Genomic DNA, 57158 nt, shown 5'->3' with positions numbered 1-57158 from the left:
ATGGGTATTCCAAATGTAGGGAAGTCTCTTTTTCTGAACCTTCTTGTAGGGCGCAAACGCGCACAAGTCGGAGGGATCCCAGGTGTCACCCGTGGAGTATCTTGGTATAAAGGACAGGATATATTAGCAGTAGATTCTCCTGGTATCCTTGATCCTCGTTCCCATGTGGAGATACATCGCAGGTTAGCGTGGTTAGGGAGTAGCCGTCCCGATGTAATAGGAGGCTGTGATGCTATAGCTGTTTCTCTTCTTTCGTTTTTGAGGGAACGAGGTCTATGGCGCCTTATAGAGGACAAGTGGGGAATTCCGGATGAAGGGGAAGATAATCTTATCCTTCTTGAAAAGATAGGGCGGCGTCTTGGTTGTCTTGTAAGTGGAGGTCGAGTGGACTTGGCTCTTGCGGGGCAGCGGTTTATTGACGCCTTTGCCACGGGAAAATTAGGAAGGGTCACTTTAGAGTGGCCAGGGGAGCGATATCCATGGGAGATCGATTAATTGCGGGTGTGGATGAAGCAGGGAGGGGACCTTTGGCAGGGCCAGTAGTTGCCGCGGCTGTTGTTCTGTCTCAATCTCAAAAAATAGCCTTAGAAGCTATAGGTTTGAACGATTCTAAAAAATTAACAGCAAAAAAACGGGAAAAAATTTTTCATGTTATGCTTAATATAGGAGTACTTTGGAAGGCTCAGGCGGCTTCTGCAAAGCGTATTGATACTTTAAATATCTTACAAGCCTCTCTTTGGGCTATGAATCGTGCTGTACGAAAATTGCCCCTAGTTTTTGAAGAGGTTATTGTTGACGGAACTTTTTGTATTCCAGGCCTGGAGACCATTGTTCAAGAAGCTATTCCAAAAGCTGACGCTACTGTTCCTGAGGTGGCAGCTGCTTCTATTGTGGCAAAGGTGCTTAGAGATCGGGCTATGATAGCTCTTGATAAGATATATCCTGCCTATGGTTTTAAAAAACATAAAGGGTATCCTACTTCCGCCCATCGTCTTGTTTTGGCTCAAATAGGACCTTCTCCCATACACCGCCGAAGTTTTACATGGAAGGATCCGTCATAAATGAGTCATATAGAGGGTTTTTCGAGATCACCTGGGGGAAAAAATATCTCTGATGGGCTCAGATATACGGAAAGTGATGCAACACCCCGTCTAACGAAAGCTCTCTCGTTACGATCTATACCAAATGGAACAGTGGTAGAAGGGATGGTTCTTGATGCCCGATCGGGAATCTTTCTTGTCCGGATCGCTGGGCATGAGCTCCAAGCACAGGCAACTATGCCTTTGTTGGTGGGGCAGCGCTTTCGGGCTGTATGGGACGGATCTGGTCAGACCCCATTGCTTCGTCTTTGCGAGCAGGATATGGCTCTTCTTGGGGCTTTGCCGGAATCTCAGCGCTCTTTAGCTACAGCTCTTCTTCTAAGAGGTCTTCCTCTTTCACAGGATGTGGTGACACTTCTCCGCTTTGTATGGGGCCAGATGGGGAGTAAGGAGGCGTATATTGCACCTCTTGTAGAGTTGTGGGCGAGGGGAAGTACCTTGACACCCAAAAATGTTTCTCTTCTGATATGGTATGTAGGGTTGTCGCCAGAGATGTCGAGTCAACTTTGGAAAAATATACGTCGTCGCTTTCGGGAGGAGTTGCAACATGGGAGGAGTCCTTCAGAGGCGTTGAGAAGACTCAGAGATGAAGAAGGAGATATAGGACGTTTTGTGGAGGCACATAGCCTTCTTTCACAACCAGCGAGGCAGGGGATTGATCCTACATTGCTCATGCCTACATGGTGGCCTTTTTCTGATCAGGAAGACGAGCTTCCAGCCCATGTGAGGGTAGAAAAAAAGCAGGGGAAAGACGGGCGATCTTTCTGGCGAGTTGCTTTCGACATGCCAACTCGACGGTTAGGCAGGCTCACAGGAGAAGTTGTTACTGAGGGGAGCCAGTTAGGGGTGTCTATCAGGACGGAAAACTTTTTAACCCTTCGGCTGCTTCAGCGCAAAAAAACAGGCCTTCATGAAAAATTGGAAGAATTAAATCTCCATGTTCAATATATAACTGTATGTGAGGAAGAAAAAGAGAAGGAGAAAGAGCTTCTTCCAAGAAGGCTCGATATAGAGGCATGACGCTACGAAACTCTAAAAAAGAGGCAGCAGCCCTTTCGTATACCCCCCAAGAAGATAAAGCTCCAAAGGTCGTCGCATCAGGCGAAGGCTTTGTAGCGCAAAACATTATAAAGTTAGCTCGAGAGGCTAATGTTCCCATAGTGGAAGACGTTGCTTTAATATCTGCTCTCATGACGTTGGAGTTGGGAGAGGAAATTCCTGTAGAACTTTATGAGGCTGTAGCGCAAGTTCTCGCTTTTCTATATCAACTTGATAAAGGAGACGGATAAACTATGGATCATATAGAACTGGGGAAATGGGGAGAAGATATAGCCTGTTCCTATGTAGAAGATAAAGGATGGCGAATTCTCGACCGAAATGTGACCTTTCCCCGTGGAGAGCTGGACATAGTGGCCATAGATAAAGAAGAACTTGTTGTGGTGGAAGTTCGAACGCGTTCTGTGGGCGTTGTAATGTCACCGGAACAATCTGTAGGTCCTCAAAAAATATGTCGCCTTGTTCGAACAGGGCTTTCTTATGTTCAGGAAGCCCGCTGGAATGGCCCTTGGAGAATTGATATTGTAGGAATTACTGTAAATAATGGGCGGTACTCTTTAAGGCATACAGAGGATATAACGAGCGGGATGGGATATATGTGATTCCCATTTTAGGCGTTACTCTTCGAGGTATACAAGCTCTAAAAGTTGAAGTTGAAGTGGAAGTAACAGGTGGCTTATTTTACATCGCCGTTGTTGGTCTTCCCGACGCTGCTGTTCGAGAGTCTCGTGAAAGGGTTCGAGCAGCTCTCCGTTCTTTAAAAATTCCTATAAGAGGCAGAATAGCAGTAAATTTGGCTCCAGCAGACTGTCCCAAAGAGGGAGCTCTTCTTGACCTTCCTATTGCTCTTGGCATAGCTCGAAGGTTAGGAGTTTTTGTGATGAAAAAACCGGCTCTCTTTATGGGAGAACTTTCTCTTGATGGCCGTTTACGAAAAACTCGAGGGGCTGTTCCTGCTGCCCTTTTAGCGAAACGGCTGGGAATTCCTCTCTTTGTGCCTCAGGAAAATTCTTTTGAAGTTGCATTGGTTCCCGGTATTGAAGCTTATGGTATTACTACGTTACGTCAATTATTACATCACCTTACTGGCCGTAAAAAACTTTCTCCTATTAAAAAAAATCCCTTCCCAGAGGTGCCTGTTACTCCTGATCCCGACCTCTCCGACATAAAAGGCCAGGCTACAGCAAAGCGAGCTTTAGAAATAGCTGCTGCCGGTCATCATAATATACTTTTTGTGGGTTCTCCTGGAAGTGGAAAAACCATGTTAGCAAGAGCTATGCGAGGAATTCTTCCGCCTCTCTCTCATAAAGAACTTCTTGAAACCCTTCAGATACGGAGTACTGCTGGGCTTGATAGCGAAATCACCTCCCAACCTCCTTTTAGAACTGTCCATCCTACAGCCAGCACAGTCTCTGTTTGTGGTGGAGGAGCTTCTCTTCGTCCTGGGGAAGTCAGCTTGGCTCATAGAGGCGTTCTTTTTCTTGATGAATTTACAGAATTTCGCCGGGACATGTTAGAAGCGCTTCGACAGCCGCTAGAGGATGGTGAAATTGTTGTGAGTCGAGCTGTTGGAAGAGCCATTTTCCCCTGCCGAGTTTTGCTTATCGCTGTGTGTAATCCCTGTCGTTGCGGGTGGCATGGCGATCCTGTAGAGAGTTGCATCTGTTCTTCGTATGAGAGGGAAAGGTATAGACGAAAGTTATCTGGTCCTATACTCGATCGTATTGACCTTCATGTGGCTATCCCAAGGCTTTTGCCAAGAGAGCTTGTTTCTTTTCGGGAAAAGCAGGGAGAAACAAGTGCTACCGTTCGTAAACGGGTATGCAAGGCTCGAGAACGGCAATGGCGTCGATGGGGGAACATGGGGTATTTTAATAATGCCGAATTGCCAGAGAGGATTGTACGACGAGGGCTGCGACTAAACTCGGATGTACGACCTTTCCTGTTGAATATGGTTGATCGCTTGCGGTTATCGGGGCGAGGCATTAGCCGAGTCTTAAAGGTTGCCAGGACTATTGCCGACCTTGATGAGTCCTCGTCTGTAAAGGCTCAGCATATAGCAGAAGCCCTCGCTTACAGGAAGGGGAGCATTGCATGTTGACTCCTAGTCAGGAAGCCCTTTTAATCGTCAATGCTTTGGGAGGAGATCGTCGTCTTTGGCATCGACTTGTGTCTACAAAAGAAAACCTTTATGATCTTATTTCGGGAAAACCTTCTTGTAATCAAAAGAAAGCGTTGACAGAAAAAGCTCTAGCACTGTTGTACTCTTGTGTCAGAAAGGGATGGGCACAAAGAGAGGTTGAACGGTGTTGTAGTGAAAACATAAGAATCCTTTTTTGGGGTGAGAAGAATTTTCCTTCACATTTGTTGAATCTTAAAGATACCCCTCTTGTTCTTTATGTACGTGGACATCTAGCTCCTCAAAAAAGAAAAGTTGCTGTTGTTGGAACTCGCAGAAGCTCTTCTTACGGCCAGCATATAGCACAAGCTCTTGGAAAATTGGGGGCACGACAAGGTTGGATTCTTCTGAGTGGAGGGGCTTTGGGTATTGATGGGGCAGCTCACGGTGGCTGTCTTGAAGAAGGAGGTCAGACTATAGCTGTTCTTGCTCATGGTCTCGACCATGTTTATCCTCAGGGACATAAAGAACTTTTTCATCATATCCTTGACGATGGTGCGCTTATAACAGAATATCCTTTAGGGGTCCGTCCCGCCCCGTGGCATTTCCCCAAGCGAAATCGTATTATAGCGGGCCTGGCTGATAAAATTGTTGTTGTTGAGGCTCCTCAGCGGAGTGGTGCAATAATAACAGCTCGACTCGGTTTGGAGATGGGAAAAGAAATATGGGCTGTTCCAGGAAGAATTGATGAAAAAGTTTGTTGGGGGTCTAATAAGCTTATTTACGATGGGGCGTATCCTTTGGTGAGTCTCGAGGATTTTTCTGAAACTTTGGGTTCAGTACAGCTCGATTTCTCATCACCTTTATGTGAGAAGAAGAATGTTTCTTCTTGCAATATGACTGAAAAAGAACAAAAAATTCTTGAATTACTACGATCTAAAGGGGATCGTACGGTTGACAACCTGTCTGCTGAAGGTAAAATGACTGCCGCTGATGTTATCATCAGCATAAGTAATCTATCTGCTATGAATCTTATTTATCAATCTGGTCCAGGCAGATGGCGAGCTAGTTTAAGTTGAGGATCAAAGGAGCGAATAGATTTGACGCGATTGGTACATGACCTCGAGAGAATCTATCTTACGGAAGAAACGTTAAAGTTGGCATACCGTTTTCTTATTACGGAGGAATTCCCTAGAGATATTGTAGAACTTGCTATAGAGGATGCGATTATGGTAGGGCAAGTACAGGGACATCACGTAGATGCCAGATACTTTATGAGTATTATAGAACGAGCTGTAGATTCTGATATTGTGGCTTCGGCCCTCATTTCCTCTTTTTCTAGCGGAACTAAAGGCCACCATTTTATACATTAAAGGAGGATCCCGATGGGTAATAAGGAAACCGGGAAGATTCTTGTTGTAGTAGAGTCCCCTACAAAGGCTAAAACTCTATCAAAAATATTGGGATCAAAGTATACCGTTAAAGCTAGTATTGGACATATTAAAGATCTTCCTAAAAGTAGAATAGCTATTGACATTGAAAATAACTTTGAGCCGGAATACATACTGGTGAAAGGTAAAGCGAAGATAAAGAATGAATTGATCAAGCTGGCGAAAAATAGTCAAAAGATTCTTCTTGCCTCAGACCCTGACCGAGAAGGAGAGGCTATATCGTGGCATTTATGTGATATTTTGGGAATAGACCCCCATACGCCTTGCCGTGTTCGTTTCTACGAGGTTACACCGAAGGCAGTAAAAGAAGCTATTAAGAAACCAGAGACCATCGATTTGAATCGAGTCAACGCTCAGCAGGCGAGACGTGTTCTCGATCGCCTTGTAGGGTATACCCTCAGTCCGTTGCTCTGGAAGAAGGTTCGATATGGCCTCTCTGCAGGGCGGGTACAGTCTGTTGCCCTCGACCTTATTTGTAAAAGAGAGAGGGAAATTCAAAATTTTGTTCCAGCAGAATACTGGAACCTTGATGTCTCTGCTACATCCGAAGACGAAAAACGCTCATATTCCTTAAAAGTTATGAGTTTTGAAGGAAAGTCCTATTGGAAAGAAGGCAAGTCTCTTCTTATCTCTAGTGAAACTGAAGCTTCAAAAATTGCTCAGGATATAGCAAACCTCCCCCTTAAAGTTTCAGAGTATAAAGTGAGGAAGGGAACACGCAAACCATTGCCCCCTTTTAAAACAAGTACTCTCCAGCAAGAGGCGGCACGAAGGCTGGGTTTTTCCCCTCGACGGACTATGAGCATAGCGCAGTCGCTTTTTGAAGGAGTGACTATCCCAGGACGTGGTCCGGTAGGATTGATTACATATATGCGTACTGATAGTTTGCGTTTAGCCCCAGAAGCTATAACTGGGGTAAGGAACTACATAGCGGGACATTTTGAAGAGGCATATCTCCCCAAATCCCCCAACTTTTTTGCTTCAAACGGACGAAGCCAGGATGCTCATGAAGCCATACGCCCTACAGATGTGACTCTTTCTCCAGAAGATCTCAGTACTGTCCTCTCTTCAGAGCAGCACCGTCTTTACTCATTAATTTGGAAACGTTTCGTCGCTTCTCAGATGACTCCTGCTATAGTTGCGAATGCAATCCTTGACGTTGAAGCAGGACCATATGGTCTTAGGCAGACAGGAGAGACCCTTCTTTTTGAAGGTTGGGGCTCTCTTTGGCCATTGGATTTGAAAGGCGGACGGCTAGATCCTGCGCAGGAAGGCGAGGAACTTCTTTTTAAAGAAGTGGTGAAAGAACAAAGGTTTACGAAGCCAGCGGCGCGCTATTCCGATGCTTCTCTCATTAAAACTCTTGAAGAAAAAGGTGTTGGGCGTCCCTCCACGTACGCGAGTATAGTGGAAACATTGTATGATCGTGGATATGTAGAGAAGAATGAAGAGAAACGTCTTGAACCTACGGGATTAGGAATGACAGTGGATGATTTCCTTTTGAAGTATTTCGATTCAGAAAGCAAGTCACCCATAATAGATACGAGCTTTACGGCGCAGATGGAAGCAAACCTTGACCGTATAGAAGAAGCCCAGCTTGAATGGGTGGATGTGGTGCGTTCTTTCTGGGACGGTTTTATCCTAACATTGGAAGAAGCCAAGAAAGCTTCTAATGTAGAGCTCCCAGAGCCTGAACCTATAGGTGAAGATTGTCCGGAATGCGGGAAGCCTTTGGTTAAAAAGCGGGGGCGTTTTGGAGAATTTATTGCTTGTTCAGGCTATCCTGAGTGCCGCTATACTCGACCTATTTTAAAAACCATAGGTGTTCCATGTCCTATTTGTGGAGAGTCAGAACAAGGTGAAGTTGTACGGCGTAGAAGTAAGAAAGGGAAATTTTTCTATGGTTGTTCCAGATACCCTGAGTGTAAGTTTGTTTCATGGAACGAGCCTACCGGGGAAAGATGTCCAGAGTGTGGTACTCCTCTTACACGTAAAAATAAAAGGAGCGTACCTGAGTGTCAAAAGTGCGGATGGAAGAAAGAGAAGGAGAAAAAATAGCAAATGAGACAAGAAAAAGAGATTACTATCATAGGTGGTGGTCTTGCTGGTAGTGAGGCAACGTGGCAACTTGCAAAGCGGGGAGTAGCCGTAACCCTTTTGGAAATGCGTCCTGAAGTGAAAACTCCGGCGCACCAGACAGGACTTATGGGTGAACTGGTATGCAGTAATTCCCTTGGTGCTGATGATTTTTCAAGTGCAGCGGGAATATTAAAAGCAGAATTGAGATGTCTCGACAGCCTTATTATGGAGGCTGCTGATCATTCAGTAGTGCCTGCGGGGAAGGCGTTAGCGGTGGATCGAAAGGAATTTGCTTCGTATATCACTGAAAAAATCTCCTCCCACCCCTTAGTACGTATAGAGCGTAAAGAGGTTATAGCTATTCCCGATGGGATGTCGATTATAGCTACAGGGCCATTAACAAGCCCCACCTTGGCGAGAAAAATACAGCAATTGTCAGGTCAGGAGAACCTCTCTTTTTTCGATGCTGTAGCACCAGTAGTGTTTCACGATTCCATTGATATGGATCGGGCATATCGAGCTGGACGGTATGGGCAAAGGGCGGACTATATTAATTGTCCAATGAATAAAGAGGAATATGTGACCTTTGTAGAAGCTCTTACTACGGCGGAGAGAGCTCCTCGTCACGATTTTGAAAAAGATGTTCATTATTTCGAGGGGTGCTTACCAGTAGAGGTTATAGCCTCCAGAGGAATAGATACTTTGCGTTTTGGTCCTCTCCGTCCAGTAGGGCTGCCAGACCCTTCTTCCGGCTGCGAACCCTATGCAGTAGTCCAACTTCGTCAAGATAATGCTGAAGGTTCCCTCTATAATCTGGTAGGTTTTCAGACAAGCTTAAAATGGGGGGAGCAAGATCGGGTTTTTCGCCTTATACCTGCATTGGAAAGAGCAGAATTTGCTCGTTATGGTGTAATGCATAGAAACATTTATGTTAATGCGCCTAAAGTTCTCGACCGATACCTTCGTTTTCAGAAGCATGAAACACTTTTCCTTGCAGGGCAGATAACAGGAGTGGAAGGATATTTAGAAAGTACAGCCATGGGGCTCGTAGCTGGTTTGAATATGGCTTCTCTTGTAAAAGGAAAAGACCTCCCTTCTTGGCCAGCTGAGACTGGGATAGGGTCTCTCTTGCGCTATCTTCAGGAAACAGATCCTGAAGTTTTTCATCCGATGAATGTCAACCTCGGAATATTCCCCCCCTTAGGAGAAAAGATTCGAAAACGTGCGGAGCGATGCCAAAAAGTAGGGTTACGTTCCATGAAAGCCTTGGATTTTTTCTTAAAATCTCTCCCGCAATAAAGCCTTTTCACCTCTTAAAAAAGAGTCTTATGTTGTATAATGTATATTAATCAATTCTACTTATTTGCGAATCTTTCGTGTCGTTGGATTTTTTATTTTTTTATGTAAGTACATATTGCAAAAATTTAAATTTTTAGTATTTTTATTGTTTAGAAAAGTAGAAAGTGTGCTGAAAAAAATGGTAAAATGTCATCATGGTTGAAAAGTTATCATCTGCGTTGGATTATTATTTGGAACAGATGCGTTTTGCCAAAAGTATGTCCTTGAATACAATAGAGAATTACGCTATTGATCTGAATCAGTTCGCTCATTACCTTTTGGAACAAAACGTAACTTCTGTTCATGATGTGGATGCTCGTTTGATCCGAGAATATTTGCGAATCCTTGCTTCTTTTGGCTATGCTCGTACTTCTGTGGCCAGGAAATTGTCGGCTATAAAAAGCTGGTTTTCTTTTTTGGTGGGGAAAAAAGTTTTAACCCGCGATCTAGCGAAGAATATTAAAGGACCACGACTTCCAGCTAGATTGCCCAGAGCTCTGAGCATCGAACAGGTTGCATCCATGATAGAAGAAGGAACTCAGAAGGGGACAGACCCAATTCGAGATCGTGCTATTTTAGAACTTTTGTATGGTTGTGGCCTTCGGATTGGGGAATTGGCCATTCTTCGTTGGGAGGATACAGACCTTTCGGAACGATGGATTCGGGTACAGGGAAAAGGAAGTAAGGAACGGATGCTCCCTGTAGGGAGACTTGCTGTTCAGGCTCTTTTGGCATGGAGAGATGAATGTGAACAAAAGAGCCCTTTTTTGTTTCCAGGGGAGGAAGAGGGGCATCTTGCTATTCGCACAATTCGAAGAGTTGTTGTTCGAGCGGCTCGGCGGGTAGGCCTTTCTGGAGTAACTCCTCATATGCTTCGCCATAGCTTTGCTACTCATATGTTGGAAGGCGGAGCCTCTATTCGCGTAATGCAGGAACTGTTAGGGCACGAAAGTCTTATAACAACACAACGTTATCTTACTGTAACGGCGGAACATTTAAAAGAAAGTTACTATAAGGCTTTTTCTAGTATAAGAGGAGATGATTGAGCTGTTTAAGGGAACTACTGTTCTGTGCGTTCGTCGAGGGCAGACAGTTGCTATGGCTGGAGATGGTCAGGTTACTCTCGGGGATCAGATCATTAAAGCTGGTGCTCGTAAAGTCCGTCGTCTTTATAAAGGGAAAGTGATTGCTGGTTTCGCTGGGAGTACAGCTGATGCCATGACATTGTTAGAGCGTTTTGAGACCCGTCTCGAAGAAAACAGTGGAGATTTAATGCGGGCAGCTGTCTCTCTTGTAAAGGAGTGGAGACTTGATCGGGCACTAAGAAAGCTCGAAGCGCTCATGCTTGTGGCAGATAAAGAGCATACCCTTCTCCTTTCAGGGGCTGGTGATGTCCTTGAACCAGAACATAATGTGGCTGCTATTGGATCAGGCGCTGGTTTTGCCTTGGCAGCGGCGAGAGCTTTTTTGGAAGCAAGTGATTGGGAGGCCCCAGAAATAGCGAAACGTTCTATTGAGTTGGCTGCAGATATTTGTATTTATACAGATAAAGAAGTAACGGTTGAGGTGATTGGAGAATGATAATAGTACCAAAGGAGGGACACAATCTGACCCCTCGCCTTATAGTGGAATTCCTCGATCGTTATATTGTAGGACAAGATAGGGCTAAGAAAGCAGTGGCAATTGCTCTTCGTAATCGAATTCGACGCCGGAATCTTCCACAAAACTTGGCTAATGAGATTGCTCCTAAAAACATTCTCATGGTAGGGCCCACAGGTGTGGGCAAAACGGAGATCGCCAGAAGACTGGCTGATCTTACGCAAGCTCCTTTTGTGAAAGTTGAAGCTACGAAATTCACAGAAGTAGGCTATGTAGGGCGAGATGTAGAATCTATGATTCGCGATCTCGTAGAAGCTGCTGTTGCCATGGTTAAGAAAAATAAGATAGAAGAAGTTCAAGCTCCGGCAGCGGAGAGGGCCGAGCTGCGTCTTGTAGATGTCCTTATTCCTAAACCGGAACGTCGACCAGGTGTTCCTGACTTTATGAAAATTTTTTCAGGAAAAGCAGAAGAACCGGAGACTGTTTCGGCTTCAGAAGAAGATCAGATTCGGGAATCTACCCGTAATAAAGTTCTTTCTCTACTAAAAGCAGGAAAACTCGATGAGCGAGAGGTTGAGTTGGAAATTACCGAAAATGCAATGGCTGCCGCTATCCCCCTTCTTGGTGGAGCAGGTATGGATTCTATGGGAATGAATATTAGTGAGATGTTAGGAGGGCTCTTGCCCAAGAAGACCAAGAAAAGACGTATGAAAGTAGCAGAGGCCCGTAAAATATTGCAGGCAGAAGAGGCAGAAAAACTCATTGATATGGAAAGTGTTGCTAATATCGCTTTAGAGAAGGCACAAGAAGAAGGCATCGTGTTTATAGATGAACTTGACAAGGTCGTGTCGAAAGGGACATCGAGTGGTCCTGATGTTAGCAGGGAAGGGGTACAGAGAGATCTTCTCCCTGTAGTAGAAGGTTCTTCTGTACAAACAAAGTACGGCATAGTTAAAACCGATCATATTCTTTTTATAGCTGCAGGAGCTTTTTCAAGCGTTAAACCTTCGGATCTTGTCCCAGAGCTTCAAGGGCGTTTCCCCATTCGCGTAGAACTTCAACCTCTGGGTAGAGAGGAATTAGCAAGGATTCTGGTAGAGCCGGAAAATAGTCTCATAAGACAATACCAGGCTTTAATCAGCACTGAGAATGTGGATATACAATTTTCCGACGATGCCATCCAGGAAATTGCCATTATGGCTGAAAGAATGAATTCGGAAATGGAAAATATCGGCGCTCGTCGTCTTCATACCATGATTGAACAGCTTTTGGAGGATATTAGCTTTACGGCACCGGAGCGACAGGGAGAGGCTATTCACATTGACTCTCAATTTGTGCGAGAAAGACTCTCTCCTCTCATGGAAGATACAGACTTGCGGAAATATTTGCTTTAAAAATATCAGGAGGGATTAATAATGGTGAAAGGTGAGAAGAAAATGGTGGATAAAAACTCTATTATAGTCGAAGATCCAGCAATGAAAGATTTGCTTGAAAAGACGAGACAGGTAGGAAGAGCCCTTCAAAGCAGACGGGAAGGGACAAAACCAGATTATAACAAACTGGCAAAGCTTCTTTGCGAATTTTCTACCGCAAATGTCTATATTATTAATAGAGACGGACGAATTTTAGGCCATTCTTGGGTCAGTGAATATCATTCAGAGGCAGTAGCCAATTTCCTTGAGAGAGGATATATGCCTGAGAATTTTGTTGAAAGGATGAACCAGCATCGAGAGTCTATATTGAGCGAGACAGATGGTTATCTTTTTGATGATGAAGTAACAACTGAAGATGCTCCAGAGAAACACACTCTTTATGTTCCTATTTATGGTTCAGCTGAACGTTTGGGAACGTTGTTATTGGTTCGTTTCTTTGAGCCTTTTTACATGAAAGATCTTATTTTGGCAGAGTATCTGGCAACTCTTGTTGGTATTGAAATTCTTCATGACCGTACCAAACTCATTGAAGAGCGAGCACGAGAGCGACTTGTTGTTCAGATGGCCATGCGGGCTCTCTCTTACTCTGAAGTCGAATCGATAAAGCATATTATTGCGGAACTTGGGGCTCATGAGGGAGTTGTAATAGCCAGTAAAGTCGCAGATAGAGTAGGAGTAACCCGAAGTGTTATCGTCAATGCTTTAAGAAAGCTCGAAAGTGCCGGTATTATAGAGAGCCGCAGTTTAGGAATGAAGGGGACGTTTATAAAGATTCTCAGCCCACTTTTCGTAGAGGAGCTGGGAATGTTTTTGCCCCAGGCATAAAGTCTGAGAAAGAAAAGGCCGATATTACTTTCAGGGGGGTGATTAGCTGTGATTGTCGATAAAGCGTGGAAGGTGGCAGAAAAAGACCTCGAAGGTCTAGCTCGACGTTTTCAGGCTGTGGGGAGCAATCTGGCTAACGCCAATACTCCGGGATACGGGCGAAAAGAAATTTCTTTTGAAGATCAGCTAAAAAAAGTTGTTTTTGGTCCGGATACGTTGCTTCTTGAGGTGACACATAATAAACATATTCCGACAGGACCTTTGAATATTAACGCTGTCCAGCCTTTGGATCATCAGATTTATGACGAGAAAGTGCGGCTTGACAGCAATAATGTAGATGTGGAAATAGAGATGGCTAAAATGGCGGAAACCCGCCTTGCTTATCAGGCCATGACAAGGTTGATGGGCAAGAAGAGTTCCATGTATCGTCTTGTTATAGGAGGCCGGTGATGAGAGTATTTCGCACAATTGACATAGCCGGGAGTTCTTTAACTGCCCATAGGTTATGGATGGATGTGATTGCTTCCAATCTGGCAAATGTGAATACGACTCGAACAGAAACAGGTGGTTCTTATGCTCGCAAAACTCCTGTTTTTGCCGAAATTCTGGCAACGGAGGAAAAAAGACAGTGTGGTGGAGGCGTGAGAGTTGTAGATATAGCAGAAGATACGCAACCTCCCCGTCTGGTTTATCAGCCAGACCACCCAGATGCAGATGAGCGGGGGTATGTGGCTTATCCTAATGTAAATGTAGTTCGAGAAATGGCAGATATGATGACAGCCAGCCGATCATACGAGGCGAATTTGGCAGTAGCGGATGGAGTTAAGAATATGTGGAATGGGGCCTTGGATATCCTCCGCGGCTAAGAATTTTAAATTAAACCATAAGGCCTACATGACTTCCTTCTGGGGACACAGCATGTGTCCCCTTTTTTGTCGTTGCGAAGTGAAATGATATGCTAAAATTAAACAGTTGCTTTCATAGGATAATTTATACATTATTTATTAAATCTCGTGAGGAGGGTTTTTATGGATCTTGTTCGGCTTGATCTCAACAAATTCGGCCCTCAAGTTGAAAAGAAAAGCGCTCTGTCTACTGTGGATGGCAACTGCACGCAGCATCCTTCTTTCGAAGATATTCTTACCCAATCTCTCGTAAAGGTTAATGATCTTCAGCAAGATGCAGATGTTATGGTTCAAAAGCTTGCTGTTGGTGATGTAGATGACGTGTCGACGGTGGTTCTTTCCGTTCAAAGAGCAGAGATGGCGTTGCGAATGATTACCGAGGTCCGAAATAAACTTTTGGACGCATACCAGCAGCTCGCCCGCATGCCGGTTTAGTTTCTATTCCTTTATAATATAAGATAATTGAGATGAATGAGCTTATTCAGTTAAAGAATAGATTTCTCACATTTTGGTCCTCGCTTAGACAATGGCAGAAGTGGTCTATCATGGGAGCTGCCGTATTGGTTGTGGCTGCTCTTTTATTGCTGATTCTCTGGGGAGGGCGTCCTGTCTATGAGCCCCTTTTTGCCAATCTCGATGTAAGCGATGAGGCCTCAATTGTGGCCTATCTTAAGGAACAGAAAGTACCCTACCGATTAGATCCTGCGGCGAATGCCATCTTGCTTTCTAAAGATCAAGTTTATGAGGTCCGTTTGGCCCTTGCTCAACAAGGATTGCCCAAGGGAGGCAATGTTGGGCTTGAACTTTTTGATGAAGCTAAGATGGGCATGAATGAATTTCAACAGCGAGTAACGTTCCTCAGGGCTCTTGAAGGGGAGTTGGCCCGAACAATTAGCCAGGTAGAAGCTATAGAATATGCAAAGGTAAATATTGTAATCCCAGAACAACATCTTTTCCTTGAACAGCAGCAACCTTCTACGGCTTCTGTTCTTGTTCGTTTGAAGCCTGGCAGGGAAATTGGGCCGAATCAAGTAAAAGCCATAGTTCATCTTGTATCTCATAGTGTTGAGGGGTTGACTCCAGAGTATGTTACAGTAGTAGATACGAGCGGTAAGGTGCTTTCAGATCTCTTGGATCAGGAGCTTTTTGTTTATACACAGTCGGGAGTTGGGCAAACGGTTTCTTCCGTACAACGAGAGCTCGAGCGTCAACAAGAGAAAGAATTGGAACATAAAGTTCGCCAAATGCTTGAGCGAGTGTATGGGCCGGGCCATGTTGTTGTTCGGGTAAAAGTAGATCTTGACTTTGATAAGAAACAAAGTCGGCAAAAAGATTATGTCCCAGGATCAACGGGAAAAGGCGTTCTTCGTAGCCAGCAGAATATGGAAGAAAGTTTCACTGGTACAGGTTCTCCTGTGGGAGGTGCCCCTGGCACAACCACAAATATACCGGGCTACGCTATCGGAGCTCCTTCTAGTGGTATGAACGAATACAATAAGACAGATGTGGTGAGTAACTATGAGATTTCTACGCGAGAGAGCGAGAAAATAGATACACCGGGGGCTGTCCGGCGATTAACGGCATCTGTTCTTGTAGATGCGGAGCTTGATGAAAATAGGAATGAAGAGCTTCGAAATCTTGTTGCTCCTGCTTTAGGGCTGGATGTAAATCGTGGGGACCAGTTAGTGATACAGGGGATGAAGTTCTCCACTACCTTGGCAGATGCGCTGAAGGAACAAATGCAACAAGAGCGCCGTGCACGTCTCATTATGTTCCTTGTGGGCTTGGCGATTCTATTGCTTGTGTCTGCACTCGGAGCTCTTTGGTGGGTGCGAAGGAGAAAAACTCTTCGTCAACAGAAAGGGATGGGGACAGGTTCTGTAGAGAGTGGGAACGCTATCCCTTCGATTCAGGACCTTCTTGCATCGCCAGAGCTCTTGGAATCACAAGGAGAGCTGGCTGTTCTTGAAGAACAGTTGCGCGCATATGCGAAAAACAAACCTGAAGAGGTCGCGAGCTTGGTTCAAGAGTGGATTTCTGAAGATATGTAGATAGAGGGGTAGGAGGACGCAGTATGGCACGTGTGTCAAGCAGTAAGGATTTTCAGGGAAAAGAGAAGGCAGCGATTCTACTCGTTTCGTTAGGGAATGAGATTGCAGCTGATATCTACAAACATTTTGATGAAGCCACCATGGAAGTCATTACTCTTGAGATAGCAAATCTCGGGAAAGTTACTCCCGAACAGAAGCTAGATGTGCTTAAAGATGCACAGGAAATGTTATTGGCCAGAGAATATATGGCTCGTGGCGGAGTGGAATATGCTAGAGATATTCTAGAACGAGCGTTGGGACCGGAACGAGCACAGAACTTGCTGGCTCGAATTACCGCAAGCCTTCAGGTTCGTCCTTTCGACTTTATGCGCCACACTGATCCTCAACAACTTTTGAGTTTTATACAAGGTGAGCATCCACAAACAATTGCCTTGATTCTGTCGTATCTTGAGCCAGAACAATCGGCACAAGTAATTGGTGGGCTTCCTGCTGTAATGCAGGCAGAAGTAGCTAAACGGATAGCTCGGATGGACAGGATTACTCCTGAAGTTTTACGGGAAGTGGAGCGTGTGCTTGAAAGAAAGTTGAGTACAGTCATGGGGCAAGATTTTACTCTGGCTGGTGGCATCGATGCTATTGTGAATATTATTAATAATGCCGATCGAGGAACAGAAAGAAATATTATGGAGCACTTGGAAGAGAATGATCCAGAGCTCGCAGAAGAAATTAAACGCCGTCTCTTTGTCTTCGAAGATATTCTTAAAATGGACGATCGTTCTTTACAGAGAGTCCTTCGCGAAGTAGAGATGAAGGAACTGGCTCTTGCCCTCAAAGGGGCCACAGAAGATTTGCGGAGCAAATTTTTCAAGAATATGTCGAAACGTGCTGCTGAAATGTTGAAAGAGGACATGGAATTTATGGGGCCTGTACGTGTAAGAGACGTAGAGGAGTCACAGCAAAAAATTGTCAATGTAATTCGTGCGCTGGAAGATGTAGGAGAAATAGTTATCTCTCGCGGCGGAGAGGAAGAGTTGGTTGTCTAAATATATCCGCCATAATATTATTCGAGCGGTTCGAATTTTGCCGGAAGCAGTTCGTATTGGTGTTTCCTCTGAAGAAGCGCAGAAAAAGTCTTTCCCGGAAGATACGAAGAACGAACGTCTTCTTCCTTCCGATGACATAAATAGCCATGCTTTAGAAATAGATAAATTAAAACTTGAAGTTACCAGTCTCCAACAGGAACTAAAAGAAGCTCTTAGTCGAAATCGAGCGCTGGAGGAAGATTTCCTTCAACGCAAACTTGTTTTAGAAGAAGAGCACAAAAAAGTGCTAGTTGCTTTAGAGGAGCAAAAGGAAAAAATTTTTAAACAAGCTCATAAAGAGGGGTTCCAAAAGGGGCAAGAAAAAGGGTATACAGAAGGTCAATCTAAGGCCCAAAAGGAAGTGGAAAAAGAATATTTTCACCGATTTTCCAGACTTGTTGAGTCATTTAATTCAATTCATGAAACTCTCTCTAAAGAGAGGGCTTCTCTTGCCCAATATCATCTTCCTTGCCTTATAAGATTATGGGAAACGACCCTCTCGAGAATGCTTAAGAGAAGTGTTTCTATAGATTCTCAAACGGCAGTTCGCGTATTGGAAGCGATTTTGCATCGGATCAGTGATAAGGAGAAAGTCGTTATATACCTTCACCCCTGCGATCTGGACTTTATAGAGGGTCAGAAAAATGCATATAGTGATCTCTTACGGGGGATTAAAATATTGGAATTTCACGCAGATGACCATGTAGACGCAGGAAGTTGCATAGTTGAAACGAATATGGGTATTTATGATGCCCGCTGGAGAACACAGCTTGAGCAAATTAACGAAGAAATAGATACGTTGCTTATGGAGGAGGGCTCCAGCCTTGACGCCCAACCAGAATAGAGCACATCTTTTAGATGTACTTGAATCTCGCCTCTCAAAAACGCAGCTTATTAAAATTAATGGCCGAGTTGTGCAGGTCGTTGGCCTCGTAGTTGAGTCTCAAGGCCCTGATGTGAGGGTGGGAGATTTATGTCAAATACGATTTCGAGACAGCTTACGTTCACTTAACGCAGAAGTCGTCGGTTTTAGAGAGGATAGAGTTCTTCTTATGCCTTTAGGAAGCCTTAAAGATGTGGGACCAGGTTGTGACGTTGTTTCTAAGGAACGTCCCCTTGGAGTTCATGTTGGCAAGGGGCTTTTAGGAAGAGTGCTCGACGGTCTCGGACAACCTATGGATGATAAAGGGCCTATAGCTGGATCTGACCTGTATCCTCTTTATGCTGAACCCCCTCACCCCCTTCGTAGGCAGATGATCCGAACCCCTATTTCTGTGGGAGTTAAAGCAATAGATGGTCTTACGACCCTTGGAACAGGCCAGCGAATTGGTATTTTTGCAGGGTCCGGAGTAGGGAAAAGCACCCTGCTGGGCATGATGGCCCGCAATACTGAGGCTGATATAAATGTCATTGCCCTCGTAGGGGAGCGGGGCCGTGAAGTTCGAGAATTTATAGACCATGATTTAGGGTCTGATGGTTTGCGTCGTTCTGTTCTTGTTATTGCCACATCGGATCAATCCCCTCTTATTCGCCTGAAGGCGGCTTTGACGGCAACGGCCATTGCGGAGTTTTTTAGGGATCAGGGTAAAAATGTTCTTTTGATGATGGACTCTGTTACTCGTGTGGCGAGAGCTCAACGAGAAGTTGGTTTAGCTATAGGAGAGCCTCCTACTACGCGAGGATATACTCCTTCTGTCTTTGAAACGCTCCCGAGACTTCTTGAACGGGCTGGAGCAGGAGAACGGGGAAGTATCACTGGAATTTATACCGTGCTCGTTGAGGGAGACGATATGAACGAGCCAGTTGCCGATACAGTCCGCGGTATCCTAGACGGACACGTAGTTCTTTCACGGCGGATAGCTTCCAGAAATTTTTATCCTGCCATTGATATTCTCAATAGCGTAAGTCGAGTTATGTCTTCCGTTGTTTCTAGAGAGCATCTCGGTGCCGCAGCCCGTGTTCGAGAAGCCCTGGCTACATATAGTGAAGCTGAAGACCTTATTAATATAGGGGCCTATAAAGATGGATCCAACCCCAAAATAGATTGGTCTTTGAAACATATAGAGTCAATCCACAATTTTTTGCGTCAGAAAACAGATGAACATTTTTCTTTGGACGAAACAACGCAATGGCTTATGTCTCTTGCCCCTCAAGCCGAAAAAGAATAAGGGCGGTTCCATAATTGGAGGAGCGTTAGGGAAGCATGATAAATAAAATTCAGCGTTTCCAAAGGATCCTTACCACAAGAGAAAAAATTCGTGATGAAGAGCGCCTTTTTTTAAGTGAGGCTAGAAATCATGAAGACCGTATCATTCTCTGTGTAAAAGGGCTTCAACAGCAAAGGCAGGAAGCTTTAAGTATTTTTGAAGACCAGGAAGGCCAAGTCTGTGGTACCGCCGTAAGGCTATCGACGTTATAGAAGAAGAAATCCATCAAGCGAATGAGGCCCTTCAAAAAGTAAGGGAAAGTATTTGTCAGTCAGAAGAAAGATTAGTGGAAAAACATAAAGAAGTACGCATTATGGAAAAATATGTAGGGAAGCTTCGATATCAGTATCGAGAATTTTTGTTGTTGGCGGAGCAAGAAGAGCTTGACGATATAGCTTCTGTACGCCATGTGGAAAAGATGGGAGAGTGACACAATGACTGGTAAGATGGGAATGGAAAGAGTTTTTAATCGCATTTCCCAAATACAGGAGCGTTTTTATCCAGTACCTCCCCTTAAAAGAGAGATGGAGAAAAAAGAACAATTCGTCCATGTCCTTCAGGAAGCAGAGAGGGGTCAAGAGCTTTTTGGAAGTACGGCCTTTAAAAAAAGACCTCATGTAGAGGATCCTCAATCTGCGGCGGAAAAGGCTATTCGAAAATATGGAAGAGCTTACAGTGTGAACGAGGACCTTATACGGGCTGTGATAAAGATGGAGTCTGGTGGCAATAAAGATGCTCTTTCTCCTAAAGGAGCGATGGGGCTTATGCAACTTATGCCGGGAACGGCTCAAATGTTAGGAGTATCTGATCCTTTCGACCCAGAAGAAAACATCCGTGGGGGAGTAAAATATCTCGCTTTACTGGCCGATAAATATAATGGGGACGTAGAGAAGGTGCTTGCTGCTTATAATGCAGGTCCGGCAAGAGTCGATTCTTTTGGAGGGATCCCACCTTTTTCGGAAACTCAGCGATATGTTCGAAATGTATTAGCTGAATATAGGAGAAATATGGGGAGCGATTAAAGAATGCCTGAGGAACTCTGGCCTGAAGTAGAACAGGAAGTGGATGAAGAACAGAGCTCATCTCGGCTTGCCTCTTCTCGCAAGAGAGAGGGAAAGGGACGTCGGAGGTGGAGCTTTTTTTTTATTGCTTTTTTTGTGGTCATTGGCATTATTACGGGTCTTTACTTAACAGGAGTTTGGGATCTACGCCCAACGCTGTCTTCCTTTTTATATAAGTTGCCTGTAGTAGGACACCCCTTGGCAGAACGTTTGGGGCTTACATCATCTCTTCCTCTTTCTGCTGATGAAAGAAGACGTATGGAGCTTGAAGAGTGGACAGAGCGTCTCAATGAGCAAGAGGCAGCTATGAATGAAACTCAGGCTCATATCGATATGTTAATGACGGAATTAGTAGAGAAAGAAAAAAAATTGGCTGTGAAAGAGGCTGCTTTTGTCGCTTCGCAAAAACAGGAAATAAAAAAAGAGCCAGAAACTGTAGAAGCATTTCAATCTTTAGTCCAGACCTTTCAGGAGATGTCGCCTCGCAAGGCTGCTTCCATTTTGGAAGAGCTAAAACGAGATTTAGCAGTGGAAATCCTGCTTCATATGCCGGAAGATGGAGTTGCAGCTATCTTGGCACGTATGGACCCTGCACGATCGGCACGATTGACAGAGCAGCTTGCTCTAGAGAAAGACAGGTGAGAAGTGCATGTCCGATAGCCTTTTTCAATTGATCTCTTCGTCTTTTTTTTGTGGGCAGAGTCAGTCAGAAAGTAATGAAACAATGTTTCAAGGAGCAGCTGAATTACAAAATATGGATTTTGCCCTTCTCATGACTCTCTTGACGGGAGAGAACAGAGAGTTGTTAGCAGAAAATGTTTCTCTCGTAGATATTACAGGCACAGACGAAATAAAAGAAGAAGAGAACAAAGAAGAGAACAAAGAAGAGAACAAAGATGAGAAGGAAGATGAGAAGGAAATCAAGGGAGACGTAATGCCAGATTTGTCCCTCTCTCTTCTAGGATGCGCACCTTTGAGGACTTCAAGCGCGATGATTTCATCTTCATCTAAAGCTGAAAGCGAACAAGATGGGGTGTTAGAGTTGAAGTCGGAACTGCGATCAGGATGGAAGTCTGAAGAAAAAGTTGATTCTCTTCGTTTAGACAAAGAAACAGAGGGAACAGAGGATGCTCCATCATTATTGGTTCCAGAAGAAAAAGGGAACGACGACACAGAAGAGAATATTTCAAATTCACCGTTTCCCTCAAAAAAGAAAGAATTTGAGAAGCTTTTAGGTTTATCTCCACGTAAAGTTTCTCTTATAAAAAACGGTATGGATTCTGCTACTGCAGTTGTGGAAAGGGTTGCGATTACCTCAGACAAGCCTGTGGTGAACGGACAAAATATATCTAAAGAAGAGGCTCTCTATTTGAGCGATAAAAAAATAAAACAAGCGGGAGATTCCTCCTTATTGGAGAAAAGTTCGGGACAAGCACAAGGGGAATCAGCTTTTCGTATACAGATGCCTGTTTATGAGGGGAGTGCCTCTTCTACGCTCTTCTCTCGCAAAGAGGCGATGATGCCTTTTGAAATTTTAGAAAAAGAACCTTCTGTCTCTCGTCATAAAGTGCAGGAGGAGGGAGTCCTTTTGGCAGGAACTGTATCTACCAAACAGCCAGAATTCTCTGCGGCACAAGTAGCTCTTCAGAGAGGTGTCTATCTTGGAGGGGACCCGTCAGAATGTTTTCAGACAGGCTTGTCTCATGTTTTACGGTTTCTTCATACGCGAGGAGAAACGAGAGCTACTGTTGTTATAGATCCTCCAGCTTTAGGGCGGGTTGATGTAGAACTTGTGTCCACACAGCGAGGGCTGGAAGCACTGTTTCGCGTTGGAAACGAGCAGCTTAGACAGACAGTTCAAGAGCAATTGCCTATTTTAAAATCTTCCTTCCAACAACAAGGATTGATTTTAGCTGATTGTTCTGTAGATGTAAGGGATGAAAGAGGTTCGCAGCATCACCCTCAAGAGTCCAAAGGGCGGAAGTTTTCCTTTGGGACACAAGAGGATGATGTAGACGCAGTCTTGGCTTTTAGAATAGACCTGGAACAGGGGTTGCTGTTCTGGATGGCATAAGGAGGGACGGAGTATGTTCGTTCAGGGGACAGAATATACGGTTTATGGAGGCGAAGCCTTTCCTAAGACAACGGGAATTCAAGATACGGACTCTCAAAGTGGTCCTAAAAAGACGAGCCAAAAAACAGATGATGGCCTTGGCAAGGATGCGTTTTTTAAGATTCTTATTGCGCAACTTACCCATCAAGATCCTCTGAATCCTCTTCAAGACAGGGACTTCATAGCTCAAATGGCTCAGTTCACCACAGTGGAGCAGCTGACAAATGTTGCTAAAGTCGTAGAAGAGATGGCTACTGTCAATAAAGGAACAGCAGTTTCCTACATAGGTAGAAACGTCAGTTTCTATGATGAAAATGGCCAACTTCAAGCTGGAAAGGTAGAAGCAGTTCGTTTCGATGAAAAGAAGGGCGTTATGCTTGTGTTGTCGGATCTGTCGGGCATATCGAGCAAGAAAATTGAAATCGGCATGCGGGAAGTTCTTGCTGTTGCGTAAAACAGGGTTTCAGTTTCCTCCTGATCTTTCCGACATTATGTATATGAGATAGAGATAAAAGGCCTCCACGGACGGGCAGGCTCATCTGAAGCAAGGGAATGCGCATTTCTCATTGTTAGGAGGTATACAGAAATGCTAAGATCCCTGATGACGGGAGTAAGTGGAGTTAGAGGACATCAGACTCTGCTTGATGTAGTTGGAAATAATATTGCGAATGTCAACACTGTAGGGTTTAAAAAGTCTACAGTGACTTTTCAAGATCTTCTTTACCAGACATCCAGAGGTGCTTCCTCCCCTCAGGATAATCGTGGTGGAATCAACCCCATGCAGGTGGGACTTGGCGTGAATATTGGAGCTATTGAGACCATACATTCTCAAGGTCAGCTTCAATATACAGGTAATAGAACGGACATGGCCATTCAGGGCGATGGGTATTATGTTATGAGTGATGGGGGGAGAACTCTCTACTCTCGTGCCGGAAACTTTATCCTGGACGCAAATGGCAATATAGTTCAGTCAGGAACTGGGTATATGCTAAAAGGATACACTCTGGAAACAGACCCAAATGATCCGACTCGTTATATAAAGGGGACCCAGCTTGTGGATATGACCATTCCTGTAGGGCAAAAGCTTCCTGCTAAGGCGACAACTCTTTCGGGGTTTCGTTGCAATCTCGATAGCCGGGTAGGTGCCTATCTTCCCATGGGTTTTCTTACAAATGGCGTAAAGGCTACGGGGATTCTCAACGGTGTTGATAGGGCTATTACTTTTGGTTCAGGAACCGACGTGAACTCTTTCCTCACTATAAAGGTGGGAGATCAGACGATCCAAATGAAGCTTAATGGTGTAGATCAAAATACGAAGCGACCTAAATTAACTGATAACACCTTTGCTCTCGACGGGAATACGTATAATGTAACCTTCGATAGCGAATCAGGTGTGTTAAAGATGAAAAATGCTGATGCGGGCAAACCCAATGATGCGTGGGAGTACGAGCTGGGTGCCATGATGGATTATGAAGTCTTCAGCGTCGCGGAAAATGACGGGACAGAGCACCATTATTTAGTGGAGTTTAATGATCTAGGAAGTCGGAGTGGGGATCGTGAGCTTGTTTTATGGGGTGTTGATAATGCCTCGACGATAAGTCGTTTTAGTACAAATGTCACAGCATCTCATGACGGCACCTTTATAGATCCGTCTGGGAAGGGGCTTTCTCTGGGGTCTAATTTCCCTGTAGGGGAACTTTTTGCAGTTCCTTCTTCTAAGGGGCAAGGGTTGGAGATTCGACAAGGAGCGGCTTCAGGGGATGTGCTTACAACTATAAATCAAAGAATTCCTAGCACTCACGTGACAAAACTAGATGTATTTGATAGCTTGGGAAATAGTCATACCCTTGAAGTGAGTTGGGAAAAAATTGACAATAATCAATGGCGTTGGAGAGCGTGGTTACCTACCGAATCTGGTATTACCCTAAAAGATAACACGGGGATTATTTCTTTCGGAAGCGATGGGAAAATAGAAACGGCTTCCGCTACTCCTACTATGTTCTTAGGGTTTGGAGCCCTAGGAGCAGAGGACGCTTCCATAAAGCTTGATTTTAGCGGCCAGTCTTTTGGGAAAGAAGAAATAGAAGGGGTTACTCAGTACGGTTCGGCTTTTACTACAAAAGCTTATTATCGAGACGGCTACGAAATGGGTGTCCTCAACGATTTTGCTGTAGGGAGTGATGGCACTGTCGTAGGGGTTTATAGCAATGGGGAGAGTAGAGCCCTTTATCGTCTCGGTCTTGCTATTTTTGCGAACCCATCTGGCCTTGAAAAAGCAGGAAATACTGCTTTTATTGAGAGTGCTAACTCGGGAATAGCGCAGGTTGTTTCTCCCTTAGAGGGTGGGGCCGGAAAGATTTCTGGTGGATCTCTGGAGATGGGAAACGTGGATCTTTCTGAAGAGTTTGTTCGTCTTATTATTGCTCAGAGAGGGTTTCAGGCGAATGCCCGAGTTGTTACAACCAGCGATCAGGTTTTGGAAGAACTCGTCAATATGAAACGTTAGAGTAAGGGGGGGATTAGATGATAACCCTTACCCGTTTTAATGGAGAGCAATTTGTTCTCAACGGCGATCTGATCGAAACAGTGGAGACCACACCAGATACCGTGATAAAACTGATAAACAATCATCGGTACGTGGTTCGTGAATCTGTAAAGGACGTAGTTGATCTCGTAGTTGCATATCGAAACCGCATTTGGCGACCTTCTTCTTATTCAGAAGGCATAAATGCTCAACAACAGGAGGAGTAAAACTAAAACAGGGTTTTACTTTATTATGGGAGGGATTATTCTGTGGATCTGGCAACAGTGGTAGGGCTTTCCATAGCACTTATATTAGTCGTAGGAGGCATTGTGGTCGGTGGTGACCCAATGGCTTTTCTCGATTTCCCGTCCCTCCTCATCACAGTTGGTGGAACTTTAGGCGTTGTTATCATGTCGAGCCCTATGGATCGTTTTAAAAATATCGGCAAAATATTAGGCCGTGCTTTCTTTTCAAAAAGTCCGGATCTAGTCTCGTTGGTACAAACGATAGTAAGTTTTGCAGAAAAAGCTCGACGTGAAGGCCTTCTGGCACTTGAAAGCGATGCTGCAGAGCTTGATAATGAGTTTTTAAGGAAATCTATTCAGCTTGTTGTGGATGGAACAGATCCAGAACTCGTAAAGGCGATTCTAGATACAGAGATAGGTATTTTGGAAGAACGACATGTGTCTAATAAGAGTATGTTCGATACAATGGCAGAAATGGCCCCGGCCTTCGGAATGTTGGGGACGCTTATCGGGCTTATTGCTATGTTAAAGAACCTGGATGATCCAGATGCTTTGGGGCCGGGCATGGCTGTCGCTCTTATCACTACTTTTTATGGTTCCTTTATCGCCAATATTTTTGCTCTCCCCATCTCCCGAAAGCTTTCAACGCGGTCTTCGGAGGAAGTTATGGCGAGGGAGCTTATGGTAGAAGGTGTTTTGGCGATTCAGGCGGGAGAAAACCCACGGATAGTCGAGGAGAAATTGAAAGTTTTCCTTCCACCACAACAGCGGGAGCGGTTGGAAGAAGAAGAGCGTCAAGCCAAAGAAGGAGTAGCCTAATAATGGCTCGTCGTCGACGACAACATGAAGAGAAAACCGGAAATTGGCTGACGACATATAGCGACATGGTTACGTTGTTATTGACTTTTTTTGTTCTTCTCTTTTCCTTCTCTAATTTGGATGTCGAAAAATTCCAAAAGATGATCATTTCCTTTAAAGGGGCATTAGGTGTTTTGCCCGGGGGAAGATCTTTAGAGGAAGGAGGAGGTGTGTATGGCGGATTTGAGGGACGAGATGCAGGGGAATCAGATAAAAGTACCGTTGATACCCGGGAAATAGCAAAAGGGTTGAGGCTTTTTTTAAAACAGGAAGGGTTGGAACATCAGGCAGTTGTTCGAGTTGACCAGCGTGGAATCACGGTCTCTATTTCTGATCAGCTTCTTTTTGATACAGGCCAAACTGATATGAAACCAGAGGGGAAACGGATCCTTTACAAATTAGCTCAACATCTGAAAAATATAGTTCCGGCTATGTCTATAGAAGGGCACACAGATAGTGTTCCCCTTCGGGGGGGACCTTTGAAAAATAATTGGGGACTAGCAGCGTTACGGGCAGCTACGGTAGCGTCTTATCTTCAGGAAAGCGGAAGTATCGAGCCTCGAAAACTTCAAGCCGTTTCTTATGGTGCTTTCCGTCCGATTGTTCCCAACGATACGCCGGAACATCGGGCCTTGAATAGGCGTGTGGATGTGGTGATTCTTTCCCAGTATCCCAAATGATGTACAATAAACCTCTGGGAGGAAAGACGACATGATGAAAAGATTTCTCGTGTTTATTATGATAGGGGTCATTGCTTTTTGTGTTGGTTTTGGAGGCGGATTATTGGCAAGTCGATTTTTGCTTCGACCTGCTTCTGTAGCTTCTGCTTCTGGGGTCAGCATTGAAGAGCCGGGCCCGGTGTGTAACATAGGAGAGTTTATAACGAACCTTTCCGGTGTGGATGGGGGAGTGGTGAGCTTCACTTTGGCTTTGGAGCTTTCAAGTCCTAAAGCTCTTGAAACTTTGCAGAAAGAGAGCTGGAAGATGCGTATTACTAATGAAGTGCTCCTTGTAGCCAAAGGTAAGACGGCTTCTGAATTACGTAGTGCTGAAGGAGTTCTAGAACTTGCCGAAGAGGTGAAGCAGGGTATTAACGTGATGGTTCCCCCAGTAAAAGGGCAGGTTCCCGTAAAGAGGGTTCTTTTCCAGAGTTTTGTCCTTCAATAGATGATCTTTAAATAACAACTAGAGGAGGTGGTGGAGCTATGTGCCCAGACGTTCTTTCACAAAACGAAATAGACTCTTTGCTAGATGCTCTCTCGAGTGGCAGTTTTGATTTAGATTCTATGAATGCTGATTCTGAAGAGAGAAAAATTAAGGTTTATGATTTCCGAAGACCTGATAAATTCAGCAAAGATCAGCTCCGGGCTATACAGATGATTCATGAATCCTTTGCCAGACAGCTGACCACCACTCTTTCTACCATGGTCCGTTCTATGGTATCTGCGGAGGTTGCTTCTGTAGATCAATTGGCTTACGATGAATTTGTCCGCTCTCTTGTTCAGCCGACAGTTATAGGGATATTGGAGATGTACCCCTTTAGCGGGAATGCTTTGATTGAGATTAATCCTAACTTAGTATTCGCCATTATTGATCGAATGTTAGGTGGTAAGGGCGAATTTTCAGGGAAAGCTCGTGATCTTACAGATATTGAGCGTATGGTTATAGAACGGGTTATTATGAGGATGCTCGAACTTCTCGAAGAAAGCTGGAGTACTGTAGTAGATGTTCGCTTCCGTTTTGAAAACATGGAGAGCAACCCATTTTTTGTCCAAATTTGTCCTGGCACCGATATGGTGTTGTTAGTAATTTTAAAACTGAAAGTGGCAGATGTGGAAGGGATGATCAGTATTTGTATTCCCTATTTCCTTATGGAACCTTTAATGGACAAATTAAGCTCTCAGCAGTGGTTCGCTTCCACTGGGCGGAAGAAAGAAGAAGGGGCGAGAGAGGCTATTGTTCGCCATCTCGGGAATGTTCGAATTCCTGTGGCTGTGGAGTTGGGGCATACGATTCTCAGTGTTGATGATGTTTTACAGCTTCGTACTGGGGATGTAGTAAAACTAGATGAGACGGTAGATGGTGCCGCTGATATTCGTGTAGGCAACATGATAAAGTTTCAGGGACGCCCAGGAAGCCTAGACGACTGTTATGCAGTAGAGGTATTAAACATTCTCTATGACGAAGAGATGATTCCCGATAACGAGGGAGGAGTCAAAGATGATAGATGAGCTGTTGAGTCAGGAAGAAATAAATGCCCTTCTCCAAGGACATACGCTGAAGACTCAAGAAGAAAGTGGCGGAACACTTCCGGATGTATCTCCTGAGCAGTCAAAAGTATTAGACGGCGTAAATGATGTTTTCTCTACGGCTGTTACCAACGTTTTTGGTATGTTGGCAGGGCGAAGTGTAACAGTTCCACAGAAAAAACAAGAGGTTCTTCCCCAGAAGGATTTTGTCCTCAAGCCTGGGGAAGGGGCTTTCTGCTTTCGTGTTACATGCCAAGGCTTGAATGATACCCCCCTAGTAGTGGTACTTGCGGAGCATGGGGCCTTGATTCTGGCAGATCTTATGATGGGTGGCGAAGGCAAAGAATTGCCCAATGACGCCAGCGAGCTTTATCTTAACGCGGCCCAAGAGGGTTTGAGTCAGATGGTAGGGGCTTCTCTTACGAATATGAGTGGTATTTTAGGTGGACGCCGCCTGATGCCGGACAACGCTACGTCGGCTTTGGAAAAAGGGGAATGGTTGCCCTTTTCTGCCTCTGGTCCGGAAGAAAATATTTGGTCAATAGAGTATCCTGTGACGATAGAGGGAGTGGGAGAGTTCCCCTTATGGATTCTTACGCCGTTCAGTGCCGCAAAATATATAGCTGATGAAGCTTTAGCCGTTATGTCGCCTGCCGAATCTCAGCAGGCAAAATCTAATGTAGCTCCGCCAAAGGCTGTACCATCAGGGAAAACAACAATACCTCGCGGAGATGTGCCTGCTCAAGAAAATGCACCTCGATCGCGAGCTGCTTCGCAGGTTTCCCAAGTGGAAGTTCGTCCTGCTGAATTTATGCCCCTTGTTTCAAAGGTGGAAAGTGGACAGGTATCTAGCAATATTGATCTTATTGCAGATATTCCAGTTCGGGTAACAGTGGAGTTGGGGCGTACTCGAAAAAGCATTTCAGAAATATTGAACATGACTCCGGGATCCGTGATAGAATTGGATAAAATGGCTGGGGAGCCAGTGGATATCCTTGTCAATAGCAAGCTCCTTGCCAGAGGGGAAGTTGTTGTTATTGATGAAAATTTCGGTGTTCGTATCACAGAGATAGTGAACACGTCTGGTAGATCCCGAACGCTATAAATAACTTAAGAGTTCAATAAGTGAGGGGTGCAGGTATGGCGAAGAGTGTGTTAATTGTCGATGACGCTGCCTTTATGAGGATGATGCTTAAAGATATCCTCACAAAAAATGATTTTGAAGTTGTCGGAGAAGCAGAAAACGGTAAAGTGGCAGTGGCGGCCTATCAAAAACTACATCCAGATATTGTGACTATGGATATTACTATGCCGGAAATGAATGGCATTGATGCAGTGAAAGCAATTAGGGCTTTGGATCCTGCCTCTAAAGTTATTATGGTCAGTGCTATGGGGCAACAAGCTATGGTTATAGAAGCGATACAGGCTGGGGCAGTGGATTTTATTGTCAAGCCCTTCCAACCTGATAGGGTTGTGGAGGCCTTGAATAAGGCTCTGGGTTAAAATGAATTTAAAGAAGTTTTTTTGATAGAGTTGCGATGTGAAAATTATGAAAAAAATTATCCCAGGCGGTCGCTTTATAGCGTTACTGGCTGGGTTTTTCTTTTTATTTACGGGGGGAACTGCTTATGGGGCGGCATCTTTTCCCAATATGACTACGTATCTCATCAGAGTTGTTATCGCTTTATCTATTTTAGGTGGAGCATCTTGGATTCTTGTCCATTATGTTCGTCCAGGAAAGGCCTTTAAACAAGACTCCAGGCTACAGGTGCTCTCTACTTTACGATTAGGGCGAGAAGTTCTCTATGTCGTAAAGTGTGGACCAGATGTTTTGGCTCTACTTGTCGGGAGTAATTCGAAAGTGGTTGGGAAATGGGGATATGAAGAGTGGCTACAAGGAGAAGGACATGGTGAAAAGAAAGATTGTTAGCTTTCTCATTTTTATGGGAGTACTAATATGGAGCCTTGGAATTAGGGCAGCGGGATTTTGTGCAGAGAGTAACATCCCAGCAGTTCCTTTGCCAGCACTTGAGTTTGGGGTTCGTGCAGCAGAGTCTCCACAAGATGTAGCTTTAACCCTTCAAATATTGGCTTTGCTTACAGTTTTGAGCCTTGCTCCAGCCATTATGCTCATGCTCACCAGTTTTACACGGATTCTTGTGGTTCTTGGTTTTGTTCGTCGTGCTTTAGGGTTGCAACAAACACCTCCCAACCAAGTTCTTGTAACATTAGCTTTATTTATGACCTTTTTTATAATGACCCCCACATGGACACAAGTATATGATCAAGCTCTCGCTCCCTATCTTTCAGGATCTATTAACGCTTCTCAGGCATGGGAGAAAACTGTAGTGCCTATGAGGCAATTTATGTTTCGTTACACTCGAGAGGAAGAGCTTTCTCTTATGGTAAGGATGGCGGGTGTTGAACGACCTAAGAACGTAGACGATGTTCCTACGCGTCTTCTCCTTCCAGCGTTCATGTTAAGTGAACTTAAAACGTCTTTTCAAATGGGAGTGGTCATTTTTATCCCTTTTATTGTAGTAGATATGATTGTAGCAAGTGTTCTTATGAGCATGGGGATGATTATGTTACCGCCTATGATGATTTCACTTCCTTTTAAAATCCTTTTGTTTGTGATGGCGGATGGATGGGATTTAGTGATAATGAGTCTCTTCAAGAGCTTCTCGTAGAAAGGCTGGTGGAGAAGCGATGAACTCTTTCAGTATGTACGATGTTTTAAGCCACTCGGTGTGGGTTATGTTACTTACATCTCTTCCTGTTTTATTGGTAGCTATGATTGTAGGGTTAGTAATTGGTATACTTCAAACAGCTACTTCTATTCAGGAACAAACTCTTATTTTCATCCCTAAAATAGTGGCGGTGCTAGCTGCCCTTGTGCTTTTTGGCCCCTGGATTTTTGGACAGGTCGGGGATTTGACACGTTTTCTTTTAGGACAGCTTGAAAAATTCATACAATGACAGAGCCTTTCCAGATTTCTCAAGGTTTAATTGTTTATCTTATAGTTGGCTTGCGCTTTATTGGAATGTTTTTTACTTCCCCTGTTTTTGTAGCGCCATCTCTACCCCTTCCGGCTCGCTTCTGGGCAGCTGTTCTCATATCTATTGCGGCAGTTGGGAGTGCCGATCTTTCGATTCCCACTGCAATTTTCTCAAACTGGATCTCTATTATTCTTTGTGGAACGCGAGAATTTTTTATTGGAACTGCTTTGGGCTTTTTGTCGGCCCTTCCCCTCTATGCTCTTCAGGTAGCTGGAGAACTGATAGGAAATGTTATGGGCCTAGCCATGGTGAGTCTTCTAGACCCTTTAAGTGAGGAGCAAAGTTCTATTATTGGGCAGTTATACTTTTTGATAGGATTATGGTTCTTTTTCCACTGGAACGGCCATCTGCTTCTGGTACAATCCGTAGTAGAGAGTTTAAAATTAATTCCGATAGGGAAGATTTCCCTTTTCATTCCTGCGGATATGGGGGTAGGGCTGTGGCTTCAGAAGTTGTTTGTTCTAGCAGTGAGAATGGTGCTGCCGTTCTATGGAGCTCTTCTTCTAGCCGATATAGGGCTTGGTTTTTTAGCTCGGACAGTTCCGCAGATGAATATTTTTGTATTGGGGCTCCCTCTCAAAATAGCACTAGGGCTTTTTCTTTTGATGGTGGTTTTACCTTTAACTGTAGACCTTATTTCTGCCAATATGAGGGAGTATATAGAGATGGCATTGAAAAATGCCATGATATGGAAACATGCTCTTCTATAACGTGGAATCTTCAGTTCTTTGCGGAGGAACGAACAGAGCCGGCTTCACCTCGAAAGCGTCGTCGTGAGCGTGAAGAGGGCCGAGTAGCGAAAAGTCAGGATCTAGGAGCCTCTATCGTAATTATAGTGGGCCTTTTGGGGCTTTCGCTTTTAGGTGGTTTTTTTTGGCAGGAACTAGTTACTTACCTCCAAAATACGATTGCACTAATGGGGCAGACAGAACTGGGTAAGGCAGGATGGCAACATTCTTTGTGGATTAATGGATTACGAATGTTGGTATTTGTTTGGCTTCCTCTTGGGGGAGCGGCAGCTTTGGCTGCTTTGGGGGTAACAGTGGCACAGGTTGGTTTTGTAATAACCAGTAAGCCTCTCGTACCGAAACCAGACCGTTTTAATCTTGTATCCGGTCTCAAGAAGATCATTTCTCTGCGCTCTCTTGTTGAGCTTTTTAAAGGGCTTATCAAGGCAGCGTTGTTTTGTATTGTGATTTATTCTGCCCTTCGAAAAGAAGTGAAGGAACTTGTAGGGGCGTTGCAATTGCCTCTTGAAGGTGGATTAGCCTTGGTCTTCCATAAGATATGGAAACTTTCTATGAAATTGGCGTTTCTTTTACTTTCTATTGCTCTTTTCGATTATTTGTACCAAAAGTGGGAGTTCGAACGATCCATTCGAATGAGTCGGCAAGAAATTAAAGAAGAGTATAAACAGATGGAAGGGGACCCCATGTTACGAAGCAAAATACGCCAAAAACAACGGGAACTGGCTAGAAGTCGTATGATGGCTTCTGTGCCAGATGCTGATGTAGTTATAACAAACCCCACTACTCTTGCTATTGCCCTAGAGTATGACAAAAGCCTTATGGAGGCACCTGTTGTCGTGGCCATGGGAAAAGGATTTGTAGCTCAAAGAATTCGTGAAATAGCAGAGGACCATAAGGTTCCCATAGTAGAAAATAAACCTTTAGCATGGGCTCTTTACGATTCTGCGGATATAGGCGATGAAATTCCTCATGCCTTATATAAAGCTGTGGCAGAAGTATTAGCCTTCGTTTATAAGCTTAAAAAGAAAGATGCTTATGGTCATTAACTTAAAAGAGAGAGGATGGAGCCTGAGTGGCTGAACTTACATCTCAGAATTCTTTTATAAAACGGTTCCTTTTGTATTCCGACATAGGACTAGCTATCATGGTTATGATGATTGTAGCCATGATGATTATTCCAGTCCCTACATGGTTTCTTGATATTCTTCTTGCCACTAATATTACCTTGGGAGTTGTGGTTCTCCTCTCAACTTTTTATGTACAGAGGGCTCTGGAGCTTGCTTCTTTTCCTACTATGCTTCTTCTTGTTACCCTCTTCCGATTGGCGCTAAATGTTTCTACTACACGGCTTATTCTTCTTCGTGCCGATGCAGGGAAAGTGATTAGTGCTTTCGGTAATTTTGTTGTTGGGGGAAACTATGTAGTCGGCGGTGTCGTTTTTCTCATCCTCGTTATTATTCAGTTTGTTGTTATTACGAAAGGCTCTGAACGAGTAGCTGAGGTAGCTGCTCGATTTACTCTTGATGCTATGCCAGGAAAGCAGATGGCCATTGATGCTGACTTAAATGCGGGACTTATTGATGAAGATACGGCCCGAAATCGACGTCGAGAGATCCAGCGTGAAGCGGATTTTTATGGAGCGATGGACGGAGCCTCTAAGTTTGTAAAAGGAGATGCCATAGCTGGACTTATTATCACCCTTATCAATATTATTGGTGGTTTGTCTATAGGAGTTCTTCAGCGAGGCATGACATTGGGGCAGGCTGGGTCCGTTTATAGTCTTCTCACGGTGGGAGACGGCTTGGTTTCTCAAATTCCAGCTCTGCTTTTTTCTACCGCTACTGGTGTTATCGTTACACGGGCTGCTGGTGAAGGGAACCTTGGTCGCGATATTTTTGCATCTCTTATGTCATATCCAAGGCCTCTTTTTATCGGCGCTGTCTTGCTATTCGCTCTGGCTTTTGTCCCAGGACTTCCTACAGTGCCCTTCCTTATCCTCGGTATATTTCTCGCTCTTATGGGATACTGGGTTTATCGAGAGGGGAAAATACAACAGATGGAGGCACAAACAGCTTCTTCTCGTTCATCCAAAGAGGTCAAAGGAGGGCAAAGCTCAGGCCCCAGTGCTCAAGGTGCTCCTGTTGCTCCAGCACCAGCTTCTCCTGAAGATGTGATGCGCCTTTTAACTGTAGATCCCATGGAAATAGAGATTGGATATGCAATCATCCCTCTTGTAGATCCCTCTCAAGGAGGGGATATGCTCGATAGGATTGGGACGATTCGTAAACAGATGGCTCTTGAATTTGGCCTTGTAGTCCCTCCTATCAGGATTCGCGACAACATTCAGCTTAAACCTTCGGAATATATTATTCGAGTACGAGGAGCCGAGACAGGGCGCGGCGAATTGCTTCCAGATCATTACCTGGCAATGAATACAGGTAATGTAGAAGAAGACATAGTGGGAGTTCCTACTGTAGAACCGGCTTTTGGACTTCAGGCTACATGGATTTCTCCTGAATTGCGGGATAAAGCAGAATCTATGGGGTATACAGTGGTCGATGCTCCTTCTGTATTGGCGACGCACCTTTCAGAGACGATTAAACGCTATGGATCGGAGCTCCTTACGAGACAAGAGGTTCAGAAACTTACGGATCTAGTAAAAGAAAGTTCCCCAGCTGTAATAGAAGAGATGTTAGGCGTGTTATCTCTTGGAGAAGTACAGAAGGTATTGCAGAATTTAGTTAAAGAGCAGATCCCCATCCGAGACCTCGTCTCTATTTTTGAATCTTTAGCAGATCATGGACGGGTAACTCGCAGTGTAGATTACCTTACAGAGCGTGTAAGGGAAGCCTTATCGAGGATTATTTCCCTTAAAATCCAGGGAGACGATGGTTTCATTACTGTGGCAACCCTCTCGCCTCAATGGGAGCAGAAAATCAAGGAAAGTTTACAGGGGGACTTAATTCAGGGGTGGCAACTTAATATGGATCCGGAAAGTATTCAGGAGCTTATGTCTGCGGCATCGAAAATGGCAGAAAAAATGGCTATGGGGGGGCATCTTCCTGTCTTTTTAACTCACCCTGAAGTGCGGCTTATAGTTCGTCGTCTTCTTGAAGGGACATTGCCGGGAGTTTATGTTGTATCCTATAATGAAATATCCCAAGGTGTCCAATTAAAATCCGCAGGGATGGTGGAATGATTGATGCGTATAGTGCGGCAAATTTCTTTTGAGGCGAAAAATGATGCAGATGCCATACGAATTGCCGGTGAGCGATTGGGAAGAGATGCTGTTATTTTATCCACAAGGCCGGCAAAAGTAGGCGGTTTTTTAGGCTTTTTTAAAAGGAAAGTCTTGATTGTAACGGCAGGGGTGTTTGAGGAGGAGAAGCGGGAAGAACTTGAAGCTACTCGAGAACGCCTTGTTGCTTTTCAGCGCCTTATTGAATCACATCAATCTCCGTCGTCTTCATCAGGGGGCACACAATCTCCGGAAGTAAAGGATAAAATCGCTTTTTCTTCGGAAGGCTTGGCTTTGGCTCATCATGGAGAGAACACGAAAGAGGCGGAAGCCGCAAGCATAAAAAAAGAGGAAAAAACTGCGGAACCTCAAGAGAAACTTCATATGGAAGTAACTCGTATTTATGAAAAACTTGATCGAGTGCTAGAGCGACTCGACGATTATTCACACCCCGTTGTATCTGAGGAGAAAGTTCCAGAACTTGTGTATATGTTGACTGAAAAAGGGATGGATTCAGAATTAGCGCAATCCCTGGGAAATCGTTTTAAAAGGGAACAATTGTCGCAAGATCTTTTCCCTGAGTGGCTAGCTGCTCAAATTCAGACAGCAGCTACTACGCCCGTAGAGGCAATAGGAGGACAGCGCGTCATGTTTATTGGCCCTACAGGGGTGGGGAAAACGACGACTATTGCCAAAATAGCCGCAATCCATGCCCTGTGGGAGCATAAAAAGGTGCTCTTGCTTACATCTGATACCTACCGTATTGCAGCAGTAGAACAGCTTCGAACGTATGCAAAAATTTTAGGAGTTCCTATTGAAGTTATATTCGATGCAGAAGACATAGAAGGTATATTGCATAAATATAAGACAGCAGATTTAATCTTGTTAGATACAGCTGGAAGAAGCCAGAAAGATACAGAACGTTTTGAGGAGCTGCAAAAACTGTATAAAGTTTTTCAACCTGATGCTCTTCATCTTGTACTTGCCTCAAATATGAAGAATGAGGATATGAGGGATGTGGTGAGTCGAATGGGATGCCTCCCTCTCTCCCATATTCTTTTTACTAAACTTGATGAGACTACAAATTATGGTTGTCTATTAAATATTTTATTGACAAACAATATCCCGGTTTCTTTTTTGGCAACAGGACAAAATGTGCCGAATGATATAGAAGTGGCGAACTCTCGCAAGATGATCGATCTTTTCCTTGGAGAAGGAGAGACTCTCGGTGCATGAAGAGGAGAAAAAATCTACTTTAGATCAAGCGGGCGAGCTTCGACTTTTAGTGGAGAAAAAGAAAGATAAAGAAAATGTTTTTTTAAAACCTACACGATCGCTAGCTATAGTAAGTGGCAAGGGTGGAGTAGGAAAGAGCAGCTTTTCTGTAAATATATCCTTGGCTTTGTCGGATCTTGGCGCGTCAGTTATCCTTATGGATGCAGATATGGGGATGGCCAATATAGACCTTCTTTTGGGCCTGGCTCCTCGCTACTCTCTTGCACATGTAGTTCGTGGCTCTCGGGATTTTGACGAGGTAATGATAGACGTCGATGCCCGAGTGGCGGTTATACCAGGGGGAAGCGGTATGCAGGAGATGGCAGATGCCGATGAGGATACGTTTTTAAGGCTTTTTGAAAAGCTGACTTCTCTAGAAAAAAAAGCAGATTTTCTTATTATTGATACAGGAGCGGGTATTCATAAAGATGTTTTAACTTTTGCCTTAGCATCAGATTCGGTAATGGTAGTTACAACACCAGAACCCCCATCAATTCGGGATGCTTACGGGCTCATGAAAGTTTTGGCTCTTGAGTCTAAAAGCAAAGCAGATGTTCATCTTGTTGTAAATATGGCTCATGGAAAGAGAGAGGCCGATGAGACAGCAGAGAGAATTCGAAAAGTGGCGCATCGGTTTTTGAGCCTTGACGTTACTTATGATGGTTTTATCCCTGCTGATGATAAGGTACGACAAGCTATACGTTTGCAACGACCAGTGTTACGTGAGTATCCTTACTCTTTGGCTTCTGCCTCCTTCAGATCACTTGCTCTTGGCTTTATGGGGAATAAAGAACAAAAGATTTTGCCTCCTAGCCGGGGATTAAAAACTTTTTTCTTGCGATTAGTTCGAGGCGTACAAAGGATGGAGTTGTAACAGATGGATTTTACTCAGTTCTCTCCCATGTTAAAAGAACATATCGGATCAAAAGTCTTGCTGGACATTCGAGCAGGTCTTTATAAGGGACATTATCCTTCTCGGCTGGAAGATATGCGATGTCCCTATCTCGCAGTGGCCCACCCGATGTTGAAAGGAGCGTTGTTGCCGACCCATAAGAATCTAGAACTGGCTCTTTCCATTGAAATAGATGGGGCTCTTTATGAGACTCAGGCGTCTATTTTACGCAGTTCCATAACAGACCGCGTCCCTCTTCTTTGGCTTGAACCGATGGGGGATGTTATACGGCTACAGAGACGGCGTTTTGTTCGTGTCCCTTGTATATTTAAATTAGATCTTTGCTTCCTGGATGAAATAGGGCATACTGTGTTTTCTCCCCAAAAATGGTTTTCAATGATGGCGAAAGATATCAGTCTGGGGGGATGTGCTTTACGAGTGAATTTGACTCAGAGAAAATTTTTTGAAAAAGGTCGCCGTTGTCTTTGTCGACTTTCTTCCGCTGATGTAGTTTTTCTGGTTTTTGCTTCAGTGGCCAGAGTTCTCGAAAAAACAGAAGATGCTGAAGTGGGGGTATCTTTTGAAGTATTACCTCTTGCCGCAGAAAGAAGCCTTGGTGCTTTTATTCGTCAACAGGAACTGACCAATAGATAGGAATGGGTGGAAATGACAGAAACAATAACGTCTAAAGTAAAGGTTTTGGTAGTAGATGATTCTTCTTTCATGAGAAAAATAATTAGCGATATTCTTAGCTCAGACCCACATATAGAAGTGGTAGGTACAGCGAGAGATGGGGAAGATGCATTAAGGAAGATAAAGATATTGGATCCCCATGTTTTGACTCTCGATATGGAAATGCCAAAGCTTGATGGACTTCAGACTCTTAAAGTTATTATGAAAGATTATCCAAGACCTGTTATCATGGTAAGTAGTGTAACTCAAGAAGGGACTCAGGCTACTTTTCAGGCCCTTGCCACAGGAGCGGTAGATTTTGTGGCGAAACCTTCCGGGCACATATCTCTCAATATGAAGGATGTGGGAGAGGAGCTGATAGCTAAAGTTTTGGCAGCGAGCACTGCCATGCTGTCAAAGCAGGATCTTTTATATGAGCACCCTATTTATATTCCTAAAGGGGGAAACGAGATAAAGAAGCAGCCCCCTGAAATAGTGGCTATAGCAGCTTCAACTGGTGGCCCTCGGGCGTTGCAGTATGTCCTTTCCGAACTTCCGGGGGATTTCCCTTTAACTATAGTTGTGGTTCAACATATGCCTCAGGATTTTACCCCATCTTTTGCAAAACGTCTTGATGCCGTATCAAAACTTACGGTAATAGAGGGGTACCCTAAGGCGCCCTTAAGGCCTGGAATGGCGGTGATAGCCCCAGGAGGTTTCCATCTCTTGGCACGCCGTACTGTTGACGGGAAATTAATATGTGAGCTTTCGGATTTACCGCCCCTCCTTTCAGTAAAACCGTCAGCAAATATGCTCTTTACGAGCCTTGCTGACGAAGTTGGGGGAAGAGTCTTGGGCGTTATATTAACTGGAATGGGTCGAGATGGTGCTGATGGGGCGGCATTATTGCATAGCAAAGGAGCTTATATTGTTGCTGAGTCGAAAGAAACATGTGTGGTGTATGGAATGCCACGCTCGGCTGTGGAGGCTGGGATTGTCGATGAGATAGCGCCTCTTTATAACATCCCTACTGTGATAACGAGATATATTGAAAATAGCTAGAATAGATTTTTTTGAGTCCATTTTACGAGTGAAAATTGTGGTTGGAGATGATGCCCAATGACAGGAATAGATTTGAATCAATATCTAGGTGCTTTTTTGGATGAAGCTACTGATAATCTCTTACATCTTGATGATCTCCTTCTTGAAATAGAGAAGGACCAAGGCAATATGGAGGTCATTAACGAAATCTTTCGTTCAGCTCATACGTTGAAGGGAATGTCTGCCACGATGGGGTTTGATCGGATGTCAACTCTTACCCATTCTATAGAAGACAGGCTCGATAAAGTACGTCGTGGAGAAGCCCAATTGCAGAGTGGCGACATAGATTTGCTTTTCCGCTCTCTTGATACTCTGCAGACCATGGTCGAAGCTATTCGAAATGGTGATAAAGACACCTCTATCTCTATAGACGATCTTATAGAAGCCCTTCATCAGACTGTTCCTCAAAAAGATGAAAGACAAGAAGAAAATACGATACATGAAGTTCTCTCAGACCACGAGGAACAATGGATTCATGAGGCAAATAGTCTTGGAATGGATGTCTTTAAAGTAGATGTACGTCTTTCCAAGGAGTGTATGCTTAAAGCTGCTCGTGCGTATATGGTTGTTAATCGATTAGATGAGATGGGAGATATTATTAAAACGGCCCCTCCAGTTGAGGATCTAGAAAATGAAAAATTTGATCGCTCTTTTGAAATATATATAGCAACTCATGATTCTGAAGAATCTCTACAGGAAGCATTATCCAGAATCAGCGAACTTGAAAAGGTTTCCATAGAGAAAGCAGGGTCTCCTTCTTGGAGAGAAAAGGAACAGGAAAAAGTAGGCACTAAGGATGTTTCTTCTTCCCCAGAGAAAGAAGTTGTAGCACGAAGTAGCGCAGAGTCAATTACTCAGAACGGCCCCTCTCGTCATAACGCATCAAAAAGAGCGGGGCAGACTGTACGTGTCGACATTGGCCGTCTCGATAAATTGATGAACCTCGTGGGAGAACTTGTGATCGGGAGAGCCAGAATTGAGCGCCTTGTTCAGGAAGCTCGGCTGCGTGACTTTGATGAGCCTCTCTCTCAGTTAGGGCGTATATCTGGAGATATTCAAGAGTTGGTGACGAAGTTACGGATGGTTCCAGTTTCTTTTATATTCGATCGTTTCCCTCGTCTTGTACGAGATCTCTCCAAATCTATGGAAAAGAAAATTAATCTGCAAATAGAAGGACAAGATACAGAGCTTGATCGAACAGTGATCGATGAAATTGGAGACCCTCTTGTTCATCTTATTCGGAATTCCATTGATCATGGCATAGAAAAGCCTGAAGACAGAGTTAAAACTGGTAAAACAGATACAGGCGTCATTAAGATTTCTGCTTACCAGGAAGGTAGCGGTGTCATTATAGAAGTGGACGACGATGGGAAAGGAATAAACTCAGATCGAGTCCGTGAAAAAGCTGTAGAAAAAGGGTTTATCACTGAAGAAGAAAGCTACGGCATGACTGAGGAAGAACTGATTCAACTTGTTCTTTTGCCAGGCTTTAGTACTTCTGATGCTGTAACGGATATTTCTGGACGAGGCGTTGGTATGGACGCGGTCAAGACGAAAGTAGAAGCTCTTAGCGGCCAATTTGAAATAGAAAGTATGCGTGGAAAAGGGACTCGTGTTTTAATACGTCTTCCCCTTACGCTGGCCATTGTGTTGGCGTTGCTCGTTAAAGTTGGTGACGAGATATATGCTATTTCTTTGGAAAATGTAGAGGAAACAATTCTTGTTCGTAAAGAGGACATTAAAACAATGCACGGAACTCCTGCCACTCTTTTGCGCGGCGATGTGTTGGCACTTTCAAATCTCGCCTCTTTGCTGGGGACTCATTTGGAGACATATCAACAGGATGAATATCCTGTTGTTGTGGTAAAAGCTGGGCGAAACAAGGTTGGTTTTATTGTAAGTGAATTGATAGGACAGCAGGAAATTGTTATTAAATCTCTTGGAAAGTTCCTCTCTAAAATTAAAGGAATTGCTGGAGCGACAATTCTTGGAGATGGGAATGTAGCCCTTATCCTTGATGTTGCGTCTCTCTGCACCAAGTAGAGCGAAGGAGTCAGGGGGCCATGGATCTTAAAGATTTCAGCCATTTACAGCTTGATGCCATCCGAGAAGTGGGCAATATAGGAGCAGGTAATGCAGCGACAGCTCTATCTAAACTACTTGGGAAACCTGTGGACATGGATGTTCCTAAAGCAGAGCTCGTGTCTATTTATGATTTGGGTAGCCATTACGGTCCGGCACTTAGCCTTGTTGCTGCTGTTTTTGTGCGCTCTCAGGGAGAGTTCCCATGCAGCCTTATTTTTATACAAAAAGAGGAAAATGCCCAGTCCTTGGTGGATTTACTTATATTGAAACAATTTGGCGAAGGAATCGATATATCCTCTCTCCCCCAGGAATTACGGGACAGTGCTTTGTCGGAAGTAGGGAATATTATTCTTAGCTCGTTTTTGAACTCTATTAATATGTTTGTAGGCAGCACCTATTCCATATCTGTCCCAGGTGTAGCCCACGATATGTTGGCTGCTGTCCTTGATGTCGTTATCTCTATTTTTGGGCAGACGGGAGATACTGCTCTGGTAGTAAACACAACTTTGAGATTAGGTGAGTCAAGTCTCTCTGTTCAAGGAAATGTGGTTATGATTCCAGATCCCGGTTCTCTGGAAGGACTGCTAGAGAAGCTGGGGGTACAGTAAACGATGGCAAATACCTTTCACGTTGGAATGGCAGATTTAGTTGTCGTCACGGCTCCAGATGTTCTTGTCACACTAGGCTTGGGATCGTGTATAGGTCTCGTCATTTATGATTCTGTGGCAAAAGTGGCAGGGATGGCTCATATTATGCTTCCAGAAAGCAGGGGAGGAAAAGAAAGCACGATAGATAAGCCTGGCAAATTCGCTGATACAGCGGTCCCGGCATTAATAGATGCAGTTTGCAAGAGAGGGGCTTTACGGTCCCGTTTAAAAGCAAAATTTGCAGGAGGGGCCCAGATGTTTTCCATCCCAGGAGCCCAAACTGATTTTTTAGCAGTTGGAAGTAGAAATGTGCGACAGACATCAGAATGGCTTAATAAATATAAGATTAAGATAGTAACAACAGATACTGGCGGTAATAGAGGGCGAAGCGTAGAGTTCTCTACAGAGACGTGGATGCTTTCCATAAAAACGCTTGGTCAGGGGAACAACGAGATATAAGGAGGGGAGAGGACTGTGGTGGATAATAGCCAGCAGAATCTAGCAGCAGGAATAGAAGCAGAAGAAAATCAACCAACAGTTGTAAAAGAAGATGGCGAAGCTGAAGTCGAAGTCCAGGAAACGCAACCTCTTCCACCAGAAGTAGAGGAAGAACTCTGTTCTCTCTTTCATTGTACTCCTGGGTCTTTGCGAGCAGTACTTTCCACTGTTCATGAGAACCCCAAGGAACTTTTAACGCTTTTAAAATCCCTTTCCCCCTCGTACGTTGCTATTAAGGTTCGTTTTGATTCTCACAAACGAGGCGAGGCGGGCGGTGCTTTTTGCCTTCTTTGTAGAGGAACTTCAGGTGAAATTTTCGATGAAACATATTGGGCTTCAAGCAAAGGAATTCCTGAAGGATTTGAAATTAATGCTAGTTGGGAGTCAGTTCGGAAAGCAATTATTGATTTGCGAGGCCCCGATTTGCGGGCTCATTTTGAGAAAGTTCTCTGGAATAAATTACGAGGAGCTGTGCGTGATATTTTAAGTCCTACACAGGTCAATCTTCTTTTTTCTTCCGAATCTCCTGGAGCACAGGTAATAGAGAAGCTTCAAGAAAAGTTAAAAGAAGTTTTTCGTACAGACCTAGATTTTGTAGTTGTTTTTGAGCGATTTAACAAAGCTCGTCTTGAGCTTTCTGGGCTGTCTGAAGGAGATGAACGTGTTCCTCAAAAGGAAGATAATTCTTTATCCACAGAGTACATTAAAGAGCGTGGAATTTTTATTCCTTGCTCCTCCATTGTCGATCCAGTACGAGGAGAGGCTGCCTCAGAACTTACTGCCGGGGATAGGATATGGGTTTCTTTTGATGATACCGGTCTTTCCGGTTTTATAAAAAGAACTCTTCAACAGACTGGTGAGATGTCTGTTTTTCCTGTCCAAAGTGTTGAAAAGCTTCCGAGTGGACTTGTATTGGTGAGAGTAAGTATATCTGAGGGTATTTACGGACAAATACGGTTATCTGGTGATATTAAAGTAAAAGTAGAAGAAAGTGGGATTCGCATACGGAAGAATCTTTTTTCCAGGAAAATTATATTGATGATTCCTTTAGCTCTATTTATCTTCTGGCTCTTCTATTTGCTATTACGATGAGAGGTTGTGGCGCGCAGGAATGAAAGAGAGAGATCAGGAACTCTGGACTCGTTATTTTAGAGATCGCTCAGAAGCCGCGAAGGAGGAAGTTGTTTGCCGATACCTCCCCTTAGTGAAGTATGTGGTAGGTAGAATGGCTGTTTCTCCCCCTTCTGGGCTTGATTATGATGACCTCTTGAGTTTTGGAGTGTTTGGTCTTCTTGATGCAATAGATCGCTTTGACCTCGAAAAAGGAGCAGCCTTTCAGACCTTTGCTGTTCCGCGGATTCGAGGCGCAGTTTTAGATGAGCTTCGTAAGTATGATTGGATTTCCCGAACAGGAAGGGAGAAGATACAAAAGCTCAATCGTGCTGTAGACAAAGTCTTGCAAGATCAGGGCGTTGTTAGTGATGCAGTGCTCATGAATGAGCTTGAAATGGACGAAAAAACATATAGAGAGACTTTGGAAATAGCTAGCCGCAGCTATATCGTTTCTCTCGATGAAGTTTTAGCTTTAGATGATGGAGAAGTTGTACGAGAGGGCGTTCTTGCTGACGATGCGTCTTCAGCTCTGGAGGTCTTGGAAGAGTCTGAAGAAGTGGAAAAGGTTGTTTCTGCTCTCGAAAAACTTCCTGAACGAGAAAGATTTGTCATATCCCTTTATTATTATGAAGGTTTGACCTTAAAGGAGATTGGAAGTGTTCTTGGGGTAACAGAATCAAGAGTGTCTCAACTCCATGGCAAAGCTTTAGTAGCCTTAAGAAGAATGCTCCAGGCCAAGTAAGGGGGGCTTCAGTATGGGAGAGGCGTCTTTGCGTTTAGAATTCAAGGAGGATGGTATCTATCTCGTTTCACTGGCGGAAGGTATGCCAGACTTGAGTGATGTTGTTGACTTACTGAAACAAAAGGGCGTAGAAAACTACGATGGAGATGCGATTGTTGCTTTTCTTAAAGAAAAGCAACAAGAACCTTTCAAGATCGCAGAACGAGATCCGGCCAATGAACGGGATGCTGTTGTGGAGGTGCAAATAAACGCTGATGGTATGAGCGCAGACCTGCGGATATCACCTCCTACTGGAGATAAACCTTGGCCGACTGTAGATTTTCTGCAAAAAAGTCTTGCGGAAAAGGGTGTTGTTTTTGGGGTAGATACTCATGCTTTAGGGAGAATTGTTCAGGAGCGCATTATTAATGAGTGGGTTCATGTTGCCTCAGGACAGTTGCCACAAGATGGCAAAGATGCACAAATTGATTTTTCTGTTCAATTCGGGGAAAGCAAACCTAAGGTTACAGAAGATGGTGGAAAAGTAGATTATCGCAATATGAATACTATTACCATTGTGTTAAAAAACCAGCTTCTCGCCACAAAAACGGTACCCACTGAAGGTCATAGCGGAATGACAGTAAGGGGTATTCCTGTTGCGGCAAAGTTGGGACGGGATTATAGCCTCCCTGTGGGCAAGGGAACTTATATTGCGGAAGACGGCCTTTCTTTGCTTGCCTCTACAGATGGGCATTTGACTCTTTCCCAGGGGAAGCTCAATGTAATACCTGTCTTTACTGTAGATGGAGACCTCGATTATAGTGTGGGAAATATTAACTTTATAGGTACCGTGGATATTAAAGGATCTGTTCGAGAAGGCTTTGAAGTTGTTTCTTCTGGAGATATTCAGATACGTGGAGTTGTTGAAGGGGCTCGTTTGTCGAGTAAAGGGAATATCGCTCTTTCTGGCGGGGTGCGAGGCATGGGGAAAGCCCGAATAGAAGCTGTTGGTAATATAGAGGCAGCTTTTGTGGATCAATGTCTCGTAGCGAGTAACGGGACGGTTCAGATAAAGAATGCTATTCTCCATAGTGACGTTTCAGCTAATCAATCTGTTGTTGTTTTAGGAGGAGCTAAATCGCAGATCGCCGGAGGTCGGATACAGGCCGGGGTAGAGGTGCTTTGCCAAACTTTAGGAAGCGAAATGGGAACTAAAACAGAAGTAATAGTAGGGGTTTTGCCAGAATATAACGAGAGAAAAAAGGAATTGCAAACGCTTATAACTGCGTTAAAAGACAAGGCAGATAAGGTGGAAGCGAATCTTTCCTTTCTGAAAAAACTTGAATCTGCTGGAGAAATTGATGATGGGAAGCGAGAGCTTCTAATTTCTCTCACCAAAAACAAATTCCAAATACAAGCGCAGCTTATCAAACATGAGGATGAGTTGCAATCCATTGAAGCGAGAATAGAGACAAGTCGCTCCAAAGGCCGAGTTCGAGTTAAGGGGGTCTGTTACCCTGGCGTTTCTGTGACAATTCGAGGAGTTACATATATAGTTCGAGAGGAACAGCGTTTTGCTGCCTTTATCTATGAAGCTGGAGAGGTTCGTGTGAAGCCTTTTGATTTTTAAATCGTCCCCCCAGTAAAATGAAAGGGGCTATGTGAGGAGAGAGTCGAATGGTTGTAAATCCTTTGCACTTACAGCTTTCTCATTGGAATGTAGAGCAAAATGCGCAGAATGTTCGAGAACAAAACTCCCCTGCATCCTTAGCCGGACAACAAGGAGAAATTGTGGCAAGTTCTTTACAGAAAGAACAGACGGTGCAGGGTGGAGAAGAATCTGCCAGAGGCCAGAAGGCAGATTTGAAGAAAAAGAACGATAGGGGTAAGAAAAAAAGGAAAAGAGAGAACAGCCTTCATGCACGCCGAGAAGAGAAAAAAGAAAAATGTGCAGAAGGCAAAGATGGTTTTGACCTCTATGCGTAGCAGCTAATTTTTTAATTCAAGAAAGGACAGCTTATATGACAACAAATAAGCAGCTTGGGTATTTGTTAATTGAGGAGAATAACAATACCTACCGAGGGGCAGTGCTGATAACGGATTTTCGTGGTATTCCTATGGATTTTAGATATACTGACCCCGTTTCTCCTACTCGCATCGAGAGAGTTTTATATGGTAACGCTTTGGATGTCTATCTCCGAGAGGAATTGATCCTTCAAAGTCTCGTTTCCTCGGTAGAAATGAAGCCTGTCTTATGGATATGTCGTGAAGATTCTTTTTTAGCACCCTTGCGGAAGGTTTCTAGAGGAAAAGTGGTTACCCTTTCCGATACAGCCCGTTCCTTTTTAAACCAGACAGGAAATATGGAGCCTCAAATAGAAAAAGGAGTATTTCTTCTCCAGGTAGATCCGGTGAGCTCTCCCCTTCGTCTCTGCGTTGAATCTGAGAGGGAAGGAGAGGCTAATGATATCTCTGCCATTCTTGTAGAAGCTGCTCGTACCATGGAACTATTGGAGCCTTTCACGCGTATAGAAAAAGCTCTCCGTGCAATAGAAGATGAGCGAGAAAACTCCCAGGCTTAATTTCCTTAAATTAAGACAGACGTTGGCGCGTCTTTTCTTAGGGCGAATAGCAGTGTATTCTCTGAGTAAGGGGCCGAGATGTGTCAGGGTGGCAACTTTGCGCTGTATTGTGGATGTCCACCGAGTACTCCCTGAAGTGCATATTTCGTCTTTATCATTGTTAAGCAAAATTGAACCCCGAAATCTTTCCCCTCAAGGAGGAGTTATTTTACATAAAAAGTGCTCTTCTTATAAGATCTCCTTTTGCGGAACAGGTTGCCACGTTGCTTGTTATAGTGCTTTGCTGTCTCTCCCCCATATTTACGACGGGAGAGATAAAATGTTTTTGTTACCCCAAACTCGGCAAAATCGCTCTTCGTACATTAGAGAAAAGCTTGGAGAAGACGGTTTGATTTTTCTTGCATATTTTTCTCCTGTTATTCAAAAAGCCGTATTGAAAAGTATTTTAAATAAAGAGACTGGAACTCTTTTGATTTGGTATAATTCCCAGAGTAGGTCTTTTTTCTCTCAGGGGTTGGCGCTTTTTAGCCCTATAGGAGGGAAGGGTGGATTGGTCTGGAAGTGGATAGAACTGCCCGGCGAAATTCATGATGTAAATCATTGAGTTGTCCCGTGGGGGTGATGTACGCAAAGGATATTATTCAGACAATCACTAAGTGTGCCTGAAAAAGGCCTTTCACATTCATTTTTTTGGAGGGTAGAAAAGCTGATGGTAGAAGAAAAGAGGAGTGACCAGGCTCCGGTACAGGTAGGAGACACGGTCGAATGTGAAGTGGAGCAGATCATGCCTTATGGAGCATTTGTGCGCCTCTCCACGGGACAGAGGGCTATGATTCATATTTCTGAGCTCTCGTATAATTATGTCAAGAAAGTAGAGGATGTTCTTGCCATAGGGCAAAAGGTGAAGGCGAAAGTTATTAAGATTGATGAAAAGAACAGGATTGATCTTTCGCTTAAAAAAATGGAAGAACGACCCCCCCTTCCCTCTGCTCCTAAAGAAACCGAGGATAGTTTTGAAAAGAAACTTTCTAATTTCCTCAAAATAAGCGACCAAAAGATAGCTGATTTGAATAGCAAGCTCAACAATGCGAAAGCCGCAAAACGCCGGAGTCGTAAAAGTAAATGACAGGAAGAAATAGATGGGGGAGCCAAGGCTCCCCTGCTTTTTATCCTTACATCTCCTTACTGGATATGGACGTTATAAGGCGCCAAATGTCTCGACGAAAATTTGACGATCGAATAGTATTAGGGGTGGCTTCTCGTTGTAAATGGGGGTATCCACAGACGCTCATTTGTAACCCAATAAAGAGGCAAGAACCTTTCCCTACCATATTTTGGTTAAGTTGTCCTTTCCTTGTTCAAAAATGCGGGGAGCTAGAATCCCAACAAGGAGTAAAAGACATGGAATCCTTTCTTTCCTCTGGAGTCCCACTCCAAAAGTGGGTGCAGTATCATTTAGCACATCGAATGATAAAGCTAAGCTTGCTGTCTTTAGGAACTAAAAATTTTTTTCGTAAACGTCGAAGATGTCTCTGGGCGGCCTTGCAAAGTGGTGGGATAGGCGGCATTCAGAATATTAACTCCTTCAATGTAAAGTGTCTTCATCTTCAGATGGCTTCCTGGTTAGGTCTTGGATATCATCCCGCAGGAACATGGCTGGCACGTCGTTTCCATGAGATAGATTGTTCCACTCCTATGCAACAAGGATGCTTAATCTAAGGGGGGCTATTAATATTATGTGGAAAGGGCGATTTAGTGGGAATACCGCTGATATAGTTCTGAATTATTCCCAGTCTCTAGACGTAGATTGGTGCCTTGCCCCTTTTGATATACAAGGAAGTTTGGTCCACGCTCAGATGCTTGTTTCTGTAGGTCTTCTAACGCCTGCCGAAGGATTACGGATGGAACAAGGGCTCAAACAGATATTGCGCGAAATTGAAGAGGACAAATTCAAGCCCTCCATTGAACTGGAGGACGTACATATGAACATTGAACATCGACTTACAGAGATTCTCGGCTCTCTTGGAGAAAAGCTCCACACAGGAAGAAGCCGTAACGATCAAATAGCAACGACGGTTCGCCTTTTCCTTCGAGATAAACTCGCAGATTTTCAAGAAAAGATGAGAGCCCTTCTTGAAGTTTTGCTTGGGAGAGCCAAGGCGCATCTTTATGTGGTAGTGCCGGGGTATACTCATTTGCAACAAGCTCAACCTATTAGTTTAGGTCACTATTGGATGGCTCATTTCCAGGCGTTTCGGCGAGACTATACACGCCTTCAGGCAGCTTTAGATGGCATGCAAGAGTGCCCTCTTGGATCTGGCGCTCTTGCGGGCTCTACATTGCCCTTAGATCGCTTTTTCACATCTGAGGCCCTTGGTTTCCAGTCCCCTTCAGAAAACAGCTTGGATTCTGTTGCGCAGCGAGATTATCTTCTCGACTATCACTATTTCGCTACGGGATTTGCCATCCATTGTAGTCGTCTCTCTGAAGACCTGGTTATTTATAACTCTCAGGAATTTGGCTGGATTAATCTTCCAGATGCTTTTTGTACTGGCTCGAGTATGATGCCGCAGAAGAAAAATCCTGACGTTCTCGAATTAACTCGTGGGCGAACAGGGCAAATAATAGGGCATCTTCTCGATTTGATTATTTCTTTAAAAGGATTACCCATGACGTATAATAGAGATCTTCAGGAAGATAAAAGAGGGCTTCTGGCTTCTCTTACCGCAGTGGAAGCTATACTTTCTATCTTTCCTCCTTTCCTGTCTCAAGTAGAGGCAGATCAGGACCGGGCGATTTTAGGATTTCAAAATGGATTAACATTAGCTACGGATGTAGCGGAATATCTTGTCGGCAAAGGAATCCCTTTCCGAGAGGCTCATTGGAAGGCAGGACAGGTTGTACGTTACTGTTTAGACCATAACCGTTCCCTATTTCAACTTTCCCTCTCTGAATGGCAAGATCTCGTCCCAGAAGTGGAAGAGGATCTTCTTCCTCTCTTGGATCTTAAGACAAGTGTATCTCGTCGCCAGACCTATGGTGGGACCTCTTTTTCTGAAGTAAATCGCCAAATAGATCATGGGTGGAACTGGATAAAAAGTATAAAAATAATAGAAAACAAGGCGAAATCCTGAGATTTTTTAAAGAGGGGCTTGACTTGCTGCCTTTTTTCTGTAGAATAAACCCTTGCGTAACGGCGGTTACGAGCTGAGAGCAATGAGCCGTTAGCTCAGTAGGTAGAGCACCGGACTTTTAATCCGGGCGTCGTGGGTTCGACTCCCACACGGCTCACCAAAGCGGTCCCATCGTCCAGTGGTCTAGGACACAGCCCTTTCAAGGCTGCGACACGGGTTCAAATCCCGTTGGGACCGCCATTTTTTAGTCCATACTGCCGGTGTAGCTCAGTTGGTAGAGCAGCGCACTCGTAATGCGCAGGTCGGCGGTTCGAGTCCGCCCGCCGGCTCCATATCATAGAAAAATAGGCTTTGTGTCTTGTTGCTGGGAAAGCAAAGGGCGCAAAGCTTTTTTTGTGTTTCCCCCTCCGTAGAGAAGTTTTGTCTTTCCATGAAAATACTGCTATATATAATATATCTAGATATTTAATTAATCATAGAAGATTTAATTATAATAAAGTTACATTCTTCTCAAAACACAAAGGAGGCCTATGCTCAGTGTTGTTATCGCGTTTTTTCGATGAAATTTCTACGCATCATTCAGAGCGAGGGTATATTATAGACGCCCGAACATTCCGCCTCCCAGGCGGAGAATTTTGTGCTGAAATTTTATATAAAGCCCTGGGGTATGTTCCGGAATTTGTTGTTCGTTTACGGCAAGGATGTGGTTCTAAGCCACTTCTTATATTTGACCGGAAGACAAAAGAGAAAATGAAACTTTATTGGGCTCGGACTCGGGAGGCTGCCAGAAATATAGTAGAAATAACGTCTCTTTTGGAAGCGAAGAAAGTTCCCATCCCTAAAGTTTATAGACAGATTGGGCCATACATTCTTTCTCAATGGATAGAGGGCGTTCCGCTGCGGAAACAACTTCCTTTTAGATACGCGAAAGCTATGGCTCGTTACCAGTCTCGTTTCCATGGAGCTAGTGTAGACTCTCCAATAGATAGCTCTCTATATGTCCAGAGGATTCTTTCTTTATTCCAAAAAAAGAGGTCTGTGTGGCTTTCAGGCATGAGTAAAACAGATGTAGATATTTTATACTCTCTTTTAAGGGAAGAGGCCCCAGTGTCCCTTGCAAAGGGCATTCGTCATTCGGATATTCGCACATATAATCTAGTAAAAAGTAAAGACGGTTCCATTTACTCTATTGATAATGAAAACCTGCGAAGAGGAGTTGGGTTCGAGTACGATATTTTTAAAACTGTCTATTTTACATTCAGGAAAACCCCATGGCATATCCCGCGATATTTAATCGAGAGCATTTATTTTATCCCTCATAACACTATTTTAGCGGGATGGAATTTCTGGAATTTGCTTGTTTATGGAGCTAGCTTCCTTTTTGAGATAGAAATAAAGGGCGGTAAAAATGCGGAGATATACAGAAAGATTTTAAAAGAAGCTGCTTCTCTGAGAGAAAAAAGTTCCTCGAAGGGGGATATATTTTTTCAAAAATCTCTTTATAATGCTATCTTTTTTCTAGAGAGATCGGAGAACGGGGTATAATAACTCGAAGTTGATTGTATGAAGGAGAATAAGAATTGGCACTTAAACAGATTCTTTTTGTAAGACATGGACGTACCGATTGGAATAACGAACAAAGATATCAGGGGCATAGTGATGTTCCGCTTAATGAAGAGGGACTTGATCAGGCGAGGAGAGTTTCGTTGCGTCTCGCGTCCTTTCAAGCAGAGCTTATTGTTTCCAGTCCTTTGCAGCGAGCCGCTCAAACTGCCGCTATTATAGCTGAACATCAAGTTTCCACCTCGATCCTTCTCCGGAAGGGGCTGGAGGAAATAGGTTTTGGAGAATGGGAAGGGTTGACTGTCACAGAGGTAGAGGCATGTTTCCCTGAGGAGCATCGTCGTTGGCGTCAGGATCCTTCTTCAACGGTCCCTGGAGGTGGAGAGTCTTTTAGTAGTGTTCAGCAGCGTGTGGACAATGTCCTTAAGGAGATTATGACACGCGAGGAAGAACGAATTCTTGTTGTTGCTCATGGTGGAACTATTCGAACGGCATTAGTAAGCTTATTAGGAGTAAGTTCATCACTTGTGTGGCGAATGAGGTTAGATAATTGTTCTATTTCCTGTATTCAGGCTTATCGAGGTCTCTCTATGCTTTCATTCTTGAACGATGCTACCCATCTTTATGTCGAGAGTGAACTTGTAAGAGATCTTCCTATTTTGTTGTAGGTAACTTCACTTAGACAAGGAAGCTATGAACTGGTAGAATTTTCGTAATCGCTCTATGATGCGGCGAGGAGGGGGAAGACTGTTGGGCGAAACATTTGATGATAATCGATCTACGCGCCTTTCTCCAGAACGAGAGGCTCACCTCTGGATTCGATGTCATAAAGATGACGAAGCGAGAGAGGAACTCATTATATCTTATCGTCCGCTTGTTTTTTGGTTAGCGCAAAAGTTTCAGGTAGTCCCATCTTCTTATCCTGACCTGGTTCAGGAGGGAATGCTGGCTCTTATTAAAGCTGTGGATAATTTTGAGCCAGAGCGACAATTAAAGTTCACGACGTATGCGTTCTATCGCATTAAGGGGCAAATGGTTAACTTTCTACAGAGGTCTGAGGCAAAAGCTCCTGTTCCTGTAGATGTGGAAGAGGAATTGGTGGCAATGGACAGCTTTTCTCCGGATCTTTATGATCTTTCCCTCACTCTTTCTCATGAGGTCAAAAAATTGCCTCAGAGAGAAGCAGAGATTGTTGCGGATATGTTTTTTAAAGGGCATGATGCAAAGGAAGTTGCTCAGGAGCATCATATCGATGTAAGCCACGTATATCGCCTGAAGCGGAATGCTCTAGCGAGGCTTCGTAGCTGGCTCTTGCCAGACCATGCCACTAAAGAGATATGACTGGTGATAATGAAAAGAGAAGGCTCATTATTCCGGGAGTGGTGGAAGTATGGAAAAACGTATCTTAAGGGTTATGCGATGGCTGGAACGGTGTCTTTACGCATCAAGAAGGAAGGCGTGGCACAATGCTTTATCTGAAATGGAATGTGCCAGAGCAGAACTGGAAGAAGCACGACAGGAGTTGTGGCGACTTGCTGCTTGTGAAGAAAAGGCAGTACACGGGAAAACGACTCTGGGTTTTGTCGTGAAATCCCTGGGCCTTGCCTTTCTTTTCCTTTGTGCAATCTCCGCACCTCTCTCTGTCCCCATGCAGAATGCCCACAGGGTTTTAGTAGCAGATCGTTCCCAGGAACCGGTTCTTGAATGGCTTACCATTGATGAACAGGCGTTGTTAACGGCTTTACGTCGCAATCTTAGCGAAAGCAATATAGAAGCTATGCGACAAAAAGGGAAAGAGGAGGAGGGGAAACCGTATCAGCTCCCTCGTCTGGATAGGGGGCCGACAGCAGTAGCGCTGAGAAGTGAAAAATCTACTATTGTGGAGACAGAAGGACAACGGAATATAGAAGGCAAGGAAAACGAAAAAAATATATCCCTCGATCGGATTTTGACTCTTGTGCAAGTGGGGCAAAAAGCCCTTCGCGATCAGGGACCAGCAATCGTTGTTAATCGGCAGTAATCTTTAAGCACCTTTTCCGGAAGGAGAGATCGTGTGTGAAGCGATCAATATGTGTTTTTTTCGTATGTGTTGCGTTAGTGGGGCTTCTCTGTAATGGGGTTGGGGCTCAAGAGGCGAACGTGGCTTCTCTTAGTGTTCGTGGCAACGAACATGTGGTAGCAGAACATATTCTTTCTGCGGTTGGCACCAAAGCAGGGGAACCTCTCAATAAAGAACAGCTTCAGAAAGACGTGGAAGCCATTTATGAATTGGGATTTTTCTCTTTTGTTGATGTAGATCTTTCGGCTGCAGAGGGAGGAGTTGCTGTTGCGTACGTAGTTAAAGAGAATCCTGTCGTCGAAAAAATAGAGCTTTCCGGAAATACTGTTTACAGCGATGAAGAGTTACTGAAACTTGTTTTTACTACACCAGGGACGGTCTTTAATAGGGTCTTTTTTAGGCATGATCTTGAGCGTATCCAAGAAAAGTATCAAAAAGATGGTTATGTCATGATGCGCATAGCAGACGTGCAGATTGAAGGCGGCATTATTAATGTCCAGATTTTAGAGCCTGTGGTGGGTGATATTATCATCCAGGGGAACACAAAGACGAAAACCTATGTCATTGAACGGCAGATTAAAGTAAAAAAAGGCGACATATTTAACGCAACTGTTTTGCGTCATTCCATTAATAAAATTCAGATGTTGGGATATTTTGAAGATGTAAGTGTAGGTTTTGAGCCAGGCGATTCTCCTATGGCTACAAATGTTATTGTAACGGTAGAGGAGAAGAAAACTGCCTCAGTGGGGCTTTCCATTAGCCACGGAACGGAGAGCGGTTGGTCTGGCGGTCTCTCGTATACGGATGTGAACTGGAAGGGAAAAGGGCATAAAGCGGAAATAGGTTTTGAAACGGGAGATAATGAGCAGTACTGGGTCTCTTACACAGAGCCTTATATGGATGAAATCCATTATTCGTGGAAAGTCGGAGCTTACAAGAGAATGTGGGAAGATCGAGGGTACTATCGAGACAATATAGAACGGCTCGAATACGATGAAGAACGGACAGGGGCCTATATTGGCGCCGGGAAAAAGTTCTCTCATGATCCTTTCCTGAGCTGGTATCTCACCCTCGACTGGCATGATGTGGATGTCTCCAATATTCGAGAGAAAAATTCTGCTACAGAAGCGGATAAAGAAGATTTAACGAAGGGCACGACCTTCGCAGTTCTTGGAACCTTGACAAGAAACACTTTAGATGAATATTTGAGTTACTCGAAAGGGAATATTATAGATCTCAACGTAGAGCATGCTATGGATTTTTTCGGGGCTGACTGGACGTATACAAAGTACTGGCTCCAGGGACGTTTTTATGCCCCATTAACAGGATTCAAAAATTTCTTCGACCTTAACATTGGAACAGAAGATAACCCTCCAATTTTTGCGGCGAGAACTCGAATAGGCTTCTCTTCAGGAACTATTCCTTCTGCTGAGCGTTACTCTGTTGGTGGTACAAATACTCTTCGCGGCTATGATGGAGGTCAGTTTGAAGGGGACGAAATGTTCCTGGCTAATTTAGAATTCCGGTTGCCCATAGAAAAAGCTTTTGGTTTTGTACTCTTTTACGATACTGGAAATGCTTGGAGAGGCCAAGATAATTTTAGCCTTTCCGATCTCCATGATTCTTGGGGAGTGGGCGTGCGGGTGAAAACCCCTCTCGGGAACCTTCGGCTTGATTACGCTCAAGGAGAAGACGAGAATAAAACCCACTTTGGTTTCGGAGAACTCTTCTAAGGAGTGAGACCATCTGTTATGGTGAAAAGGTGCGGGGCTGTAGCCGCTGCGTTTTTGGCTGCGGCCCTTCTTTTTGTTGGCAGTCCTCTCTACGGGGCTGTTAAAATCAAAGGAATGCAGCCTTGGATGCAAGGTAGCGCAGAGAAAAGTCTCAATGCTGTGTGGCAGGAAATGGAGTCCACAGTTCCTCTTGCAGATCGCCTCTCCATGTTAACTCTCGTAGCAGAGCGCCTTTTCCTGGGATACTCCATTAAGACCCCCCAATGGAGTGGGACTGATGTACTTTTGCCAGTTTCATCTACGAACCCTATTTTATGGCAGGTACATGTTATTCAACCTGTTTTACCTTACCCCACAGACCAGTGGTTTTATAAAGATACGAAAGATCTACAGTCGCAGCTGTTAAAAGCTTTAGATCAAGTGCCTGTAGAAGCCTTGGGGTGGGCTGATATGGCTTTGAAACAGGAAATAGAAGCCCTATCAGGGCCTCGTTTGCCTGGTTGGGACGTATCTTTGCAGGTCCAGATCGATAGTGAGGGTGGTGGTGCCACTCTTAATGTGGCGTTTTTACCACAACAACCATTGGTTCTTGCTATTACACCTACTGTTCAATCATCTTCGCTTCCGGTTGCTTTTCAGTCAGATCTGAAAGATAATCTCCAGTCAGGTCTTTTCCCGGTCATTGGGCTTCCTGTTCAATGGGTGGACGTTCATAAAAAAGAAGTAGAAGAGCTGGCAAGACAATCTCTTGCAGGTCGTAATATAGTGGAAAATTCCAAAGCCCAGGTAGATGTCGCCTTTAAACCATCGCAGATAGCGAAAGCTGATGCAGTGGTAGAAAGCCCCCGTTTTACAATTCAAGCTTGGGCAGCTGCTTATGGGGGGACAGATGATAGATACCCGGAACTGGGGCTTCATGTAGGAAGAAAGGCTCTTCCTCTAAGCGGTTGGGATGTAGAGCTTTATGGGGAATGGATCCTTTCGACCAATGACTGGGGGCTTGAAAGCCGTTGGGGAGCTCGCTGGCGGTACTTCCCTCGCTTGTTGTTCGGAGTGGAATTGGCATATCCGGGAGAAGAAATATGGTGGCGTTTTTGGTTGACAGGAAAAGTAAAACAGCCGTATTTCTGGGTTCGTTTTAGCGAAAACAGCGAAAAGAACATGGGAGTGGGGTATCGGTTGAATGAGTTTTTATCTATAGAATTGCATTATGACGAGCGCGATGATGACCAATGGAGCATTCGCGCTGTAGGAAATTTGTAAGGGGGACGGCGAGAGTGAAAAAAGTGCCTGACGTTTCCGTGACGCTCCGTCAAATCGCGGATTATATTGGCGGGACAGTGGTGGGGGATCCTGAGCATGAGGTTCATGCTGTAGTTTCTCCTGAAAAAAGTGCAAAAAATACAGTTTCTGTTATTTGGGAAGAACGAGAACTAGGGAAAATGGGGGGTGAAGGGTTTCTTGTGGGGCCTCCATCTTTTTTTAATGGCCAGAGAGAGGGAGTTCTGGTCTCAGATCCTAGAGAGGCTTTTGTCAAGCTTCTTTTTCTTTTCAAAAGTCCAAACAAGAGGGGAAAGGGTGTTCATCCCACGGCACTAGTAGCTGAAACAGCTCGCATCTCACCTTCTGCTTTCATAGGACCTTTTTGCGTGGTAGAGGATAACAGCGTTATTCACGATCACGTTGTACTTGAAGCTCATGTTTATATAGGGGCAAATTGTGAAGTGGGTGCTCACTCTGT

General features: G+C 44.2%; 64 protein-coding genes and 3 tRNA genes (2 of these 67 only partly in view). All 67 read left to right on the top strand.

Annotated elements, in window-relative coordinates; all coding sequences use genetic code 11:
- Positions 1–495, top strand: the 3' portion of a protein-coding gene (locus B4J50_RS03930; protein ID WP_286847875.1) for a YlqF/YawG family GTPase. It extends 342 nt beyond the left edge of the window; only the last 495 of its 837 coding nucleotides appear in the window; its start codon lies beyond the left edge, outside the window; it ends in the stop codon at positions 493–495.
- Positions 480–1061, top strand: coding sequence for a ribonuclease HII (locus tag B4J50_RS03925; protein WP_024821694.1), 582 nt, complete (start codon positions 480–482; stop codon positions 1059–1061). The genes B4J50_RS03930 and B4J50_RS03925 overlap by 16 nt, the downstream gene beginning before the upstream one ends.
- The gene (locus B4J50_RS03920; protein WP_024821695.1) at positions 1062–2120 is read left to right on the top strand and encodes a flagellar hook-length control protein FliK; all 1059 of its coding nucleotides are present in this window, start codon (positions 1062–1064) and stop codon (positions 2118–2120) included. It abuts the gene before it with no gap.
- Positions 2117–2389 (top strand): EscU/YscU/HrcU family type III secretion system export apparatus switch protein, encoded by a 273-nt coding sequence (locus B4J50_RS03915; protein ID WP_286847877.1) that lies wholly within the window; start codon positions 2117–2119, stop codon positions 2387–2389. The genes B4J50_RS03920 and B4J50_RS03915 overlap by 4 nt, the downstream gene beginning before the upstream one ends.
- Positions 2390–2392: 3 nt before the next feature.
- The gene (locus B4J50_RS03910; RefSeq protein WP_024821697.1) at positions 2393–2758 is read left to right on the top strand and encodes a YraN family protein; all 366 of its coding nucleotides are present in this window, start codon (positions 2393–2395) and stop codon (positions 2756–2758) included.
- Entirely contained in the window at positions 2755–4257 is a 1503-nt protein-coding gene (locus B4J50_RS03905) for a YifB family Mg chelatase-like AAA ATPase (protein ID WP_286847879.1), read from the top strand. Before B4J50_RS03910 ends, B4J50_RS03905 begins: the two co-directional genes overlap by 4 nt.
- On the top strand, positions 4251–5354 hold the full coding sequence (dprA, locus tag B4J50_RS03900; protein ID WP_286847880.1) for a DNA-processing protein DprA: 1104 nt from the start codon (positions 4251–4253) through the stop codon (positions 5352–5354). The genes B4J50_RS03905 and dprA overlap by 7 nt, the downstream gene beginning before the upstream one ends.
- A 21-nt stretch (positions 5355–5375) precedes the next feature.
- On the top strand, positions 5376–5648 hold the full coding sequence (locus tag B4J50_RS03895) for a hypothetical protein (RefSeq protein ID WP_286847881.1): 273 nt from the start codon (positions 5376–5378) through the stop codon (positions 5646–5648).
- A 12-nt stretch (positions 5649–5660) separates the two neighbouring features.
- Entirely contained in the window at positions 5661–7784 is a 2124-nt protein-coding gene (gene topA, locus B4J50_RS03890) for a type I DNA topoisomerase (protein ID WP_024821701.1), read from the top strand.
- A 3-nt stretch (positions 7785–7787) separates the two neighbouring features.
- Complete coding sequence (gene trmFO / locus B4J50_RS03885) at positions 7788–9104, top strand: methylenetetrahydrofolate--tRNA-(uracil(54)-C(5))-methyltransferase (FADH(2)-oxidizing) TrmFO (RefSeq protein ID WP_024821702.1); 1317 nt, start codon at positions 7788–7790, stop codon at positions 9102–9104.
- Between the two features lie 194 nt (positions 9105–9298).
- Positions 9299–10189, top strand: a complete 891-nt coding sequence (locus B4J50_RS03880) for a tyrosine-type recombinase/integrase (protein ID WP_024821703.1) — start codon at positions 9299–9301, stop codon at positions 10187–10189.
- Positions 10182–10724 (top strand): ATP-dependent protease subunit HslV, encoded by a 543-nt coding sequence (gene hslV, locus B4J50_RS03875; protein ID WP_034326210.1) that lies wholly within the window; start codon positions 10182–10184, stop codon positions 10722–10724. Before B4J50_RS03880 ends, hslV begins: the two co-directional genes overlap by 8 nt.
- Positions 10721–12136, top strand: a complete 1416-nt coding sequence (gene hslU / locus B4J50_RS03870) for an ATP-dependent protease ATPase subunit HslU (RefSeq protein WP_024821705.1) — start codon at positions 10721–10723, stop codon at positions 12134–12136. The genes hslV and hslU overlap by 4 nt, the downstream gene beginning before the upstream one ends.
- 21 nt (positions 12137–12157) lie before the next feature.
- Positions 12158–13000: a GTP-sensing pleiotropic transcriptional regulator CodY gene (codY, locus tag B4J50_RS03865; protein WP_034326212.1), complete on the top strand. Its 843-nt coding sequence runs from the start codon at positions 12158–12160 to the stop codon at positions 12998–13000.
- Positions 13001–13048: 48 nt separating this feature from the next.
- Positions 13049–13450 carry a flagellar basal body rod protein FlgB gene (gene flgB / locus B4J50_RS03860; RefSeq protein WP_286847885.1) on the top strand — a complete coding sequence of 134 codons (402 nt, stop codon included), beginning with the start codon at positions 13049–13051 and terminating at the stop codon, positions 13448–13450.
- The gene (gene flgC, locus B4J50_RS03855; RefSeq protein WP_286847887.1) at positions 13450–13866 is read left to right on the top strand and encodes a flagellar basal body rod protein FlgC; all 417 of its coding nucleotides are present in this window, start codon (positions 13450–13452) and stop codon (positions 13864–13866) included. Before flgB ends, flgC begins: the two co-directional genes overlap by 1 nt.
- Positions 13867–14028: 162 nt before the next feature.
- The gene (fliE, locus tag B4J50_RS03850; protein WP_286847889.1) at positions 14029–14340 is read left to right on the top strand and encodes a flagellar hook-basal body complex protein FliE; all 312 of its coding nucleotides are present in this window, start codon (positions 14029–14031) and stop codon (positions 14338–14340) included.
- 32 nt (positions 14341–14372) lie between these two features.
- On the top strand, positions 14373–15956 hold the full coding sequence (fliF, locus tag B4J50_RS03845) for a flagellar basal-body MS-ring/collar protein FliF (protein WP_286847891.1): 1584 nt from the start codon (positions 14373–14375) through the stop codon (positions 15954–15956).
- 23 nt (positions 15957–15979) lie between these two features.
- On the top strand, positions 15980–16999 hold the full coding sequence (gene fliG, locus B4J50_RS03840) for a flagellar motor switch protein FliG (RefSeq protein WP_034326214.1): 1020 nt from the start codon (positions 15980–15982) through the stop codon (positions 16997–16999).
- Positions 16992–17882, top strand: a complete 891-nt coding sequence (locus B4J50_RS03835; protein WP_286847893.1) for a FliH/SctL family protein — start codon at positions 16992–16994, stop codon at positions 17880–17882. Before fliG ends, B4J50_RS03835 begins: the two co-directional genes overlap by 8 nt.
- Positions 17863–19206 (top strand): flagellar protein export ATPase FliI, encoded by a 1344-nt coding sequence (gene fliI, locus B4J50_RS03830; protein ID WP_286847895.1) that lies wholly within the window; start codon positions 17863–17865, stop codon positions 19204–19206. The genes B4J50_RS03835 and fliI overlap by 20 nt, the downstream gene beginning before the upstream one ends.
- 35 nt (positions 19207–19241) lie before the next feature.
- On the top strand, positions 19242–19457 hold the full coding sequence (locus B4J50_RS03825; protein ID WP_286953940.1) for a hypothetical protein: 216 nt from the start codon (positions 19242–19244) through the stop codon (positions 19455–19457).
- A gap of 74 nt (positions 19458–19531) precedes the next feature.
- A complete protein-coding gene (locus tag B4J50_RS03820) occupies positions 19532–19675 on the top strand; it encodes a hypothetical protein (RefSeq protein WP_349679267.1) in 144 nt (47 codons plus the stop codon).
- A 4-nt stretch (positions 19676–19679) separates the two neighbouring features.
- Positions 19680–20267, top strand: a complete 588-nt coding sequence (locus tag B4J50_RS03815) for a lytic transglycosylase domain-containing protein (protein WP_286847897.1) — start codon at positions 19680–19682, stop codon at positions 20265–20267.
- 3 nt (positions 20268–20270) lie between these two features.
- Complete coding sequence (locus B4J50_RS03810; RefSeq protein WP_286847898.1) at positions 20271–20948, top strand: MotE family protein; 678 nt, start codon at positions 20271–20273, stop codon at positions 20946–20948.
- A 7-nt stretch (positions 20949–20955) separates the two neighbouring features.
- Positions 20956–22380: a flagellar hook-length control protein FliK gene (locus B4J50_RS03805; RefSeq protein WP_286953937.1), complete on the top strand. Its 1425-nt coding sequence runs from the start codon at positions 20956–20958 to the stop codon at positions 22378–22380.
- A 13-nt stretch (positions 22381–22393) separates the two neighbouring features.
- Positions 22394–22873: a flagellar hook capping FlgD N-terminal domain-containing protein gene (locus B4J50_RS03800; RefSeq protein WP_286847901.1), complete on the top strand. Its 480-nt coding sequence runs from the start codon at positions 22394–22396 to the stop codon at positions 22871–22873.
- Positions 22874–23005: 132 nt separating this feature from the next.
- Entirely contained in the window at positions 23006–24925 is a 1920-nt protein-coding gene (locus tag B4J50_RS03795) for a flagellar hook protein FlgE (RefSeq protein ID WP_286953935.1), read from the top strand.
- Between the two features lie 17 nt (positions 24926–24942).
- The gene (locus B4J50_RS03790) at positions 24943–25170 is read left to right on the top strand and encodes a flagellar FlbD family protein (RefSeq protein ID WP_286953934.1); all 228 of its coding nucleotides are present in this window, start codon (positions 24943–24945) and stop codon (positions 25168–25170) included.
- Positions 25171–25212: 42 nt separating this feature from the next.
- Positions 25213–26007, top strand: coding sequence for a motility protein A (locus B4J50_RS03785; RefSeq protein WP_286953932.1), 795 nt, complete (start codon positions 25213–25215; stop codon positions 26005–26007).
- Between the two features lie 2 nt (positions 26008–26009).
- A complete protein-coding gene (locus B4J50_RS03780; RefSeq protein WP_024821722.1) occupies positions 26010–26726 on the top strand; it encodes an OmpA/MotB family protein in 717 nt (238 codons plus the stop codon).
- 31 nt (positions 26727–26757) lie between these two features.
- Positions 26758–27213, top strand: coding sequence for a flagellar basal body-associated FliL family protein (locus B4J50_RS03775; RefSeq protein WP_024821723.1), 456 nt, complete (start codon positions 26758–26760; stop codon positions 27211–27213).
- 38 nt (positions 27214–27251) lie between these two features.
- Positions 27252–28277: a flagellar motor switch protein FliM gene (gene fliM / locus B4J50_RS03770; protein WP_286846258.1), complete on the top strand. Its 1026-nt coding sequence runs from the start codon at positions 27252–27254 to the stop codon at positions 28275–28277.
- Complete coding sequence (gene fliY / locus B4J50_RS03765) at positions 28267–29400, top strand: flagellar motor switch phosphatase FliY (RefSeq protein ID WP_286846257.1); 1134 nt, start codon at positions 28267–28269, stop codon at positions 29398–29400. The genes fliM and fliY overlap by 11 nt, the downstream gene beginning before the upstream one ends.
- Before the next feature lie 35 nt (positions 29401–29435).
- On the top strand, positions 29436–29798 hold the full coding sequence (locus B4J50_RS03760) for a response regulator (protein ID WP_024821725.1): 363 nt from the start codon (positions 29436–29438) through the stop codon (positions 29796–29798).
- Positions 29799–29844: 46 nt separating this feature from the next.
- Positions 29845–30225: a hypothetical protein gene (locus B4J50_RS03755; RefSeq protein ID WP_286846255.1), complete on the top strand. Its 381-nt coding sequence runs from the start codon at positions 29845–29847 to the stop codon at positions 30223–30225.
- Positions 30226–30238: 13 nt separating this feature from the next.
- Positions 30239–30985 carry a flagellar type III secretion system pore protein FliP gene (gene fliP / locus B4J50_RS03750; protein ID WP_051461120.1) on the top strand — a complete coding sequence of 249 codons (747 nt, stop codon included), beginning with the start codon at positions 30239–30241 and terminating at the stop codon, positions 30983–30985.
- 19 nt (positions 30986–31004) lie between these two features.
- On the top strand, positions 31005–31274 hold the full coding sequence (gene fliQ, locus B4J50_RS03745; protein ID WP_286846253.1) for a flagellar biosynthesis protein FliQ: 270 nt from the start codon (positions 31005–31007) through the stop codon (positions 31272–31274).
- Positions 31271–32065, top strand: a complete 795-nt coding sequence (locus B4J50_RS03740; RefSeq protein WP_024821729.1) for a flagellar biosynthetic protein FliR — start codon at positions 31271–31273, stop codon at positions 32063–32065. The genes fliQ and B4J50_RS03740 overlap by 4 nt, the downstream gene beginning before the upstream one ends.
- On the top strand, positions 32044–33150 hold the full coding sequence (gene flhB, locus B4J50_RS03735; protein ID WP_286846252.1) for a flagellar biosynthesis protein FlhB: 1107 nt from the start codon (positions 32044–32046) through the stop codon (positions 33148–33150). Before B4J50_RS03740 ends, flhB begins: the two co-directional genes overlap by 22 nt.
- A gap of 98 nt (positions 33151–33248) precedes the next feature.
- Positions 33249–35303: a flagellar biosynthesis protein FlhA gene (flhA, locus tag B4J50_RS03730; protein ID WP_414630719.1), complete on the top strand. Its 2055-nt coding sequence runs from the start codon at positions 33249–33251 to the stop codon at positions 35301–35303.
- Between the two features lie 3 nt (positions 35304–35306).
- Positions 35307–36578 (top strand): flagellar biosynthesis protein FlhF, encoded by a 1272-nt coding sequence (gene flhF / locus B4J50_RS03725; protein WP_286846250.1) that lies wholly within the window; start codon positions 35307–35309, stop codon positions 36576–36578.
- Complete coding sequence (locus B4J50_RS03720) at positions 36571–37491, top strand: MinD/ParA family protein (protein ID WP_286846249.1); 921 nt, start codon at positions 36571–36573, stop codon at positions 37489–37491. Before flhF ends, B4J50_RS03720 begins: the two co-directional genes overlap by 8 nt.
- A gap of 3 nt (positions 37492–37494) precedes the next feature.
- Positions 37495–38163, top strand: coding sequence for a flagellar brake protein (locus tag B4J50_RS03715; protein ID WP_286846248.1), 669 nt, complete (start codon positions 37495–37497; stop codon positions 38161–38163).
- A gap of 12 nt (positions 38164–38175) precedes the next feature.
- Positions 38176–39243, top strand: a complete 1068-nt coding sequence (locus B4J50_RS03710) for a protein-glutamate methylesterase/protein-glutamine glutaminase (RefSeq protein ID WP_286953931.1) — start codon at positions 38176–38178, stop codon at positions 39241–39243.
- Positions 39244–39300: 57 nt separating this feature from the next.
- The gene (locus B4J50_RS03705) at positions 39301–41325 is read left to right on the top strand and encodes a chemotaxis protein CheA (protein WP_034326222.1); all 2025 of its coding nucleotides are present in this window, start codon (positions 39301–39303) and stop codon (positions 41323–41325) included.
- 20 nt (positions 41326–41345) lie between these two features.
- Positions 41346–41975, top strand: coding sequence for a chemotaxis protein CheC (locus B4J50_RS03700; RefSeq protein WP_024821737.1), 630 nt, complete (start codon positions 41346–41348; stop codon positions 41973–41975).
- Between the two features lie 3 nt (positions 41976–41978).
- Positions 41979–42473 (top strand): chemotaxis protein CheD, encoded by a 495-nt coding sequence (locus tag B4J50_RS03695; RefSeq protein WP_024821738.1) that lies wholly within the window; start codon positions 41979–41981, stop codon positions 42471–42473.
- A gap of 15 nt (positions 42474–42488) precedes the next feature.
- Positions 42489–43604 carry a hypothetical protein gene (locus B4J50_RS03690; RefSeq protein WP_286846245.1) on the top strand — a complete coding sequence of 372 codons (1116 nt, stop codon included), beginning with the start codon at positions 42489–42491 and terminating at the stop codon, positions 43602–43604.
- A gap of 19 nt (positions 43605–43623) precedes the next feature.
- Positions 43624–44367: a sigma-70 family RNA polymerase sigma factor gene (locus B4J50_RS03685; RefSeq protein ID WP_286846244.1), complete on the top strand. Its 744-nt coding sequence runs from the start codon at positions 43624–43626 to the stop codon at positions 44365–44367.
- A 13-nt stretch (positions 44368–44380) separates the two neighbouring features.
- Positions 44381–45976, top strand: a complete 1596-nt coding sequence (locus B4J50_RS03680; protein WP_286846243.1) for a DUF342 domain-containing protein — start codon at positions 44381–44383, stop codon at positions 45974–45976.
- 47 nt (positions 45977–46023) lie between these two features.
- Positions 46024–46332 carry a hypothetical protein gene (locus tag B4J50_RS03675; RefSeq protein WP_286846242.1) on the top strand — a complete coding sequence of 103 codons (309 nt, stop codon included), beginning with the start codon at positions 46024–46026 and terminating at the stop codon, positions 46330–46332.
- Positions 46333–46367: 35 nt separating this feature from the next.
- Positions 46368–46928, top strand: a complete 561-nt coding sequence (locus tag B4J50_RS03670; RefSeq protein ID WP_286846241.1) for a hypothetical protein — start codon at positions 46368–46370, stop codon at positions 46926–46928.
- Positions 46903–47532, top strand: coding sequence for a hypothetical protein (locus tag B4J50_RS03665; RefSeq protein ID WP_286953930.1), 630 nt, complete (start codon positions 46903–46905; stop codon positions 47530–47532). The genes B4J50_RS03670 and B4J50_RS03665 overlap by 26 nt, the downstream gene beginning before the upstream one ends.
- 105 nt (positions 47533–47637) lie before the next feature.
- A complete protein-coding gene (locus B4J50_RS03660; RefSeq protein ID WP_024821745.1) occupies positions 47638–48054 on the top strand; it encodes a S1 RNA-binding domain-containing protein in 417 nt (138 codons plus the stop codon).
- The gene (locus tag B4J50_RS03655) at positions 48051–48647 is read left to right on the top strand and encodes a DUF501 domain-containing protein (protein WP_333593016.1); all 597 of its coding nucleotides are present in this window, start codon (positions 48051–48053) and stop codon (positions 48645–48647) included. The genes B4J50_RS03660 and B4J50_RS03655 overlap by 4 nt, the downstream gene beginning before the upstream one ends.
- A 17-nt stretch (positions 48648–48664) precedes the next feature.
- The gene (gene argH / locus B4J50_RS03650) at positions 48665–50062 is read left to right on the top strand and encodes an argininosuccinate lyase (RefSeq protein WP_286846238.1); all 1398 of its coding nucleotides are present in this window, start codon (positions 48665–48667) and stop codon (positions 50060–50062) included.
- A gap of 84 nt (positions 50063–50146) precedes the next feature.
- Positions 50147–50222, top strand: a tRNA-Lys gene (locus B4J50_RS03645).
- Between the two features lie 4 nt (positions 50223–50226).
- Positions 50227–50302, top strand: a tRNA-Glu gene (locus B4J50_RS03640).
- Positions 50303–50318: 16 nt separating this feature from the next.
- Positions 50319–50394 (top strand) — tRNA-Thr (locus B4J50_RS03635).
- Between the two features lie 205 nt (positions 50395–50599).
- Positions 50600–51607 (top strand): phosphotransferase, encoded by a 1008-nt coding sequence (locus B4J50_RS03630; protein ID WP_286846237.1) that lies wholly within the window; start codon positions 50600–50602, stop codon positions 51605–51607.
- A gap of 35 nt (positions 51608–51642) precedes the next feature.
- Positions 51643–52293: an alpha-ribazole phosphatase gene (cobC, locus tag B4J50_RS03625; RefSeq protein WP_024821749.1), complete on the top strand. Its 651-nt coding sequence runs from the start codon at positions 51643–51645 to the stop codon at positions 52291–52293.
- Between the two features lie 82 nt (positions 52294–52375).
- Positions 52376–52966, top strand: coding sequence for a sigma-70 family RNA polymerase sigma factor (locus B4J50_RS03620; RefSeq protein ID WP_286846236.1), 591 nt, complete (start codon positions 52376–52378; stop codon positions 52964–52966).
- Between the two features lie 49 nt (positions 52967–53015).
- Positions 53016–53645 (top strand): hypothetical protein, encoded by a 630-nt coding sequence (locus B4J50_RS03615; RefSeq protein WP_286846234.1) that lies wholly within the window; start codon positions 53016–53018, stop codon positions 53643–53645.
- Positions 53646–53680: 35 nt separating this feature from the next.
- The gene (locus tag B4J50_RS03610; protein ID WP_024821752.1) at positions 53681–55417 is read left to right on the top strand and encodes a BamA/OMP85 family outer membrane protein; all 1737 of its coding nucleotides are present in this window, start codon (positions 53681–53683) and stop codon (positions 55415–55417) included.
- Positions 55418–55435: 18 nt separating this feature from the next.
- Positions 55436–56680, top strand: a complete 1245-nt coding sequence (locus B4J50_RS03605; RefSeq protein WP_286846233.1) for a hypothetical protein — start codon at positions 55436–55438, stop codon at positions 56678–56680.
- Between the two features lie 14 nt (positions 56681–56694).
- On the top strand, positions 56695–57158 hold the beginning of the coding sequence (gene lpxD / locus B4J50_RS03600) for a UDP-3-O-(3-hydroxymyristoyl)glucosamine N-acyltransferase (RefSeq protein ID WP_024821754.1). The gene runs 586 nt beyond the window's last position; 464 of the gene's 1050 nt are visible here — the first part of the coding sequence; its start codon is at positions 56695–56697; its stop codon lies beyond the right edge, outside the window.

It is taken from the genome of Aminobacterium sp. UBA4908 (assembly GCF_002398115.1).
In the GTDB taxonomy this organism is placed as follows: domain Bacteria; phylum Synergistota; class Synergistia; order Synergistales; family Aminobacteriaceae; genus Aminobacterium; species Aminobacterium mobile.
The sequence above is the reverse complement of the archived record's forward strand: the minus strand, read 5'-3'. Positions and strand labels throughout refer to the sequence as shown.

Bases quoted from the DNA above. Each gene is read 5' to 3' on its own strand.
- B4J50_RS03925 (WP_024821694.1), top strand. From the start codon at position 480: ATGGGAGATCGATTAATTGCGGGTGTGGATGAAGCAGGGAGGGGACCT.
- B4J50_RS03920 (WP_024821695.1), top strand. From the start codon at position 1,062: ATGAGTCATATAGAGGGTTTTTCGAGATCACCTGGGGGAAAAAATATC.
- B4J50_RS03915 (WP_286847877.1), top strand. From the start codon at position 2,117: ATGACGCTACGAAACTCTAAAAAAGAGGCAGCAGCCCTTTCGTATACC.
- B4J50_RS03910 (WP_024821697.1), top strand. From the start codon at position 2,393: ATGGATCATATAGAACTGGGGAAATGGGGAGAAGATATAGCCTGTTCC.
- dprA (WP_286847880.1), top strand. From the start codon at position 4,251: ATGTTGACTCCTAGTCAGGAAGCCCTTTTAATCGTCAATGCTTTGGGA.
- topA (WP_024821701.1), top strand. From the start codon at position 5,661: ATGGGTAATAAGGAAACCGGGAAGATTCTTGTTGTAGTAGAGTCCCCT.
- trmFO (WP_024821702.1), top strand. From the start codon at position 7,788: ATGAGACAAGAAAAAGAGATTACTATCATAGGTGGTGGTCTTGCTGGT.
- B4J50_RS03880 (WP_024821703.1), top strand. From the start codon at position 9,299: ATGGTTGAAAAGTTATCATCTGCGTTGGATTATTATTTGGAACAGATG.
- hslV (WP_034326210.1), top strand. From the start codon at position 10,182: ATGATTGAGCTGTTTAAGGGAACTACTGTTCTGTGCGTTCGTCGAGGG.
- hslU (WP_024821705.1), top strand. From the start codon at position 10,721: ATGATAATAGTACCAAAGGAGGGACACAATCTGACCCCTCGCCTTATA.
- codY (WP_034326212.1), top strand. From the start codon at position 12,158: ATGGTGAAAGGTGAGAAGAAAATGGTGGATAAAAACTCTATTATAGTC.
- flgC (WP_286847887.1), top strand. From the start codon at position 13,450: ATGAGAGTATTTCGCACAATTGACATAGCCGGGAGTTCTTTAACTGCC.
- fliE (WP_286847889.1), top strand. From the start codon at position 14,029: ATGGATCTTGTTCGGCTTGATCTCAACAAATTCGGCCCTCAAGTTGAA.
- fliF (WP_286847891.1), top strand. From the start codon at position 14,373: ATGAATGAGCTTATTCAGTTAAAGAATAGATTTCTCACATTTTGGTCC.
- fliG (WP_034326214.1), top strand. From the start codon at position 15,980: ATGGCACGTGTGTCAAGCAGTAAGGATTTTCAGGGAAAAGAGAAGGCA.
- B4J50_RS03825 (WP_286953940.1), top strand. From the start codon at position 19,242: ATGATAAATAAAATTCAGCGTTTCCAAAGGATCCTTACCACAAGAGAA.
- B4J50_RS03815 (WP_286847897.1), top strand. From the start codon at position 19,680: ATGACTGGTAAGATGGGAATGGAAAGAGTTTTTAATCGCATTTCCCAA.
- B4J50_RS03810 (WP_286847898.1), top strand. From the start codon at position 20,271: ATGCCTGAGGAACTCTGGCCTGAAGTAGAACAGGAAGTGGATGAAGAA.
- B4J50_RS03805 (WP_286953937.1), top strand. From the start codon at position 20,956: ATGTCCGATAGCCTTTTTCAATTGATCTCTTCGTCTTTTTTTTGTGGG.
- B4J50_RS03800 (WP_286847901.1), top strand. From the start codon at position 22,394: ATGTTCGTTCAGGGGACAGAATATACGGTTTATGGAGGCGAAGCCTTT.
- B4J50_RS03795 (WP_286953935.1), top strand. From the start codon at position 23,006: ATGCTAAGATCCCTGATGACGGGAGTAAGTGGAGTTAGAGGACATCAG.
- B4J50_RS03790 (WP_286953934.1), top strand. From the start codon at position 24,943: ATGATAACCCTTACCCGTTTTAATGGAGAGCAATTTGTTCTCAACGGC.
- B4J50_RS03780 (WP_024821722.1), top strand. From the start codon at position 26,010: ATGGCTCGTCGTCGACGACAACATGAAGAGAAAACCGGAAATTGGCTG.
- B4J50_RS03775 (WP_024821723.1), top strand. From the start codon at position 26,758: ATGATGAAAAGATTTCTCGTGTTTATTATGATAGGGGTCATTGCTTTT.
- fliM (WP_286846258.1), top strand. From the start codon at position 27,252: ATGTGCCCAGACGTTCTTTCACAAAACGAAATAGACTCTTTGCTAGAT.
- fliY (WP_286846257.1), top strand. From the start codon at position 28,267: ATGATAGATGAGCTGTTGAGTCAGGAAGAAATAAATGCCCTTCTCCAA.
- B4J50_RS03760 (WP_024821725.1), top strand. From the start codon at position 29,436: ATGGCGAAGAGTGTGTTAATTGTCGATGACGCTGCCTTTATGAGGATG.
- B4J50_RS03755 (WP_286846255.1), top strand. From the start codon at position 29,845: ATGAAAAAAATTATCCCAGGCGGTCGCTTTATAGCGTTACTGGCTGGG.
- fliP (WP_051461120.1), top strand. From the start codon at position 30,239: ATGGGAGTACTAATATGGAGCCTTGGAATTAGGGCAGCGGGATTTTGT.
- fliQ (WP_286846253.1), top strand. From the start codon at position 31,005: ATGAACTCTTTCAGTATGTACGATGTTTTAAGCCACTCGGTGTGGGTT.
- B4J50_RS03740 (WP_024821729.1), top strand. From the start codon at position 31,271: ATGACAGAGCCTTTCCAGATTTCTCAAGGTTTAATTGTTTATCTTATA.
- flhB (WP_286846252.1), top strand. From the start codon at position 32,044: ATGGAAACATGCTCTTCTATAACGTGGAATCTTCAGTTCTTTGCGGAG.
- flhA (WP_414630719.1), top strand. From the start codon at position 33,249: ATGGTTATGATGATTGTAGCCATGATGATTATTCCAGTCCCTACATGG.
- flhF (WP_286846250.1), top strand. From the start codon at position 35,307: ATGCGTATAGTGCGGCAAATTTCTTTTGAGGCGAAAAATGATGCAGAT.
- B4J50_RS03715 (WP_286846248.1), top strand. From the start codon at position 37,495: ATGGATTTTACTCAGTTCTCTCCCATGTTAAAAGAACATATCGGATCA.
- B4J50_RS03710 (WP_286953931.1), top strand. From the start codon at position 38,176: ATGACAGAAACAATAACGTCTAAAGTAAAGGTTTTGGTAGTAGATGAT.
- B4J50_RS03705 (WP_034326222.1), top strand. From the start codon at position 39,301: ATGACAGGAATAGATTTGAATCAATATCTAGGTGCTTTTTTGGATGAA.
- B4J50_RS03700 (WP_024821737.1), top strand. From the start codon at position 41,346: ATGGATCTTAAAGATTTCAGCCATTTACAGCTTGATGCCATCCGAGAA.
- B4J50_RS03695 (WP_024821738.1), top strand. From the start codon at position 41,979: ATGGCAAATACCTTTCACGTTGGAATGGCAGATTTAGTTGTCGTCACG.
- B4J50_RS03685 (WP_286846244.1), top strand. From the start codon at position 43,624: ATGAAAGAGAGAGATCAGGAACTCTGGACTCGTTATTTTAGAGATCGC.
- B4J50_RS03680 (WP_286846243.1), top strand. From the start codon at position 44,381: ATGGGAGAGGCGTCTTTGCGTTTAGAATTCAAGGAGGATGGTATCTAT.
- B4J50_RS03675 (WP_286846242.1), top strand. From the start codon at position 46,024: ATGGTTGTAAATCCTTTGCACTTACAGCTTTCTCATTGGAATGTAGAG.
- B4J50_RS03670 (WP_286846241.1), top strand. From the start codon at position 46,368: ATGACAACAAATAAGCAGCTTGGGTATTTGTTAATTGAGGAGAATAAC.
- B4J50_RS03665 (WP_286953930.1), top strand. From the start codon at position 46,903: ATGAGCGAGAAAACTCCCAGGCTTAATTTCCTTAAATTAAGACAGACG.
- B4J50_RS03660 (WP_024821745.1), top strand. From the start codon at position 47,638: ATGGTAGAAGAAAAGAGGAGTGACCAGGCTCCGGTACAGGTAGGAGAC.
- B4J50_RS03655 (WP_333593016.1), top strand. From the start codon at position 48,051: ATGACAGGAAGAAATAGATGGGGGAGCCAAGGCTCCCCTGCTTTTTAT.
- argH (WP_286846238.1), top strand. From the start codon at position 48,665: ATGTGGAAAGGGCGATTTAGTGGGAATACCGCTGATATAGTTCTGAAT.
- B4J50_RS03615 (WP_286846234.1), top strand. From the start codon at position 53,016: ATGGAAAAACGTATCTTAAGGGTTATGCGATGGCTGGAACGGTGTCTT.
- B4J50_RS03605 (WP_286846233.1), top strand. From the start codon at position 55,436: ATGGTGAAAAGGTGCGGGGCTGTAGCCGCTGCGTTTTTGGCTGCGGCC.